The organism is Nocardioides furvisabuli (assembly GCF_021083185.1).
Classification (GTDB): Bacteria; Actinomycetota; Actinomycetes; order Propionibacteriales; family Nocardioidaceae; genus Nocardioides; species Nocardioides furvisabuli.
Genome location: NZ_JAIGQB010000001.1, coordinates 226,792 through 281,754, shown reverse-complemented (window position 1 = coordinate 281,754; position 54,963 = coordinate 226,792). Strand labels below are relative to the sequence as shown.

General features: G+C 72.9%; 56 protein-coding genes and 1 riboswitch (2 of these 57 cut by a window edge). Of the genes, 24 read left to right on the top strand and 32 right to left on the bottom strand.

The window, feature by feature from the left end; translation table 11 throughout:
- A protein-coding gene (dacB, locus tag K4G59_RS01315) for a D-alanyl-D-alanine carboxypeptidase/D-alanyl-D-alanine endopeptidase (RefSeq protein ID WP_231248684.1) crosses the window boundary here: on the bottom strand, positions 1-617 show its 5' portion. The gene continues 865 nt to the left of window position 1, outside the view; the window shows 617 of its 1,482 coding nt (coding positions 1-617); the start codon lies at positions 615-617; its stop codon lies beyond the left edge, outside the window.
- Between the two features lie 129 nt (positions 618-746).
- Here dacB and K4G59_RS01310 point away from each other — a divergent pair, with 129 nt between their 5' ends.
- Positions 747-1,283 carry an inorganic diphosphatase gene (locus K4G59_RS01310; RefSeq protein WP_231249253.1) on the top strand — a complete coding sequence of 179 codons (537 nt, stop codon included), beginning with the start codon at positions 747-749 and terminating at the stop codon, positions 1,281-1,283.
- Positions 1,284-1,693: 410 nt separating this feature from the next.
- Here the strand turns inward: K4G59_RS01310 and K4G59_RS01305 are convergent, their stop codons facing one another.
- From K4G59_RS01305 to K4G59_RS01295, 3 genes are read right to left on the bottom strand one after another with little or no spacing between them, the layout of a single operon-like run.
- Entirely contained in the window at positions 1,694-2,269 is a 576-nt protein-coding gene (locus K4G59_RS01305; protein ID WP_231248683.1) for a hypothetical protein, read from the bottom strand.
- A 7-nt stretch (positions 2,270-2,276) separates the two neighbouring features.
- Positions 2,277-2,942 (bottom strand): class I SAM-dependent methyltransferase, encoded by a 666-nt coding sequence (locus K4G59_RS01300; protein WP_231248682.1) that lies wholly within the window; start codon positions 2,940-2,942, stop codon positions 2,277-2,279.
- Position 2,943: 1 nt separating this feature from the next.
- Positions 2,944-5,004, bottom strand: a complete 2,061-nt coding sequence (locus K4G59_RS01295) for an acyl-CoA dehydrogenase family protein (RefSeq protein ID WP_231248681.1) — start codon at positions 5,002-5,004, stop codon at positions 2,944-2,946.
- A gap of 36 nt (positions 5,005-5,040) precedes the next feature.
- On the opposite strand from K4G59_RS01295, the gene K4G59_RS01290 reads away from it, so the two are divergent.
- A complete protein-coding gene (locus K4G59_RS01290) occupies positions 5,041-5,916 on the top strand; it encodes a sulfotransferase domain-containing protein (protein WP_231248680.1) in 876 nt (291 codons plus the stop codon).
- A gap of 21 nt (positions 5,917-5,937) precedes the next feature.
- Here K4G59_RS01290 and K4G59_RS20325 read toward each other — a convergent pair whose 3' ends face one another.
- The 5 genes from K4G59_RS20325 to K4G59_RS01265 all read right to left on the bottom strand — a co-directional run bounded on the left by K4G59_RS20325 (position 5,938) and on the right by K4G59_RS01265 (position 12,506).
- Positions 5,938-7,374: a C40 family peptidase gene (locus tag K4G59_RS20325; protein ID WP_231248679.1), complete on the bottom strand. Its 1,437-nt coding sequence runs from the start codon at positions 7,372-7,374 to the stop codon at positions 5,938-5,940.
- A 331-nt stretch (positions 7,375-7,705) separates the two neighbouring features.
- Complete coding sequence (locus tag K4G59_RS01280) at positions 7,706-8,752, bottom strand: phosphatase PAP2 family protein (RefSeq protein WP_231248678.1); 1,047 nt, start codon at positions 8,750-8,752, stop codon at positions 7,706-7,708.
- Between the two features lie 21 nt (positions 8,753-8,773).
- Positions 8,774-9,757 carry an ABC transporter ATP-binding protein gene (locus tag K4G59_RS01275; RefSeq protein WP_231248677.1) on the bottom strand — a complete coding sequence of 328 codons (984 nt, stop codon included), beginning with the start codon at positions 9,755-9,757 and terminating at the stop codon, positions 8,774-8,776.
- A 20-nt stretch (positions 9,758-9,777) separates the two neighbouring features.
- Positions 9,778-11,412: an ABC transporter permease gene (locus K4G59_RS01270; RefSeq protein WP_231248676.1), complete on the bottom strand. Its 1,635-nt coding sequence runs from the start codon at positions 11,410-11,412 to the stop codon at positions 9,778-9,780.
- On the bottom strand, positions 11,409-12,506 hold the full coding sequence (locus tag K4G59_RS01265; RefSeq protein ID WP_231248675.1) for a thiamine ABC transporter substrate-binding protein: 1,098 nt from the start codon (positions 12,504-12,506) through the stop codon (positions 11,409-11,411). The genes K4G59_RS01270 and K4G59_RS01265 overlap by 4 nt, the downstream gene beginning before the upstream one ends.
- Positions 12,496-12,605, bottom strand: a riboswitch (TPP riboswitch). It overlaps the preceding gene by 11 nt.
- 40 nt (positions 12,606-12,645) lie before the next feature.
- Between K4G59_RS01265 and K4G59_RS01260 the strand changes: the two genes are divergently transcribed.
- Genes K4G59_RS01260 through K4G59_RS01245 form a run of 4 tightly spaced genes read left to right on the top strand, consistent with a single transcriptional unit; the run spans position 12,646 to position 16,493 of the window.
- Positions 12,646-13,545, top strand: a complete 900-nt coding sequence (locus K4G59_RS01260; protein WP_231248674.1) for an alpha/beta hydrolase — start codon at positions 12,646-12,648, stop codon at positions 13,543-13,545.
- Complete coding sequence (locus K4G59_RS01255; RefSeq protein ID WP_231248673.1) at positions 13,542-13,979, top strand: GNAT family N-acetyltransferase; 438 nt, start codon at positions 13,542-13,544, stop codon at positions 13,977-13,979. The genes K4G59_RS01260 and K4G59_RS01255 overlap by 4 nt, the downstream gene beginning before the upstream one ends.
- A 7-nt stretch (positions 13,980-13,986) precedes the next feature.
- Positions 13,987-15,861: a putative nucleotidyltransferase substrate binding domain-containing protein gene (locus tag K4G59_RS01250; RefSeq protein ID WP_231248672.1), complete on the top strand. Its 1,875-nt coding sequence runs from the start codon at positions 13,987-13,989 to the stop codon at positions 15,859-15,861.
- On the top strand, positions 15,858-16,493 hold the full coding sequence (locus K4G59_RS01245) for a 3'-5' exonuclease (RefSeq protein ID WP_231248671.1): 636 nt from the start codon (positions 15,858-15,860) through the stop codon (positions 16,491-16,493). Before K4G59_RS01250 ends, K4G59_RS01245 begins: the two co-directional genes overlap by 4 nt.
- 13 nt (positions 16,494-16,506) lie before the next feature.
- Here K4G59_RS01245 and K4G59_RS01240 read toward each other — a convergent pair whose 3' ends face one another.
- A complete protein-coding gene (locus K4G59_RS01240) occupies positions 16,507-18,189 on the bottom strand; it encodes a sodium:solute symporter family protein (protein ID WP_231248670.1) in 1,683 nt (560 codons plus the stop codon).
- Complete coding sequence (locus K4G59_RS01235; RefSeq protein ID WP_224273414.1) at positions 18,186-18,464, bottom strand: DUF4212 domain-containing protein; 279 nt, start codon at positions 18,462-18,464, stop codon at positions 18,186-18,188. Before K4G59_RS01235 ends, K4G59_RS01240 begins: the two co-directional genes overlap by 4 nt.
- 290 nt (positions 18,465-18,754) lie before the next feature.
- On the opposite strand from K4G59_RS01235, the gene K4G59_RS01230 reads away from it, so the two are divergent.
- A complete protein-coding gene (locus K4G59_RS01230; RefSeq protein WP_231248669.1) occupies positions 18,755-19,207 on the top strand; it encodes a hypothetical protein in 453 nt (150 codons plus the stop codon).
- Here K4G59_RS01230 and K4G59_RS01225 read toward each other — a convergent pair.
- A complete protein-coding gene (locus K4G59_RS01225) occupies positions 19,135-20,274 on the bottom strand; it encodes an aldehyde dehydrogenase family protein (RefSeq protein WP_231248668.1) in 1,140 nt (379 codons plus the stop codon). The genes K4G59_RS01230 and K4G59_RS01225 overlap by 73 nt on opposite strands.
- A gap of 235 nt (positions 20,275-20,509) precedes the next feature.
- On the opposite strand from K4G59_RS01225, the gene K4G59_RS01220 reads away from it, so the two are divergent.
- The 3 genes from K4G59_RS01220 to icmF all read left to right on the top strand — a co-directional run bounded on the left by K4G59_RS01220 (position 20,510) and on the right by icmF (position 25,054).
- On the top strand, positions 20,510-21,253 hold the full coding sequence (locus tag K4G59_RS01220) for a helical backbone metal receptor (RefSeq protein WP_231248667.1): 744 nt from the start codon (positions 20,510-20,512) through the stop codon (positions 21,251-21,253).
- Positions 21,254-21,262: 9 nt separating this feature from the next.
- A complete protein-coding gene (locus K4G59_RS01215) occupies positions 21,263-21,754 on the top strand; it encodes a MarR family winged helix-turn-helix transcriptional regulator (protein WP_231248666.1) in 492 nt (163 codons plus the stop codon).
- Between the two features lie 75 nt (positions 21,755-21,829).
- Positions 21,830-25,054 carry a fused isobutyryl-CoA mutase/GTPase IcmF gene (gene icmF / locus K4G59_RS01210; RefSeq protein WP_231248665.1) on the top strand — a complete coding sequence of 1,075 codons (3,225 nt, stop codon included), beginning with the start codon at positions 21,830-21,832 and terminating at the stop codon, positions 25,052-25,054.
- A gap of 10 nt (positions 25,055-25,064) precedes the next feature.
- Here the strand turns inward: icmF and K4G59_RS01205 are convergent, their stop codons facing one another.
- From K4G59_RS01205 to K4G59_RS01195, 3 genes are all read right to left on the bottom strand, one after another.
- Positions 25,065-27,080 carry a sensor histidine kinase gene (locus tag K4G59_RS01205; RefSeq protein WP_231248664.1) on the bottom strand — a complete coding sequence of 672 codons (2,016 nt, stop codon included), beginning with the start codon at positions 27,078-27,080 and terminating at the stop codon, positions 25,065-25,067.
- A gap of 151 nt (positions 27,081-27,231) precedes the next feature.
- Positions 27,232-27,996, bottom strand: coding sequence for a SurA N-terminal domain-containing protein (locus tag K4G59_RS01200; RefSeq protein ID WP_231248663.1), 765 nt, complete (start codon positions 27,994-27,996; stop codon positions 27,232-27,234).
- A gap of 64 nt (positions 27,997-28,060) precedes the next feature.
- Positions 28,061-28,456: a hypothetical protein gene (locus K4G59_RS01195; RefSeq protein ID WP_231248662.1), complete on the bottom strand. Its 396-nt coding sequence runs from the start codon at positions 28,454-28,456 to the stop codon at positions 28,061-28,063.
- A gap of 45 nt (positions 28,457-28,501) precedes the next feature.
- On the opposite strand from K4G59_RS01195, the gene K4G59_RS01190 reads away from it, so the two are divergent.
- A complete protein-coding gene (locus K4G59_RS01190) occupies positions 28,502-29,074 on the top strand; it encodes a carboxymuconolactone decarboxylase family protein (protein ID WP_231248661.1) in 573 nt (190 codons plus the stop codon).
- A gap of 9 nt (positions 29,075-29,083) precedes the next feature.
- On the opposite strand, the gene K4G59_RS01185 is transcribed toward K4G59_RS01190, so the two are convergent.
- Both K4G59_RS01185 and K4G59_RS20320 read right to left on the bottom strand, forming a co-directional pair.
- Positions 29,084-29,830, bottom strand: a complete 747-nt coding sequence (locus K4G59_RS01185; RefSeq protein ID WP_231248660.1) for a sigma-70 family RNA polymerase sigma factor — start codon at positions 29,828-29,830, stop codon at positions 29,084-29,086.
- A gap of 132 nt (positions 29,831-29,962) precedes the next feature.
- Positions 29,963-30,934 (bottom strand): helix-turn-helix transcriptional regulator, encoded by a 972-nt coding sequence (locus tag K4G59_RS20320; RefSeq protein WP_231248659.1) that lies wholly within the window; start codon positions 30,932-30,934, stop codon positions 29,963-29,965.
- Between the two features lie 176 nt (positions 30,935-31,110).
- Here K4G59_RS20320 and K4G59_RS01175 point away from each other — a divergent pair, with 176 nt between their 5' ends.
- The 5 genes from K4G59_RS01175 (at position 31,111) to K4G59_RS01155 (ending at position 34,943) form a co-directional block, all read left to right on the top strand.
- Positions 31,111-31,458 (top strand): ANTAR domain-containing protein, encoded by a 348-nt coding sequence (locus K4G59_RS01175; protein ID WP_231248658.1) that lies wholly within the window; start codon positions 31,111-31,113, stop codon positions 31,456-31,458.
- Positions 31,455-32,165 (top strand): GAF and ANTAR domain-containing protein, encoded by a 711-nt coding sequence (locus K4G59_RS01170; RefSeq protein ID WP_231248657.1) that lies wholly within the window; start codon positions 31,455-31,457, stop codon positions 32,163-32,165. Before K4G59_RS01175 ends, K4G59_RS01170 begins: the two co-directional genes overlap by 4 nt.
- A gap of 104 nt (positions 32,166-32,269) precedes the next feature.
- The gene (locus tag K4G59_RS01165) at positions 32,270-32,707 is read left to right on the top strand and encodes an SRPBCC family protein (RefSeq protein ID WP_231248656.1); all 438 of its coding nucleotides are present in this window, start codon (positions 32,270-32,272) and stop codon (positions 32,705-32,707) included.
- Entirely contained in the window at positions 32,704-34,326 is a 1,623-nt protein-coding gene (locus tag K4G59_RS01160) for a phytoene desaturase family protein (protein WP_231248655.1), read from the top strand. The genes K4G59_RS01165 and K4G59_RS01160 overlap by 4 nt, the downstream gene beginning before the upstream one ends.
- A complete protein-coding gene (locus K4G59_RS01155) occupies positions 34,323-34,943 on the top strand; it encodes a methyltransferase (protein WP_231248654.1) in 621 nt (206 codons plus the stop codon). Before K4G59_RS01160 ends, K4G59_RS01155 begins: the two co-directional genes overlap by 4 nt.
- Here K4G59_RS01155 and K4G59_RS01150 read toward each other — a convergent pair.
- Genes K4G59_RS01150 through K4G59_RS01140 form a run of 3 tightly spaced genes read right to left on the bottom strand, consistent with a single transcriptional unit; the run spans position 34,940 to position 37,283 of the window.
- Positions 34,940-35,152, bottom strand: a complete 213-nt coding sequence (locus K4G59_RS01150) for a CDGSH iron-sulfur domain-containing protein (RefSeq protein ID WP_231248653.1) — start codon at positions 35,150-35,152, stop codon at positions 34,940-34,942. The genes K4G59_RS01155 and K4G59_RS01150 overlap by 4 nt on opposite strands.
- Complete coding sequence (locus K4G59_RS01145) at positions 35,149-36,105, bottom strand: iron-containing redox enzyme family protein (protein WP_231248652.1); 957 nt, start codon at positions 36,103-36,105, stop codon at positions 35,149-35,151. The genes K4G59_RS01150 and K4G59_RS01145 overlap by 4 nt, the downstream gene beginning before the upstream one ends.
- Complete coding sequence (locus tag K4G59_RS01140) at positions 36,102-37,283, bottom strand: zinc-dependent alcohol dehydrogenase (RefSeq protein WP_231248651.1); 1,182 nt, start codon at positions 37,281-37,283, stop codon at positions 36,102-36,104. The genes K4G59_RS01145 and K4G59_RS01140 overlap by 4 nt, the downstream gene beginning before the upstream one ends.
- A gap of 125 nt (positions 37,284-37,408) precedes the next feature.
- Here K4G59_RS01140 and K4G59_RS01135 point away from each other — a divergent pair, with 125 nt between their 5' ends.
- The gene (locus K4G59_RS01135) at positions 37,409-37,861 is read left to right on the top strand and encodes a hypothetical protein (protein WP_231248650.1); all 453 of its coding nucleotides are present in this window, start codon (positions 37,409-37,411) and stop codon (positions 37,859-37,861) included.
- Positions 37,862-37,868: 7 nt separating this feature from the next.
- Here the strand turns inward: K4G59_RS01135 and K4G59_RS01130 are convergent, their stop codons facing one another.
- Both K4G59_RS01130 and K4G59_RS01125 read right to left on the bottom strand, forming a co-directional pair.
- Positions 37,869-38,534: a helix-turn-helix transcriptional regulator gene (locus K4G59_RS01130; RefSeq protein WP_231248649.1), complete on the bottom strand. Its 666-nt coding sequence runs from the start codon at positions 38,532-38,534 to the stop codon at positions 37,869-37,871.
- 76 nt (positions 38,535-38,610) lie between these two features.
- Complete coding sequence (locus tag K4G59_RS01125; protein ID WP_231248648.1) at positions 38,611-39,282, bottom strand: ANTAR domain-containing protein; 672 nt, start codon at positions 39,280-39,282, stop codon at positions 38,611-38,613.
- A 134-nt stretch (positions 39,283-39,416) separates the two neighbouring features.
- On the opposite strand from K4G59_RS01125, the gene K4G59_RS01120 reads away from it, so the two are divergent.
- The gene (locus K4G59_RS01120; RefSeq protein ID WP_231248647.1) at positions 39,417-40,097 is read left to right on the top strand and encodes an HAD family hydrolase; all 681 of its coding nucleotides are present in this window, start codon (positions 39,417-39,419) and stop codon (positions 40,095-40,097) included.
- A 13-nt stretch (positions 40,098-40,110) separates the two neighbouring features.
- Here the strand turns inward: K4G59_RS01120 and K4G59_RS01115 are convergent, their stop codons facing one another.
- Positions 40,111-40,734, bottom strand: a complete 624-nt coding sequence (locus K4G59_RS01115) for a flavodoxin family protein (RefSeq protein WP_231248646.1) — start codon at positions 40,732-40,734, stop codon at positions 40,111-40,113.
- A 234-nt stretch (positions 40,735-40,968) separates the two neighbouring features.
- On the opposite strand from K4G59_RS01115, the gene K4G59_RS01110 reads away from it, so the two are divergent.
- A complete protein-coding gene (locus tag K4G59_RS01110; protein WP_231248645.1) occupies positions 40,969-41,151 on the top strand; it encodes a hypothetical protein in 183 nt (60 codons plus the stop codon).
- Positions 41,148-42,581 (top strand): FAD-dependent oxidoreductase, encoded by a 1,434-nt coding sequence (locus K4G59_RS01105; protein WP_231248644.1) that lies wholly within the window; start codon positions 41,148-41,150, stop codon positions 42,579-42,581. The genes K4G59_RS01110 and K4G59_RS01105 overlap by 4 nt, the downstream gene beginning before the upstream one ends.
- Positions 42,582-42,590: 9 nt before the next feature.
- On the opposite strand, the gene K4G59_RS01100 is transcribed toward K4G59_RS01105, so the two are convergent.
- Positions 42,591-43,181 carry a rhomboid family intramembrane serine protease gene (locus tag K4G59_RS01100; RefSeq protein ID WP_231248643.1) on the bottom strand — a complete coding sequence of 197 codons (591 nt, stop codon included), beginning with the start codon at positions 43,179-43,181 and terminating at the stop codon, positions 42,591-42,593.
- 189 nt (positions 43,182-43,370) lie between these two features.
- Here K4G59_RS01100 and K4G59_RS01095 point away from each other — a divergent pair, with 189 nt between their 5' ends.
- Entirely contained in the window at positions 43,371-43,811 is a 441-nt protein-coding gene (locus K4G59_RS01095) for an SRPBCC family protein (protein ID WP_231248642.1), read from the top strand.
- Between the two features lie 17 nt (positions 43,812-43,828).
- Here K4G59_RS01095 and K4G59_RS01090 read toward each other — a convergent pair whose 3' ends face one another.
- Together K4G59_RS01090 and K4G59_RS01085 are read right to left on the bottom strand one after the other, a co-directional pair.
- Positions 43,829-44,524: a GAF and ANTAR domain-containing protein gene (locus K4G59_RS01090; RefSeq protein ID WP_231248641.1), complete on the bottom strand. Its 696-nt coding sequence runs from the start codon at positions 44,522-44,524 to the stop codon at positions 43,829-43,831.
- 75 nt (positions 44,525-44,599) lie between these two features.
- Positions 44,600-45,652: an aldose epimerase family protein gene (locus K4G59_RS01085; protein ID WP_231248640.1), complete on the bottom strand. Its 1,053-nt coding sequence runs from the start codon at positions 45,650-45,652 to the stop codon at positions 44,600-44,602.
- 163 nt (positions 45,653-45,815) lie between these two features.
- Between K4G59_RS01085 and K4G59_RS01080 the strand changes: the two genes are divergently transcribed.
- Positions 45,816-46,145 (top strand): hypothetical protein, encoded by a 330-nt coding sequence (locus K4G59_RS01080; RefSeq protein WP_231248639.1) that lies wholly within the window; start codon positions 45,816-45,818, stop codon positions 46,143-46,145.
- Positions 46,146-46,181: 36 nt separating this feature from the next.
- Complete coding sequence (locus K4G59_RS01075) at positions 46,182-47,603, top strand: hypothetical protein (RefSeq protein ID WP_231248638.1); 1,422 nt, start codon at positions 46,182-46,184, stop codon at positions 47,601-47,603.
- Here K4G59_RS01075 and K4G59_RS01070 read toward each other — a convergent pair.
- From K4G59_RS01070 to zwf, 6 genes are read right to left on the bottom strand one after another with little or no spacing between them, the layout of a single operon-like run.
- Positions 47,582-47,722 (bottom strand): hypothetical protein, encoded by a 141-nt coding sequence (locus tag K4G59_RS01070; protein WP_231248637.1) that lies wholly within the window; start codon positions 47,720-47,722, stop codon positions 47,582-47,584. The two genes, K4G59_RS01075 and K4G59_RS01070, sit on opposite strands and share 22 nt — an antisense overlap.
- 17 nt (positions 47,723-47,739) lie before the next feature.
- The gene (locus tag K4G59_RS01065; protein ID WP_231248636.1) at positions 47,740-48,753 is read right to left on the bottom strand and encodes an App1 family protein phosphatidate phosphatase; all 1,014 of its coding nucleotides are present in this window, start codon (positions 48,751-48,753) and stop codon (positions 47,740-47,742) included.
- Positions 48,754-48,764: 11 nt separating this feature from the next.
- The gene (locus tag K4G59_RS01060) at positions 48,765-49,769 is read right to left on the bottom strand and encodes an aldo/keto reductase (protein WP_231248635.1); all 1,005 of its coding nucleotides are present in this window, start codon (positions 49,767-49,769) and stop codon (positions 48,765-48,767) included.
- 11 nt (positions 49,770-49,780) lie between these two features.
- Positions 49,781-50,428, bottom strand: coding sequence for a bifunctional 4-hydroxy-2-oxoglutarate aldolase/2-dehydro-3-deoxy-phosphogluconate aldolase (gene eda, locus K4G59_RS01055; RefSeq protein WP_231248634.1), 648 nt, complete (start codon positions 50,426-50,428; stop codon positions 49,781-49,783).
- Positions 50,412-52,307, bottom strand: coding sequence for a phosphogluconate dehydratase (edd, locus tag K4G59_RS01050; RefSeq protein WP_231248633.1), 1,896 nt, complete (start codon positions 52,305-52,307; stop codon positions 50,412-50,414). Before edd ends, eda begins: the two co-directional genes overlap by 17 nt.
- A complete protein-coding gene (gene zwf / locus K4G59_RS01045; protein ID WP_231248632.1) occupies positions 52,304-53,782 on the bottom strand; it encodes a glucose-6-phosphate dehydrogenase in 1,479 nt (492 codons plus the stop codon). The genes edd and zwf overlap by 4 nt, the downstream gene beginning before the upstream one ends.
- A 92-nt stretch (positions 53,783-53,874) precedes the next feature.
- Here zwf and K4G59_RS01040 point away from each other — a divergent pair, with 92 nt between their 5' ends.
- A protein-coding gene (locus tag K4G59_RS01040; protein ID WP_231248631.1) for an ROK family transcriptional regulator crosses the window boundary here: on the top strand, positions 53,875-54,963 show its 5' portion. 117 nt of this gene lie beyond the right edge of the window; only the first 1,089 of its 1,206 coding nucleotides appear in the window; its start codon is at positions 53,875-53,877; its stop codon lies beyond the right edge, outside the window.

The window sequence follows — 54,963 nt, the reverse complement described above, 5'->3', positions numbered from 1 at the left end:
TCGAGGGCCAAGGTGGCGACGTCGGCACGGGCGGGATACGCCGTCGCGGCCTCCGCGACGGTCAAGGGCTCGCTCGCCAGCAGCGGGTCTCCCCCACCGACCAGCACCACCTCGCGGGGCGCGTCGCCGCGCACGACGCGGGTGGTGAAGGTGTGGTCGGGGCCGAGGGTCTCCAGCGCTGCGCCGACGGTGAGCAGCTTGGTGGTCGAGGCGGGCAGGAACCGTCCGTCCCCCGAGGTCCAGGCCTCGGCCCCGGGGTCGAGCGAGGACACCGCGCCGACCACGTGCCGGCCGAGGTCGGGGTCGGCCAGGTCGGCGCCCAGCGCGGCGGCGACGCGGTCCGGCACGACTGCTGCTGTGCCGTCGACCGCGGTGGGGGCGGTCGGCGGGGACCACTCGGGGAGCTCGAGCCCCGCCGGGAGCAGCACCTGCTCGGGCTCGGTCGCCGGGTCGGCGGCCAGCCACGGCAGGTAGCGCTGGCCCCACTCGAAGCGGTAGGCGGCCAGGCCGCTGGCGAGCAGCGCGACGACGAGCAGCGGCGGCAGCCAGTTGCGGACGAACCCGCCGGAGTGGCGTACGTCACGTCCTCGACGTTTCGACCCTCTCGCTTCGCGCATCAGGCCCATTGTGCGCGACACTGCCCCCAGACAACGCGTCGGGTGAGTGCCGGACGCGACGGGGGCTCGACCCGGGCCCGACCATGAACTGGGCCCGAAGGCGTGCCGGAGAGTGTGGAGGAAGACGTGCTGACGTTCGACGTGCTGGTGGAGATCCCCAAGGGTGAGCGCAACAAGTACGAGGTCGACCACGAGACCGGGCGCATCCGCCTGGACCGCATGCTCTTCACCTCGACCGCCTACCCGGCCGACTACGGCTTCATCGAGAACACCCTCGGCCAGGACGGCGACCCGCTCGACGCGCTGGTGATCCTGCAGTCGCCGACCTTCCCGGGCTGCCTCATCGAGTGCCGCGCGATCGGCATGTTCCGCATGACCGACGAGGCCGGCGGCGACGACAAGGTCCTGTGCGTGCCCGCGCACGACCCGCGTCTGGAGCACCTGCGCGACATCAACCACGTCTCCAAGTACGACCGCCTCGAGATCCAGCACTTCTTCGAGGTCTACAAGGACCTCGAGCCCGGCAAGTCCGTCGAGGGCGCTGACTGGGTCGGCCGCGTCGAGGCCGAGGAGGAGGTCCACGCCTCCTTCGAGCGCTTCAAGACCGAGGGCCACGGCAACGACCTCGACAACATCGCCGACGAGGACCTCGGCGAGGACGCCTGAGCACAGCTCCGGCGCCTTGTAACGCCGGGGACCCGTTGAGCCACACCGGCTCGAGCTCGAGCGCGGCGGGCGTGACACCGGCGAGGAAGCGGAGCACCTCGTCGCGACCGCGGATCGGGTTGAGAGCCGATCACCCCCGCGCTCGCCATCTCGGCGTACGCCTTGAGGTGGGGGTCGAGCGCCGACCAGCGCGCGACCTTCTGCTCGAAGCCGAAGACGGCGCGCATCACCGGCCTGTGGTGCCACGGGACGCGGGCGTTGTCGGGCACCTCGCCCCACATCCCGCCGCGCCACACGCGTCATGAGCGCTCCGTAGGCGCCGTCGAGGCGGGCCGGGGGATCCGGAACTGGCTGGGCATGTCATCTCCTGGGGTGGACCGGACGTGGACGACATGGAGACATCGGCCGGCTCAGAGCTGTGACAGGAAGGCGTGGACGGCCCGCGCCACCTCGAGGTGGACCTCGGCTGTGCGCACGGCGTCGGTCGTGGCCATCGCGTGGTCGGCGTCGGGGACCTCCAGCACCGCACAGCCGTTGTCGCCGAGCTCGCGCGCGATCGCCGCGTCCCAGAACTCGTCGCCCAACCCACCGACGAGCAGCTGCCGGCCGGGGTTGGCAGCGACGGCCTCGGCCACGGCCGGGTCGACGAGCAGCGGGGTGAACCAGATGGCGTCGAGCCCGCGCTCGGCGGCGTACGACGCGGCGCGGGTGCCGAGCGACTTGCCGACCACCAAGACGTGGTCGGCGTCCTCGCCCGCGAGCGCTGCCTCGACGTGGCGGCGCACCCAGGGCTCCGGCTCCTCCTCGCCCCGGGTGGTGGAGTCCCACCACAGCTGCCGGACGGTGAACCCGTGCTGCAGCAGCGCGATCCGGCCGAAGTCGAGCAGCGGCGCGGACGGCGCGTAGGCACGTCCGGGCGCGACGAGGGCCAGTCCGCGGCTCGTGCCGGCGGGCTCCCACCGGGTGGGCAGTCCTCCGAACGTCATGGCCCGATCATGCCGCGCGGACGGCGCGGAAGTAGCCCAGCGCACCGTGGAGCGCGAGCTCGACCTCCTCGCAACCGGCCTCGCGCAGCCAGCGGCGCGCCTCGACCGAGGTGCACATCGGCCCCAGGACGCCGGCCCGGGTGCCCGCGATGCGCAGTGGCACCCAGCGGGGACCTGTGTCGGCGAAGAGCGAGCTGCCCGTCAGTGCCGCTCCGGTCGCCAGCACACGCACCAACTCCCCGATCGCGCGTCGCGGGTCGGGGAAGCAGTGGAGGCCGGTGAAGGACACGACGAGGTCGAAGGTGGCGTCGTCGAAGGGCAGGTCGCCGACGTCGGCCACCGCAGGGCTGACCTGGTCGGCCACGCCGAGCCGCCTCGCGGCGGCGCTCGCCCGGGCGAGCATGGTGGTGGAGATGTCGGCGGCGACGACCTCGACCCCCTGGCCGGGGCGCACGCCGCGCAGCGCGACACCGGACCCGGTCGGCACGTCGAGGACGCGGGAGCCCGCGGGCAGCGTGCCGATCTCGGCGGCGGCCTCGTGGAGGAGCGTGAGGTCGCTGCCCATCCCGGCGCGCCAGGCGGCGCGACCGAGCGGACCGGAGTCGACGAGCCGGGGGTAGGCGTAGGACCACAGCGGGTCCTCGCTCCAGCCGCCGAGACCCGGGATCCTCACCTCACTCGCCCCAGGCGAGCAGCTCCGGGCTGCGGAGCATCTCCTCGGGGACGCCGAACGCGTCGACCAGGTCGACGGCGAGCGGGCGGACCTTGCGGCACAGCGCGCTGACCTCCCGGCTGATGGCCTTGGAACGGGTGCTGGACAACCGTCCGTGCTCCATGAACCAGGCCCGGTCGGCCTCGATCGTGGTCAGCGCGTGCAGGTCGCACAGCAGGTTGAGCGCGACCTTGAGGTCACCGTCGGGCAACGACGCCGTCCTGGCGATGAAGGCCTCGAGCACGAGGCGCTCGGTGTGGGCGCGCGCCGCGGCGATGACGTGGTCCTGCACGCGCGAGAACACCGCGCCGGGGTCCATCCCTTGGTCGACGCCGCGCTTGAGGCGCCGGGCGACGCCGCCGATCATGTGCTCCTCGCGGAAGCGCAGCATGGCCAGCTGGTAGTTGGGGTCGAGCAGTCCGGCTTCCTGGTCCCACGTGTCGCCGCCGGGCAGCAGGTCGCGCACCGACTGCACCAGCTTGTGGACCGCGGTGCGCTCGACGACGGTCTCCACGGCCAGCCCGGCCACGAAGCGGGCCATGCCGAGCTGGTCCATGTCCTCGAACTCGCCGGCGTAGTCGGTGAGCAGGCCCTTGGCGACGAGCTGGAGCAGCACGTGGTTGTCGCCCTCGAAGGTGGTGAAGACGTCGGTGTCGGCCTTGAGCGCGGCGAAGCGGTTCTCGCTGAGGTAGCCCGCGCCGCCGCACGCCTCACGGCACTCCTGGATCGTGCGGGTCGCGTGCCAGGTGCCCAACGCCTTGGTGCCAGCCGCGCGCGACTCCAGCATCCGGCGCGCGTGCTCGTCGCTGCCCTCCTCACCTGCGCCGGGGCCGGAGAAGACCTCGTGCAGCTGTGCGGCGACGACCTCCTGCGCGAAGTGGAGGGCGTACGTCCGTGCGATGAGTGGCAGCAGCCGGCGCTGGTGCATGCCGTAGTCGAGGAGCACCTGCTCCTCGTCGGGCGAGACCGCCTCGAACTGCCGGCGCCGCACGGCGGAGCGGGTGGCGATGGTGAGCGCCACCTTGGCGGCGTTGATGCCCGCGCCGCCGACGCACACCCGGCCCTGCACGAGGGTCCCGAGCATGGTGAAGAAGCGCTTGTTGGGGTTGTCGATCGGCGAGAGGTAGCGGCCCTCGGGGGTCACCTCGGCGAACTGGTTGAGCAGCGCGGTGCGCGGCACGCGGACGCCGTCGAACCAGAGCCGGCCGTTGTCGACGCCGTTGAGTCCCATCTTCGGCCCGCAGTCCTCGATGCGTACGCCTTCCAGCACCCGTCCACCGTCGCGGATCGGGACGACGAAGGCGTGCACGCCGTGGCGCTCGCCCGCCACCTCGAGCTGCGCGAAGACGACGGCGAGCTCGGCGTGGGCGGCCGCGTTGCCGATGTAGTCCTTGCGGCTCGCGTCGTCAGGGGTCGTGATGACGAACTCCTCCGCCCCGACGTCGTACGTCGCGACCGTGCCGAGCGCCTGCACGTTGGAGCCGTGACCGGTCTCGGTCATCGCGAAGCAGCCCATGGTGCGTCCGGTGACGAGGTCGGCGAGGTGGGCGTCGTGGTGGGTCTTCGTGCCGAGCTGGAGGATCGCGCCGCCGAAGAGACCGAACTGCACGCCGACCTTCACCAGCACCGACAGGTCGCCGTAGGCGAGGGTCTCGAAGGCGGCGACAGAGGCGCCGATGTCACCGCCGCCGCCGTACTCCTGCGGGAAGCCCATCCCGGTCTGGCCCGTCCCGGCCATCATCACCACGACGTCCTTGACGCGCTCGCGGAAGTCCGCGGTGCTCATCTGTTCCTCGTCGAGGAGGACCTGCGCGTGCTCAGCGAGGTTGGTGCGCACCAGGTCGCGGACCTCGCGGTAGCGGCCGTCGAGCAGGGCGCGCAGTGCGTCGACGTCGACGTCCGGCTGGCGGTAGCCACGGTCGTCGGCGTGGACGGCGTCGTCCTCGACCCGGTCCGGGGCCGCAGCGTCGGGCACAGGTGTGGGCATCTCGTCGGCGATCGGCGGGACCTGCTCGGTGGCCATACCGCCCAAAGTAGTCCGGACGGTAGGTTCTCCGCGATGAACGTGTCCGATGCCACCCCCCCGGGCGACCCGCTGGGCGTGATGGCCTACAACTTCGCCGTCGTCGGCGTGCAGAAGGGCGGTACGTCGACGCTCGCGGTGACGCTCAACCAGCACCCGCTCGTGTGCCAGGCACCCGACAAGGAGCGGCACTACTTCGACGACGAGACCGTGGACTGGTCGTCGCCGGACTACGCCACCGACTACACCGCCCCGCGTCGCGCGCGGGTGCACCGCCTGCTCGGCGACGCCAGCCCCACCTACCTCTACTGGCCGCACGCACTGGAGCGGATGCGTGCCTACAACCCCGACATGCCACTGGTCGCCGTGTTCCGCGACCCGCTGGAGCGGCTGTTCTCGCACTGGGTGATGCTGCGCTCGCGCAACCTCGCGTGGCCCGACTGGCCGGACTTCCTCACCGAGTGGCCGCACACCTCCCTGCCCGACGCGGTGCCCGACGACGTACGCACGATGCGGTGGCGGCACATGACCGGCCTGGCGCGCGGTTTCTACGGCGAGCAGCTCCAGCGGGGCTTCGAGCTGTTCGGGCGCCAGCAGTGGCTGCTGCTGGAGATGCGCTCGATGCTCGGCGACTTCGAGGCGACGGTGCACCGCACGACCGACTTCCTCGACCTGCCGCGCTTCGAGCGGGTGCCGCCGCTGAAGAACTGGCACGCCGGCGCCGGGCAGGTGCCCGGCACCGCGCCGACCGCCGACGACCTGGCCCGGTTGGCCGAGGTCTACGCCAAGGATCTCGCGCTCTTCGAGGAGCTCTCCGGCATCGACACCTCGCCGTGGCCGACGCGCCGCGTCCTCGACGGCGACCTCGACCCCGGCGAGCTGGCCGCCAGGTTCGCTCGCAAGGTCACGTAGGCCGCGCGCCCCTCCCCACGATCAGGGGCGCGCGAAGAAGGTGGGCGCCCGCCAGTAGTACATCGACTCCTGGCTGACGTCGCGCCCGGTACGGGGCGCGTGGATGATCTGCCCGTCGCCGACGTAGAGGGCGACGTGGTAGATCGAGCTCGGGTTGCTCGAGGAGCCCCAGAACACGAGGTCGCCGGGCGCGAGCTGGGCGGCGGTGATGCGCGTCGACTGGGTGTACTGCGCGACGGAGTAGTGCGGCAGCGAGACGCCGCCGGTGGCCCACGCAGCCGAGGTGAGCCCCGAGCAGTCCCAGGCATCCGGGCCGGCGGCGCCGTAGCGGTAGGGCTCGCCGACCTGGGCCCGGGCGAAGGCGATCGCGGCGTCAGCGCCGGTGCTCGGGGTGGGGGGCGTCGGCGTGGGCGGTGTCGGAGTGGGAGTGGGCGTGGGCGCCGGGGTGGGCGTCGGGGTGGGCGTGGCCGTCGGGGTGGACGTCGGCGTCGGGGTGGGCGTGGGCGTCGGGGTGGGCATGGCCATCGGGGTGGGCGTGGCCATCGGGGTGGGCGTGGCCGTCGGGGTGGGCGTCGGCTTCGCCTCCTGCTCGCCCTCCTCCTGCTCCTGGGACTCCGCCTCCGCCTGGGCGTCCACCTCCGCCTGGGCCTGCGCGGCCGCCGCGGCAGCTGCGGCCGCAGCCTCCTCGAGCGCACTCTGGCGCTTCTCGGCCAGGCGCACGCTGATCCCCTGCAGCTCGGCGAGCTCGGCGATGAGGCCGGCCTTGGCGGAGCCGATCGCCTCCGCCTGGGCCCCTGCCTGGGCCTGCGCAGCCTCGGCCGCGTCGCGGGCCGCCGCGGCCTCGCGCTCGGCTGTCGCTGCCCGCTCGGCAGCCTGGGTGGCTGTCGTGGCGGTGACCTCCGCGACGGCGGAGGCGGCGACGAAGGCGTCGTACTGGCTGTCGAGGGCGTCGGAGGTGTGGGCGATGGTCACGGTGCGGTCGATGAGCGACTCGATGCCGTCGGCCTCCACCACAGCGGAGAGGCCCTGCACCTGCGAGGCCTCCTCGTAGGACCGCACCACCGTGTCGGCGTACAGCTGCCGCTGCGCCTCGACGTCGGCGCGCGCCGAGGTGGCGGCGGCCTCGGCCTGGCGGGCGTCCTCACGTGCCTGCTCGGCGCGCCAGCGGGCACCGTTGAACTCCTCGGAGGCCCGCGCCGCTGCGTCGCCGGCGGACTCGAGGGCGAGATCGGCGCGGATCAGGTCGGCCTGCACGGCCGCGACGTCACGCCCCTTGTCGGCCGCCGCCTGCTCGGCGCGGGCGACGTCCGCCTCGCTCGGCACCTCGCGGCCGTCGTGGTCGTCGGCGAACGCCACACCGTGGCCTCCGCCGACGGCGAGCCCGGCGACCAGCACACAGGCGCTGGCCCAGCGCGACGTCGTACGACGTCGCGCGTGGGCGAGCGGTGCGTCCGGCACGGTGGCTCCTCGGGGGTAGGGGCCCGTGCGACTTCCCCTTCGCACGGGCAACTCGAGGCACGCTAGTGAACTTTCGTCACACTGGGAACAGTTTTCCCCACTTCTTCACTTTGTTGCGGCGTGTCGCCTTGACGAACGACAGTCTTGTCATCTCGAACTACACAGCTGTCATTCGAGCAGGCTGCCGCCAACCTGTGGCTGGAGGAGGTTGTCCCCCCGAACTGGAGCCTCCACCCCGAAACTTCGGGGGTGAACCTCGGGTTTCCCCGGGTACCCGGGGATCGCGACGGCACCCGGGGATCGCGACGGGACCCGGGGATCGCGACGCCGCTCAGTCGGCGTCGACGGGGACCTGGCGGGTCGTGGAGGTCGGGTGGGACGCCAACCCGTGCCGGTCGAACTTCTGCCCGCTGGCGAGCCCGCCGAGCCAGAACGAGAAGAGCGCGATGACGACGCCGGCGAGGTCGTCGGCGATGTAGTGCCAGCCGAAGTAGAGGGTGGCCACGACGGTGATCGCGAAGTTGGCCCAGAAGACGATGTGGAGGATCCGGTTGCGCAGCGTGTACTGCACCATCAGCGCGACGAGCAGGGTGATCGCGACGTGCAGGGACGCGAAGCCCGCGACGGACTGCACCGATCCCTCGAGACCGCGGCGCAGCACACCGTCACGTCCGTAGGACAACGCCTCCATCAGCGCCGTCGACCCCGTGGGCGCGAGGTCGGTGTAGAGGTAGGAGTACTGGAAGCCGGGGCCCAGCGTCGGGAGCGCGTAGTAGGACGCGGTGCCGAGCGTCCAGGCCAGGCACTGCGAGGTGGCGAACCAGTAGCCGAAGGTGATGTTGCGCGACCACACCAGCCAGGCGGCGAGCGCCAGCGGCACGAGCGGCAGGAACCACAGGTAGATCGTGGAGAGGAAGTGCGCGGAGATCCCGGTGCCGAAGATGGTGTGCAGGATCGTGGCCGGCTCGTTGCCGAACATCAGCGCGCGGTCGATGAGGTGCAGCTCGCGGTCGTACTTGTCCTCGCCCATGATGAAGGGCAGGAAGGACTTGAGGTTCCGGTAGCAGACGTAGGTGATGTAGAAGGACACCAGGCCGAGCACGACCAGCACGATCCGCTCGCGGTCCCAGTGGGTCCGGATCCGCTCGCGCACGATGTCGGGCATCAGCGCCGGCTTCATCCGCGAGAACCACAGCGTCCGAGGCAGCAGGTCGAGCAGGAAGGCGCCGAAGACGAGCAGCGGCAGCCGCAGCCACGACGGCCCGAGGAAGCCCTCCGGGTCCACCAGCGGCCGGTCGAGTGCGATCGAGGCCGTCAGCGCGAGCGCGCCCATGAGGGCTGCGACTCCCACGAGCAGGGCATAGGCCGGTCTGTACACGGACGTCAGTGTAGGGACGGGTCAAGGGGCGGTCGTGATCGGCAGGACCGCGAGACGTGTCACATCGACGCGCACCGGGACCTCGTCGCCGGGCGCGACGCGGCTGCCCAGCGCCGCGACGGCGTCGACGGCGCCGACGCCCTCGACCTGCACCACCAGGCGCACCTGCTCCGGGGTGACGCGCGCGGAGTCGACGCTTGCGCGCACCGGTCCGGAGTCGTCGACGACCAGCGCGGAGCGGCGTACGGCGACCGCGGGCGCCGGCGGGAGCCCGGCCGCCTGCAGCACCAGCCGGGCAGCGTGGTCGCGGAGCACCCGCGCGTAGCCGAGGAACAGCGCGGTGTCCTCGTCCAGCGGCTCGCGCCAGACCTCGTCGATGCCGCCGGACTGCACCACCCGGCCCTCACGCATCACCGCGAGCCGGTCAGCCAGCGCGAAGGCCTCCTCGTGGTCGTGCGTCACGAGCAGGGCGGTGGTGCCGGCGGCGTGCAGGATCTCGCGGAGGTCGCCGGCGAGCCGCTCGCGCAACGTCGCGTCGAGAGCCGACAACGGCTCGTCGAGCAGGATCAGGCGGGGCTCGACCGCCAGCGCCCGCGCCAGCGCCACCCGCTGGCGTTCGCCACCCGAGAGGGTGCCCGGCAGCCGGTCGCCGAAGCCGGACAGGCCGACGAGCGCGAGCAGCTCCTCCACCCGCGCCGCGACCTGTGCGGACGGCGTACGCCGCAGCCGCAGCGCGTAGGCGACGTTGCGCGCGACGCTCAGGTGGGCGAAGAGCTGGCCGTCCTGGAACATCAGCGCGAATCCGCGCTTGTGGGTCGGCGTGCCGGCCAGGTCGGTGCCGTCGAAGGAGATCGAGCCGGCCGACAACGGCTCGAGGCCGGCCACCGTCCGCAGCAGGGTCGACTTCCCGCAGCCGGACGGCCCCAGCACGGCCAGCACCTGCCCCGGAGCGAGATCGAGCGTGACGTCGTCGACCGCGACGGCCTCGCCGTAGCGGACGGTCACGTCCTGGAGCCTCAACACCATCAGAACGCTCCCACACCCGGCACCCGGAGCCGCTCGACGGCCAGCATCACCACGGCCGTGGCGACGGCGAGCACGACGGAGGCGGCGAGCGCCATGCCGTAGTTCATCTCCCCGGGGTGGCCGATCAGCCGGAAGATCACGACGGGCAGCGTCGGGTTCTCGTCGCGGGCGAGGAAGGACGTCGCACCGAACTCGCCCAGCGAGGCGGCGAAGGCGAAGCCGCTCGCAGCCAGCATCGGCTTCCACGCCACCGGCAGGTCGACGGTCAGCAGGGTGCGCCACGCCGACGCGCCGAGGGAGGCTGCGGCCTGGCGCTGGCGGTCGTCGATGCCACCGAGGACCGGGGTCAGGGTGCGCACGACGAGGGGCAGCGCCACGAGCGCCTGGGCCATCGGCACCAGGAGCGGCGAGTCGCGCAGGTCGAGCGGCGGCTGGTCGAGGGTGATGAGGAAGCCGAAGCCGAGCGTCACCGCGCTCACCCCGAGCGGCAGCATGAAGAAGCCGTCGAGGCTCGAGCGCACCCGGCGCTCGACGACCGAGTGCGAGCGCCGGGTCACGATGACGGAGACCAGCACGCCGACCAGCAGTGCCATCCACGTCGCGTCGACGGCCGTGCGCAGGCTGGTCGCGAGCGCCGTCGTCACCGGCACCAGCAGGGCCTGGTTGTCCCCCGCCGTCGTGAGGGCGCGGTAGTTGTCCAGCCCCCAGCCGTCGTCGACGCTGAGGGAGCCGGCCACGAGCGTGAGGATCGGCAGCAGCATCGCGCCGAGCACCAGCAGCGTGGCGACGACGACGGGCGCGTCCCCGCTTCGTACGGCCCGCACCGGGGTCACGGCACGCTGGGCCGTCGGGTCGGGGGTCGCGCGCAGCCGCGCCGCCAGCGCGAGCAGGCCCACCACCACCACGATCTGCAGCACCGACAGCGCGGCGGCCGCACGCAGGTCGAAGACCGTGGTGGTCAGCAGGTAGATCTCGGTCTCCACCGTCGCGTGGCGGACCCCGCCGAGGGTGAGCACGATGCCGAAGGCGGTCGCGCAGAAGAGGAAGACGATGCTCGCGGCGCCGACGATCGCCGGACGCAGGGCCGGCAGGGTCACGGTGCGCAGCACCTGCCGGGGGGAGGCGCCGAGGGCGGCTGCCGCCTGCGCCGGGCGGGGGTCGAGCGACTCCCACGCGACGCCGACGGTGCGCACCACGACGGCGACGTTGAAGAAGACCAGGCCGCACACGATCGCCACCGGTGTGCCGTCCAGGCCGAGGAAGCCGAGGGGGCCACCCTCCCCCAGCAGCTGGCGGAACGCGACACCCACCACCACCGTCGGGAGCACGAACGGCACCAGCAGCGCCGCACGCACCGCGGTCCGGCCGGGCAGCGCCAGCCGGTGCAGGGCGTACGCCGCCGGCAGGCCCAGGACGACCGCCAGCAGCGTCGCCGTGCCTGAGGTCCACACGGTGAACCACGCGACCCGGTGCACCCTGGGGCGGGCGAGGACCTCGAGCACCGCGCCCGGAGCGAGCCGGCCGTCGACGACGAAGCCCTCCGCGAGCATGCCGCTCACCGGCAGCACGAAGAGCACGCCGAGCACCAGCACCGGCCCGGCGGCCAGCGCGAGCAGCCCGACGATGCGCCTCAACGCGAGATGACGTCCGTCCACTCGGTCAGCCACTGCTCCCGGTTGGCCGCGATCTCCTCCGGCGACACCTCGTAGGGGTCGGTCGGCTGCGGTGCGAACTGCGCCCAGTCCGCGGGGACGGTCGCGTCGGGCATCACCGGGAAGACGTACATCGACTCCGGGAGCGCGCCCTGCACCTCGTCGGTCAGCATCCAGTCGATCAGCGCGGCAGCGCCCTCGGGGTTGTCGGCGCCGGCCAGCACGCCGGCGTACTCCACCTGGCGGAAGCAGGTGTCGAGCAGCGCGGACGTGGTGGTCTCCCCGTCGGCGACGGTGAAGGCCGGGGACGAGTCGTAGGACACCACGATCGGGCGGGTGCCGTTCTTCGAGCCGGCGGTGAAGTCGCCGTAGTAGGCGTCCTCCCAGCCGTCGACGACCTTGGCGCCGTTGGCGAGCAGGTCGGTCCAGTAGTCCTGCCAGCCGTCGCCGTGCTCGGCGACGGTGGCGAGGAAGAAGGCCATGCCCGGGCTGCTGGTCGAGGCGCCGGGCGTGACGAGCAGGTCGGCGTACGCCGGGTCGGTCAGGTCGGCGAGCGTCTGCGGGGGCTCCAGGCCCTCCTCGTCGAACCAGGCGGTGTCGACGTTGACGCACACGCTCGCGGAGTCGATCGCGACGAGGCGGTCGCTGCCGTCGGCGAGCGCGTAGTCCTCCGGCGGCGTCACCGACGTGGTGATCTCGGCGAAGGCGCCCTCGCCGAGCGGGCGGGACGCGAAGGTGTTGTCGATGCCGAAGGCGGCGTCGGCGATCGGGTTGTCGGCGGTGAGGCTGAGCTTGGTCGCGAGCGTGCCGGCGTCGCCCGCCGCGCGGACCTCGAGGGTGTAGCCGGTCTCGTCCTCGAAGGCGCGCACGAGCTTCTTCGGGAGATTGAAGGACTCGTGCGTGGCGAGGACGACGGTGCCGCCGGCCTCGCCGGTCGGGCCGGTCTGCCCCTCGGACGCGGAGGTCGACGGGTCGGTGGCCTCGCCGCCGGCGAGGCTGCAGCTGCTCAGGAGCAGCGCGGCCAGGAACGGGGTGAGGCCCGTCGTGAGGGCAGCGCGGACGGTCGGTCGGTGCATGGTGACTCCCTATCGCCGGTGCTAACCGGATCAGGTTCGTAGGGTCTGCGGCTGGTCCGCACTCTCAGCACGCCTGCGCGTGCTCCCCTGTCTTGTGGGACCACCCTATCCCCGGGGTCGCTGCCCCTACGCTCGCCCCATGCCCAGCCTCCGCCACGCCCTGCTGGCCTCTGTCATCCCGCGCCTCCGCAAGGCCGGCGACCTCGACTCCGAGCCGCTCGAGCGGGCCCGGGTCGAGGCCTGTCACCGGACCCTCGACCGGAGCCTCCCCACGCGCGGCACGCCCCGCTTCGCGCAGAGGTGGGCGGTCGAGGTCGCCGACATCGGCTTCCCCGCACACGTCCTGACCCCGCGCCTGCGCCACGTGCACCGGACGCTCTACTACGTCCACGGCGGCGCCTTCATGGCCCCGGTCGACGCGGTCCACGTGCGCTACGCCACCCGGCTCGCCGACGCGATCGGTGCCCGGGTCGTGATGCCCGACTATCCCCTCGCCCCCGAGCACACCTGGGCCGACTCGCACGACGCCCTCGTGTCGGACGCCGCTCGCTGGGCGGACGAGGAGGGCGGCATCGTGCTGGCCGGCGACTCCGCCGGCGGCGGCCTGGCGCTCGCGATGGCGCTGTCGATGCGGGACCGGGGCCTGACACCCGCGACGCACCTGGTGATGCACGCGCCGTGGGTCGACCTCACCACGTCGACGCCCGAGACCCGCGAGGTGGACGCCGTCGACCCGTGGCTGTTCTACAGCAAGCTCCAGGCGTACGCCCTGTGGTGGGCCGGCTCGGAGGCCGACCTCGGCCGCCCCGAGGTCTCCCCCGCCCTCGCCGACCTGGCGGGGCTGCCGAAGGCACTCATGCTCCACGGCACCCGCGACCTGCTCCACCCCGGCTGCCGGTTGCTGGCGCGCCGTGGCGCCGACGCCGGCTGGGACCTGACCTCGATCGAGGAGCCGGACCTCATCCACGTCTACGGCCTCCTCCCGCTCATCCCCGAGGCACGCCGCGCCTTCACCCAGGTCGTGGACTTCCTGCGATGAGCGTCCGCGTGCTGACGACCACCGTCGACGACCTCGACGCGCGGACGGCGTACGCCGTGTGGCGGCTGCGGCAGGACGTCTTCGTGGTCGAGCAGGACTGTCCCTACCCCGACCTCGACGGCCGCGACCTCGAGCCGGCGACGCGCCACGTCGTGCTGCTCGAGGACGACACGGTCCTCGGCACCCTGCGCGTGCTCGACGACGGCGGCTGGGCACGCATCGGCCGGGTGGTGGTCGCGCGGTCGGCCCGAGGTCGTGGTCTCGCCGCGATGCTGATGGACGAGGCGATGGCGCTGTGCGGTGACCGCGAGGTGCGCCTCGACGCGCAGACCCCGCTGACCGGATTCTACGCCGGCTACGGCTTCGCGGTGGCCGGGCCCGAGTTCGACGAGGACGGGATCATGCACGTGCCGATGCGTCGGGCGCGAGCATGATGGGAGCGTGCCACTCAACGTCGAGCTCGCGGAGATCCGGGACTTCCTCGCCGGCCACGTCCCCTTCGACTCCCTCCCGGCCACCGTCCTCGAGTCCGTCCCGCCCCGGTTGAGCATCGGCTACCACCGCCGCGGCAGCGTGGTGCTGGCCCGGGGCAGCGCCCCGGTCGAGCTGCTGGTGGTGAGGTCCGGCGCCGTCGAGCTCCGGGAGCCCGGCGGCGAGCTGGTCGAGCGGGGTGCCGCCGGGACCTGCGTCGGCGGCGCCGCGCTGGCGAGCGGCACGCCGCAGGCGGTGACCGTCCGGGCGATCGAGGACACCCTCGTCCTGGCCTGCCCTGCCGACCTGTTCCACCAGCTCCGTGAGCAGCACGCCGAGTTCTCGGCCTTCTTCGAGCACCGCGCCGGCATGCTGCGCGACGCCGTGGCCCGGCAGCGAGAGCACGTGAGCGGAGCCGACCGGTCGGTGCTGTCCGGGACGGTGCGCGACCTGGTGACCCGGGGCCCGGTGAGCATCCGGGCCGACGCCTCCGTCCTGGACGCGGCCCGGCTGATGTCGGCGGAGCGCATCTCCTCGGTGCTGGTGACCGAGGGCGAGGCCCTCGTCGGCATCATGACGGACCGCGACCTGCGCACCCGGGTCCTGGCCGCCTCGGTGGACCCGGCGGGTCCCGTGTCCGCGGTGATGACGCCGGACCCGGCGACCACCCACCCCGACGCGCCCGCCCTGGAGGCGCTGCTCGAGCTCGTGCGCCGCAACATCCATCACCTGCCCGTGGTCGAGGACGAGCGACCCGTCGGCATGGTCACGGCCACCGACCTGCTCCGGCTGCAGCAGGCCAACCCCGTCTTCCTCGTCGGCGACATCGCCAAGGCGCCGGACGTCGCCACCGTCGCGGACCTGGCGACCCGCCTGCAGCGGGTGGTGGCGGGGCTCGTCCGGCAGGGCACGTCGGCCCACGACGCCGGCCGCGTCGTCAGCACCGTCGGGGACGCCATCGAGCAGCGGGTCATCGCGCTCACCGAGGCCGGGCTCGGCCCGCCACCGGTGCCGTACGCCTGGCTGACGCTGGGCTCCCGGGCCCGCTTCGAGCAGGCCCTGGCCCCCGACCAGGACCACGCGCTGGTGCTGCACGACGACTACGTGCCCGACCTGCACGCGTCGTACTTCGCCGAGCTCGCCGAGCAGGTCACGAACGCCCTGGAGACCGTCGGCTACCCGCGGTGCCGCGGGGACAAGATGGCCACCAACCCCCACTGGCGCCAGCCGCTCGGCACCTGGCACCGCCACGTCGCCAGGTGGGTCGGCACGCCCACCCCGGAGGCGATCCTGGAGGCCAGCGTGTTCTTCGACCTGCGCCACCAGTACGGCGATCCCGGCCTGACCGCAGCACTGGTGGCCCACCAACGTCGGGCCGCGCAGGCCACGCCGATCTTCCTGGCCCACCTGGCGGCCGCCGCGGCGTCGCACCACACGCCGCTCGGCTTCTTCCGCGGGCTGGTCGTGGACCGCTCCGGGGAGCACCGCGACACCCTGGACGTGAAGCGCGGCGGCATCAACACGATCGTCGAGATCGCCCGCCTGCACGGGCTGGCGTGCGGGTCGTCGGCGACGTCGACCCTCGCCCGGCTCGAGGACGCCGTCGCCGCCGGTCGCGTCAGCCCGACGCTGGCGGCCGACCTGCGCGACGCGTGGGAGTTCCTCGGGCACCTGCGGCTGCGGCACCAGGTCGAGCAGGTGCGCGCGGGGAGACCGGCCGACAACTGGGTCGACCCGTCGGCGCTCAGCGACTTCGAGAAGCGGCACCTCAAGGCGGCATTCGGCGTCATCCGGTCGGCGCAGGGCGCCATCGCACAGCGCTATCCCGTGCGTGAGCTGACGTGACCCCCGACGACCGCACCCCGCTCGACGAGCTGCGCCTGCTGGCCGTGGACCTCGAGACCACCGGGCTCTCCCCTGCCCGGGACCAGGTGCTGGCCGTGGGCTGGGTGCCGGTCGACGGGGTGCGCATCGACCTCTCCGGCGGCCGGCGCCACGTCGTACGCCACGACGATCCCGGCGAGGCGGTCGCCATCCACGGCCTGACCCACGACGATCTCGAGGAGGGTCGGCCGCTCGCGGAGGTGCTGGCCGAGCTGCGCCACGCCCTGGCCGGACGCGTGCTCCTCGCCCACCACGCGCCGTTCGAGCTGGCCTTCCTCGACGCAGCCCTCCGCGCGGTGGGTGAGCGACCGGCGCTGCCGCCGGCCGTGTGCACCCTGGAGCTCCAGCGGCGCCTGCTGGGCCGCCACCGCGAGATCGGCCCGGGGGAGCTCCGCCTATGGAGGGCACGGGCTCGTCATGGGCTGCCGGTCACGGCAGCCCATGACGCGCTCGGCGACGCACTGGCCTGCGCCGAGCTCTACCTCGCCCAGGCCGCGGAGCTCGGCGCGAGCCGCCCCCTCAGCCTGGGCGACGTACGCCGGCGCGAGCCGTGGCTCGACCGCCTCGTGGCCTGGTGGCGCAGACGTCACTGAACGGTGCGCTCGGTCAGACCTCGCCCTGCGCGTGCTTGGCGACGAGCTCGGTCTTGCCGGGGTAGCGGATCTCCTCGACCAGCTCCTGCATGACCGGGCTGGGCTTCGGGGTGAACTGCGACACGATGATCGTCACCGCGAAGTTGATCAGCATGCCGATCGTGCCGAAGCCGGTCTCCAGGATCCCGAAGATGCCGTCCCCGTTGCCGTAGATGTCGATCGTCCACAGCATGTAGGCCATCGTCGTGAGGAGTCCGGCGAGCATGCCTGCCGTCGCGCCCATGGCCGTGCAGTTCTTCCAGAAGATCCCGAGCACCAGGATCGGGAAGAAGCTCGCTGCTGCCAGCCCGAACGCCAGCGCCACGACCTGGGCCACGAATCCGGGCGGGTTGATGCCGAGGTAGCCGGCGACCACGATCGCCCCGGCCATCGCGATGCGACCGACCATCAGCTGGCGCGCCTCGGTGGCCTGCGGGTTGATCTTCTTGAAGTAGACGTCGTTCGCGACCGCGCTGGAGATGACCAGCAGGAGGCCGGACGCCGTGGACAGCGCCGCCGCCAGGGCACCGGCCGCAACCAGGCCGACGATCGGCGCCGGGAGGCCACCGATCTCGGGCGAGGCCAGGACGATGATGTCGTTGTTGATGAGGATGTCGCCGTAGGCGACCGTGGCGTCCGCCGGGAGCGCCGAGATCGCCGAGCCGTCGGCCTGCGTGATGAGGCCGACCTCCGACCAGGTGTCGAACCATGACGGCATGTCGCTCAACGCCGTCCCGTTGACGTCCTCGATGATCTGGAGCTTGCTGAAGGCCGCCACCGACGGGGCGGTGGTGTAGAGCAGGGCGATGAAGAACAGCGCCCACAGCGCCGAGTAGCGCGCGGCCCGCACGCTCTTGGCGGTGTAGAAGCGCACGATCACGTGCGGCAGGCCCGCGGTGCCGAACATCAGCGACGCCGTGATCAGCAGCATGTTGAGCATGTTCGTGCTGCCGAAGGCGGCGGTGTACTCCGGGATCCCGAGCTCGGCCTGGAGCGCGTCGAGCTCGGCGAGGATCGTGCCGAACCCGATCTGCGGGACCGGCACGTCGGTCACCTTCGCCGAGACGGCCACGGCGGGGATCAGGTAGGCGATGATCAGGACCGTGTACTGGGTGACCTGGGTCCAGGTGATGCCCTTCATCCCGCCGAGGACGGCGTAGAAGAACACGATGGCCATGCCGATGATGACACCGGTGGTCGGGTCCACCTTGAGGAAGCGGGTGAAGACCAGGCCGACGCCCGCCATCTGGCCGGCGACGTAGACGAAGGACACGACGATGGCTGCGACCACCGCCACCAGCCGGGCCGTCTCGTTGTAGCGGTCACCGACGAAGTCGGGGATCGTGTACTTGCCGAACTTGCGCAGGTAGGGGGCCAGCAGCAGCGCGAGGAGCACGTAACCGCCGGTCCAGCCCATGAGGTACACCGAGCCGCCGTAGCCGTTGCCGGCGAAGGCGATGATGCCGGCCATCGAGATGAACGAGGCCGCACTCATCCAGTCGGCTGCGATGGCCGCGCCGTTGGCGGGCGCCGGGATGCCGCCGCCGGCGACGTAGAACCCCGAGGTCGTGCTGACCCGGCTGCGGTAGGCGACGAAGATGTAGACGCTGAAGGTGAGGACCACGAAGACGAGGGTCCAGGTCTGGATGTCGCTCACGAGTGGTGCACCTCCTCCTCGTACTCGTCGATGCCGAACTCGGCGTCGAGCTTGTCCATCCGCGTGACGTAGACGGCGATGAGGATCACGAACGTGATGATCGAGCCCTGCTGGGCGAACCAGAAGCCGAGCGGGAAGCCCGCGACCACGACCTCGTTGAGGGGCTCGACGAACAAGATGCCTGCCCCGAACGACACGAGCGCCCAGATGGTGAGCAGCACGGCCATCAGTCTCAGATTGCGGCGCCAGTACTCCCGGCGCTGGTGTTCGTCCACGGTGTCCTCCTGGCTGACGACGGACTTGCGTGTCCGGCAGCGAAACAGCGCGGCGTGAGCGGGGTCAACAGGCCGATGTGATGCTGCTCACACTTTTCGACGAGCGGTCGGATTCCGTCGGTCGATGGCGCGTCGCGGCCCTCGCCCGCCGCTCGAGACCGCCGCCGGCGCCGTTCGTCGCGCGAGACCGACCGCTCGTCGTGCATGCGGCGACCGTTCGTCGTGCGCGGCGACCACTCGCCGTTCCTCGCTGCGGCCCGACCGCCTGGCGCGTTCCGTACAGTCCCCCCATGAGCGGTGCAACGGCTGCCGGTGGAGTCCGGGCGCGGCGCCGGCCCGACCCGGCGAGGCGCCGGCTGGCCGGAGCGGTCGCGATGGTGCTCCTCGGCTCCTTCCTCCCCTGGATCGACACCGCCGTCGGCTCGGTGTCGGGGGCCCGCGGCGCCGGGCTCTGGACCTTCTACGCCGCGATGCTGGGACTCGCAGCGGTGCTGATCCCCCTCCGCCGGGTCGCGGCGGTCCACGCGACGGTCTTCGCCGCCACAGCCGTCGTCGTCCCGGTGTGGCAGGTGGTGCACCTGCTCACCCTGGTCGGCATGAACGGCTGGGTACCCGGACCCGGCCTGGTGCTGGTGCTCGGCGGGGGCGTCCTCGGCGCCACCGCGGCGGCTCAGCTGTTCGGTCCCGCAGCGATCACCGCGAGCACCGGGCCGAGCACCTCCTCGCGCACCAGCCGGGACTGACGCGACAGCCCGCCGACCACCGTCGGCGCGACCCACCAGCCGGACCGGTCGAGCCGCTGCCCGCCGAGCACGACGTCGCCACCCTCGGACCGCGCGAGGTCGAGGTAGCGCAGCACCCGGTCGCGCGCGACCGGCGAGCGCAGCGGCCCGCACACGGTCGCTGGCTCGGTCGGGTCGCCGACGACGACGTCGCTCATGGCGGCGACCGCCGCGTCCAACGCCTCGTGGAGGCGGTGGGCGGGCACGACGACGCTGGCAGGCACGTGGCACGCCTGCCCGGCGTTCGCGGCGACCGCGACGGCCGCGGCGGAGACGACGGCAGCGAGGTCGTCCTCGTCGGCCACCGTGACGGCCTGCGGGCCGCCGACCTCGAGGCGTACGCGCTTGCCGGCCCGCTCCGCGGCCTCGCGCACCCGCTCGCCGGCGACAGCCGAGCCGGTGAAGGAGACGTCGTCGACGCGCGGGTCGAGCGTGAGAGCGATCGCGACGTCGACGTCGCGCGTGGTGAGGACGTTGAGCACCCCGCGCGGCAGGATGTCGAGCGCGATGCGGCCGAGCTCGAGCGCTGCGCTCGCCGTCTCGGGTGCCGGCTTGAGCACCACCGTCCCGCCCGCGACCAGCACCCGGCCGATCTCGGCGACCGCGACGGCCAGCGGCGAGGTCGACGGGGTGACGACCGCGGTCACGCCGGGCGGCTGCACGGGCGGCGGCCCCGGCTCGCCGCGCATCCCGGCGATCGGTGCGTCGACGTGCGCGGCACGGAGCCCGACCGGGACGCCGGTCTCCGCGGCGATGAGGAGGGCCAGGTCGTCGGACCGCTCGAGGAGGGCGTCCTGGAGCCGCGAGAGGGCCTCACGACGCAGCTCGGTGTCGGTGCTCCACGTGGTCTCGTCGTAGGCCCGGCGGGCGGCGGCCACCGCGGCCCGCGCGTCCGGGACCCCGGCGTCGGGGACGTCCCACAGCACCTCGCCGGTGGTGGGGTTGCGCGCCGGGAACGTCCAGCCCTCGGCGGTGGCGACCTCGACCCCGTCGACCGGCAGTCCCGAGGAGCGGGCGTGCTTGCTCATGGGAGAACTCCACCACGTCGGGGTCGCAGGTCCCATCACCCGGTCGGGCTGGGATGGCGGTGACAAGGTGACCAGGTGCCTTCCCTCCGGCCGACGCCCCGACGTTCGGACCGCAACCGCTGCCGCGACGAGCTGATGTGGCACGAGTACCCCCGCCACCTCCACGCCCGCACCGGATCCGCGCTCGCCGAGCGCGTGGCGCAAGGGAGTGCGGCGGTAGGCCTAACCTCGACCCATGCGCGACGACCTCGGTGCCGACGTCCCCCTCGCCGGCCCGGCACGCCGGATCGTCTCCCTCGTCCCGTCGCTGACCGAGGCGATCGCCGCCTCCGCGCCCGACCGGCTCGTCGGCGCCACCGACTGGTGCACCCACCCCGCCGACCTCGACGTCGCCCGGGTGCGCGGCACCAAGAATCCCGACCTCGCCGCGATCCGCACCCTCTCTCCCGACCTCGTCGTCGCCAACCAGGAGGAGAACCGCGAGCTCGACGTACGCCGCCTGCGGGAGGCCGGGGTCGCCGTGTGGGTCACCCGGATCGAGACGGTCGAGGAGGCGCTCGCGTCGATGGCGCGGCTGTTCACCGAGGCCCTCGACCTCGCGGACCCGGCGTGGCTCGCCCGGGCGTGGTCGCTGTGGGCGACGCCCGCACCTCGCCGGCTGTCGGTCGCCGTGCCGATCTGGCGCGACCCGTGGATGGTCGTCGGCACCTCGACCTACACCGACGACCTGCTCACCCGAGCCGGGCTGGTCAACGTCCTCGCCCACCTCGACGGCCGCTACCCGACCGTCACTCCGGCCGCGGTCGATCGAGCCGGAGCAGACGTCGTGCTGCTGCCCGACGAGCCCTATGTCTTCACCGCCGACGACGGTCCGGAGGCCTTCGCGACGCCGACCCGGCTGGTGTCGGGGCGGCTGCTCACCTGGTACGGCCCGGCGATGGTCGAGGCCTGCGCCATGCTGGCCGCGATCGATGGCTAGCCTCCAGCCATGACCCGCGACCCGATCAGCGAGGCCCACCGCCAGTGGGTGGCCCACGGCTGGCCCGGCGCGGCCGACGGGATGGCGATGGTCACCTCGGTCGTGCGCGCGCACCAGCTGCTGATGGAGCGGATCGACGCCGTGCTCCGTCCACGCGACCTGACCTTCGCCCGCTACGAGGTGCTGCGGCTGCTGTCCTTCACCCGCGAGGCGGCCATGCCGATGTCACGGCTGGGCTCGCTGCTCCAGGTGCACCCGACGAGCGTCACCAACGCGGTCGACCGGCTCGTCGCGCAGGGCTACGTCGAGCGCGTGCGCGGCGAGGCCGACAAGCGCGTCGTGCGCGCGGTGCTGAGCGACGCCGGCCGCGAGGCGGTCGAGGAGGCCACGGCGGCGCTCAACGCCGAGGTCTTCGAGGTGCCGGGCCTGCCCGCGGACGACGTACGCGACCTGACCGGCCGGCTGACCGCCCTGCGGGCAGGGCTGGGCGACTCCGCCTGAGCTGCCGGGCCACCCGCTGCAACGCCAGCGGGACGGATACTCGCGCGTAATACTTGGAAGTCCTACTATCGAGGCATGACCGACCTGCACCGCCCCGAGAACCCGATCCGCCTCGTCACAGCGTCCGCGCTGTTCGACGGCCACGACGCCTCGATCAACATCATGCGGCGGATCTTCATGAGCCAGGGCTGCGAGGTCATCCACCTCGGCCACAACCGCTCCGTCCAGGAGGTCGTCGACGCGGCGCTCGAGGAGGACGTGCAGGGCGTGGCGGTGTCGTCCTACCAGGGCGGGCACGTGGAGTACTTCGAGTACCTCGTGGAGTCGCTGCGCGCCCAGGGCGCCGGCCACGTCCGCGTGGTGGGCGGCGGCGGGGGCGTGATCGTCCCCCGCGAGATCCAGCGCCTGCGCGAGTCGGGCGTGACGATCTTCTCCCCCGAGGACGGCCAGAAGATGGGCCTGGTCGGGATGATCAACTCGGTCGTCGCCGACTGCGACATCGACCTCTGGTCCGACACCGCGGTCACCGCCGAGCAGGTGCTCTCGGGCGACCGCTTCGCCGTGGCGCGCGCCGTCACCGGTGCCGAAGGCGGGCGTCTCGACGAGGCGACGCTCGGGGAGATCCGGTCCGCGGCCGCGCGCCGGGTCGTCCCGGTCCTCGGCATCACCGGCACCGGGGGCTCGGGCAAGTCCTCGCTCACCGACGAGGTCGTACGCCGCTTCCGCACCGACCAGCAGGACAAGCTGCGCATCGCCGTCATCGCCGTCGACCCGACCCGCCGCAAGGGTGGCGGCGCGCTGCTCGGCGACCGGATCCGCGCCAACTCCCTCGACGGCGACCGGGTCTTCTTCCGCTCGCTCGCGACCCGTGGCGCGCACGAGGTCCCCGCCCACCTCGCCGACGTCATCGACGTGATGAAGGCCGCCGGCCACGACCTCGTCATCGTCGAGACCCCCGGCATCGGCCAGGGCGACGCGGGCATCGTGCCGCTGGTCGACCACTCCCTCTACGTCATGACGCCGGAGTTCGGCGCCGCCTCGCAGCTGGAGAAGATCGACATGCTCGACTTCGCCGACACCGTGGCGATCAACAAGTTCGAGCGCCGCGGCGCCAAGGACGCGCTGCGCGACGTGGGGCGCCAGCTGGTCCGCAACCGCGAGGCGTTCGGCAAGCAGCCGCACGACATGCCGGTGTTCGGCACCAGCGCCGCGACCTTCAACGACGACGGCGTCACCGCGCTCTACCAGCACCTGCGCGCCGCGCTCGCCGACGCCGGTCTGGCCGTCAGCGAGGGCACGCTGCGCCACGTCGACGTACGCCACTCCTCCGGCATCCGGCAGGTCGTGCCGGCCGACCGGGTGCGCTACCTCGCCGAGATCACCGAGACGGTCCGCGGCTACCACGCCCGCACGGTCGAGCTGGCGGAGGCGGCGCGGAACCTGCAGCGCCTGCAGCACGTCGCCGACGCACTGGGCGACGGCGACGCGGGGGGCGTCCCGGCGCTGCTCGAGGCCGCGCGCAAGGCCGTGCCCCACGAGGTCACCGACCAGATCGAGCGGTGGCCGGCGGTCGTGGAGTCCTACTCCGGCGACGAGCAGACGGTGGTGGTCCGCGACCGTGAGATCACGACCAGGCTCACGCGGGAGTCGCTCAGCGGCAACAAGATCCCGCGCGTCTCGCTGCCCCGATCCACCGACCACGGTGAGCTGGTGACGTTCTGGCGGGGCGAGAACCTTCCCGGCTACTTCCCCTTCACCGCCGGCGTCTTCCCCTTCAAGCGCGACGACGAGGACCCGGCGCGCATGTTCGCCGGCGAGGGCGACCCCGCGCGCACCAACCGCCGCTTCAAGATCCTCTCCGAGGGCAACGACGCCACCCGCCTGTCCACCGCGTTCGACTCCGTGACCCTCTACGGCCGCGACCCCGACCCCCGCCCGGACGTCTACGGCAAGGTCGGCACCTCGGGCGTCTCCGTGGCGACGCTGGACGACATGAAGGCGCTCTACGACGGCTTCGACCTGGTCTCGCCCACCACGTCGGTGAGCATGACGATCAACGGCCCCGCCCCGACGGTGCTGGCGTTCTTCCTCAACACCGCGATCGACCAGCAGGTCGACGCCTTCCGCGAGCGCGAGGGCCGCGAGCCGAGCGACGAGGAGCGCGCCGAGCTCGAGGCGTACGCCCTCGCCAACGTGCGCGGCACGGTGCAGGCCGACATCCTCAAGGAGGACCAGGGCCAGAACACGTGCCTGTTCTCCACCGAGTTCTCGCTGCGGATGATGGCCGACATCCAGGAGTGGTTCATCGAGCGGCAGGTCCGCAACTTCTACTCCGTGTCGATCTCCGGCTACCACATCGCCGAGGCCGGGGCGAACCCCATCAGCCAGCTCGCGTTCACCCTCGCCAACGGCTTCACCTACGTCGAGGCCTACCTCGCGCGCGGCATGGACATCGACGACTTCGCGCCGAACCTGTCGTTCTTCTTCTCCAACGGCATGGACCCCGAGTACAGCGTCCTCGGCCGGGTCGCGCGACGCATCTGGGCAGTGACGATGAAGGAGAAGTACGGCGCCTCCGAGCGCTCGCAGAAGCTGAAGTACCACGTGCAGACGAGCGGCCGCTCGCTGCACGCGCAGGAGATGGACTTCAACGACATCCGCACCACGCTGCAGGCGCTCATCGCGATCTACGACAACGCCAACAGCCTCCACACCAACGCCTACGACGAGGCCGTGACGACCCCGACCGAGGACTCCGTGCGCCGCGCGCTGGCGATCCAGCTGATCATCAACCGCGAGTGGGGGCTGGCGATGAACGAGAACCCGCTCCAGGGGTCCTTCGTCATCGACGACCTGACCGACCTCGTCGAGGCGGCCGTCCTGGAGGAGTTCGACCGCATCAACGAGCGCGGCGGCGTTCTCGGCGCGATGGAGACCGGCTACCAGCGCGGGCGGATCCAGGACGAGTCGATGCTCTACGAGCACCGCAAGCACGACGGCTCGCTGCCGATCATCGGCGTCAACACCTTCGTCAAGGAGTCGGCCGCCGACGCCCAGCCCCAGGAGATCGAGCTGGCCCGCGCGACCGAGGCGGAGAAGGAGTCGCAGCTCTCCCGCGTACGCGCCTTCCAGGCCGCGCACGGCGCCGAGGCCCAGGAGGCGCTCTCACGCCTCAAGGACGCCGCGGTCTCGGGCGACAACGTCTTCGCCGTGCTGATGGACGCCGCGCGCGTGTGCTCGCTCCAGCAGGTGACCGAGGCCTTCTTCGAGGTGGGCGGGCAGTACCGCCGCAACGTCTGAGCAGGGGCGCTCAGGCGCTGCTGAGGACGTCGCGCGCGGGCGACACCGGGGGCCCGGGTGCGGCCGACGAGGTGGCCGCGGGCAGGTCGAAGCGGAAGACCGACCCCGGGCCCGGGTCGGCGCCGAGGCACTCGATGGTGCCGCCGTGGCGGTGCACGATGGTCTGGCAGATCGACAGTCCCATCCCGCTGCCGCGGAATCCTGCGCGCACGCTGTCGCTGCGGTGGAAGCGCTGGAAGATGAGGACGCGCTCGCGCTCGTCGACGCCGACACCGTTGTCCTCGACCTCCACGACCACGCGGGCGCCGTGGCGCTCGGCCCGGACCCGCACGACCGCCGGCACCCCGGGGCGGGCGTACTTGACGGAGTTGCCGACGAGGTTGGCGAAGAGCTGGCGCAGGGCGACCTCGTCGGCGTGCACGCCAGGCAGCCCGTCGGGCACCTCGAGGACGTCGTCGGGTCCGAGGAGCGCGGCTGCCTGGGTCAGCGCGCCGCCCGGCCCGCACAGGGCGATGTCGGAGGCGGCCAGGTCGCCGGCCTGTGCCACGGCGTGGGCGAGGAGGTCGTCGATGAGGCCGGCCATCTGGTTCGCCGCGCTCTGGGCGCGATCGATCGAGGTCGCCGTGTCGCCGGCGGGGTCGAGGTCCATCAGCGCCAGGTCGAGCCAGGAGCGGATCGCGGTGAGCGGTCCGCGCAGGTCGTGCGCGGCGGTCGAGGCGAAGCCCACCAGCGGGCGCAGGCCGCGCCGGTGCTCGGTCACCTCGCGCAGGACGAGCAGCGTGCCGGAGCGGCCGCCACCCTCCCCGGAGAGGGAGGTGCGGTTCACGGCGAGCACCAGCTCGTCGCCGGAGTCGAGCGGCACCTGCACGTCGCCGACACCGAGCTCGGCGTGGGAGGCGCCGGTGTGGCGCGGCGCCGGGTCCATGACGAGGTCCACCAGCGCGACCAGCGCGACGTCGTCGGGTGCCCCGGGGCGTACGCGCTGGGCGAGGCGGCGGCTGGCGCCGTTGCTGCGCTCGATCGACCCGTCGCGGGCGAGCACGACGAGGCCCTCGTCCATGCTCTCGGTCATCTCGGCGAGCAGCTCGGCCTGCTCGGCCGCTCGGGCACGGGCCTGGCCCATCCGCACGACGAGCTCGTCGATGCGGTCTCCGAGCGTGCCCACGGCCAGGGCGGTGAGCACCACGGCGACCAGGAAGACGTGGGCGACGACGACCTGCTGCACCGGGCTCTCGATGCCGGAGGTCGGTCCGCGTCCGACCACCGGCAGCACCACAGCGGCGACACCGAGCGCGAGTGCGTGCAGGGCGGCGAGGAAGGTCCGGAAGCGGGCGGCGGACCAGACGGCCAGCGGCACCAGGAGGAACGCGATGGGGAGCGGCTGGGAGTAGATCGCCGCGACGGCCACCACGGACACGCCCCACAGGACGACCAGCTCGACGCGGTTCCCGCCACGGGCACGCGGCGGGACGGGCTGCGTCCGCCACTCCCAGGCGAGGTGGCCGATGCAGCCCACGACGAGGATGCCGGTGACGTGCCTCGCGAACCAGGCGGGCGCGACCCAGACGTCCCACCCGGTGCCGGACAGCCACACCCCGAGCGCGCCGAGGAGGGCGCCGACGAGGCTGCCGAGGGCGCCGGCCGCGAACACGTGGGAGAGCGTGCGGGGCGAACGGAAGCTCTCGGTCCCTCCCGCGCCGAGGAGGGAGGGGCACCAGCGCCGCAGCAGCACCACCGTCAGCCAGGTCTGCACCGTCACCGACACAGATCCCAGCAGCACCACCACCGGCGGGGCTCCGGTCGCCCAGACGACCGCCGCGTGCAGCAGCAGCAGGGGCACGAGCACGAAGCGCTGGCGGCGCGGACTCTCCGCGAGCAGCCAGATGACCGCCACCCCGGCCCCGGGCCAGATCAGGCTCACCGCCTGGCCCTCGACCACGGTGAGCCGTGCCAGGACGGCCAGCACGGTGTACGTCCCGGCGAAGGCCATCACCCACCGCACCCGCAGGGCGGGGCGGGTCGTCACCGTCGGCTCACACGGGGCGACAGGCACGTGCCGACGGGGCACGCACGCACACAGGACGGACACACGGGAGCAACAATAGTGCCTCCCGCACCCACCCGGCAGCATCGCCGCAGCCCCGGACCACCGGGTCCACGACCTCGGCGCGTCGGGGTCAGAGGTTGACGGTGATCTCCGCGGCCTCGCGCAGGTCCGCCACGAGCGCCCCGGCGACCGAGCCGGTCTCCTGGGCCCTGGCCTGCTCGACGAGCTGGCTGCGCACCTGGGCGAACGGCGGGATCTGCTGGCCGCCCTGGCCCGACTGCGCCTGCTGCTTCGCGGCGTCGTAGATCGCGCGGAGCTCCTTCTCGGTGGGCTCGAACGGCCCGCTCTCGTCCTCGACGAGCTGCTCGACCAGGACCTGGGTCTCGACCTGGGCGCGCGCGGTCTCCTCGTCCATGCCCTGCTGCGCGATGGCGGCGAGCAGCTCCTCGCCGCTCTCCATCCCGTTCTGCTCGGCGAGCGAGGCGAGCTCGGCGTCGACGTCCTCGTCGGTGACCTCGATCCCGCGGGCCTCGGCCTCCTGCGCGAGCAGCTCGGTGTCGACCAGGTCGTCGAGGGTCGCCCGCTTGAGCGCCTCCTCGTCGGGGGCCTCGCCGGTCGTCTGCGACTGCGCCGTGGCCTGCTCGAGCTGCGCCTCGTAGATCGGGACGAACTCGTCCTTGGTGACCTCCTCGCCGTTGACCTCCGCGACGACGTCGGGGATGCCGGCACCGGCCTCGGACTGCTCCGAGTCGCTCGACGTGGCGGCCGGGGCGTCCTTGTCGGCGTCGGCGGAGGAGCCGTCGCCACCTCCGCAGGCCGAGAGGGTCAGCACCGCGGCGACCGCGAGGGCGCCGAGGGACGTACGGGTTCGGTGGGTGCGCATCGTGTGAGTCATCGCGCTCGACGGTACGCACCGAACCTGAGCGCGCTCCTCAGGTTCGGCAGGGCTGGCCGGGCCGTCAGTCGGGCAGGGTGTCCGGCACGACGAGCGCGTCCGGGTCCTGCCGCACCGGCAGCTGGGCGAGGGCCGTGCGCACGAGGGTGAGGCGCGCGGCGACCGCCACCTTCTGGCGGATCCGACCCACGCCGCTCTCGCCCAGGGTCTCCTCCACGGCGGTGGCGATCTGGGCGTCGGTGAAGGTGGGCCGGGTGCCGGCCGGGACCTCGACGTCGGGCAGGGCGAGCAGCACCGGAAGCACCTGGCTGCCGACGGCCTCGAGCAGGTGGTAGCGCTCGATCTTGCTCATCGACTCCCACGCCTCCCCGCCCCTGGCGCGGCGTCGCCCCTTGGCGCCGGCGACGACCTTGGCGGCCGCGGTCACGGCGACGGTCAGCTCGTGCTCGGTGAAACGCATGCGTCCAGCATGCCGGACCCTGCCACTGCGGGCATCCTGTGTCCCATGCGCCTGCCCGACCTCGACCCTGCCGACCTGACCGACGCCCAGCGCGCGCTGCGTGCGCGGATCATCGGCGGCCCGCGCGGCAGCGGGACCCAGCACTTCCCCCTGACGACGCCCGACGGCGCCCTCACCGGGCCGTTCCAGGTGATGCTCCACGAGCCGGCCCTCGGCGCCCCGCTGCAAGAGCTCGGCAGCGCGGTGCGCTACGCGACGGGCCTGTCCGACCGGGTGCGGGAGATCGCGATCCTGGCGGTCGCCGCGGCCACCGACAGCGCCTTCGAGCAGTGGGCGCACGCACGCATCGGCCGGGCCGCCGGACTCCACGACACGGAGCTGGCGGCCCTGGCCGAGGGACGCTTCACCTCCGACGACGCCATCGAGCAGACGGCGTACGACTTCTGCCGGCGCCTGCTCCAGGACACCTCACACGTCGACGACGAGGTCTACGCGCGGTTGCACACCGCGATCGGCACGACGACGATCACCGAGCTCGTGGTGCTGGTCGGCTACTACCGCACCCTCGCCCAGCTCCTCGACGTCTTCGACGTCGGGGTGCCGGACGAGCAGCACTGAGGTCGTGGGTCAGGCGGCCGACTCCGCGAGCTCGGCACGCAGGTCCTTGAGGATCCGGGTGAGCACCCGCGACACCTGCGCCTGCGTGAGCCCGACCGCGTCGGCGATCTCCTGCTGCGTCCGCTCGTCGAAGAATCGCAGGTGCACGATCCGCCGGTCGCGGGGGGACAGGAGGCGTACGACCGGAGCGAGCACGATGCGCGCCTCGGCCTGGGCGATGTCCCGGTCCTCGCGACCCATCAGCTCGCCGAGCGGCGAGCCGCCCTCACCGACGGGGACGTCGAGCGAGGTCGGCGTGAAGCAACCGTCGGCGCCGAGTGCCTCGACCACGTCGTCGAGGCCGGCGCCGAGGTGGGCGGCGATCTCGGTGGGGCGCGGTGAGCGACCGAGCCTGCCGCCGAGCTCTTCCTGGGCAGCGGCGATCCTCGCCTGGAGCTCCTGGATGCGCCGGGGCGGGCGGACGGTCCAGCCGGCGTCGCGGAAGTGGCGGCGCAGCTCACCGCGAACGGTGGGCACGGCATAGGACAGGAAGTCGTGACCGGCGTCGCCGTCGAAGCGGCGGGCGGCCTTGGTCAGCCCGAGAAGGGCGACCTGCTCGAGGTCGTCGAGGTCGATGCCACGGTTGCGGTAGCGGGCGGCCATCGAGCGTGCCAGCGGGATGTGCTGGGCGATGAGCTCCTCCGGGGTGCGCCGGTCCGACGGGACGGGCTCGCGGGCAGAGGAGGGATGGGCGAGGTGCAGCGGGGCATTCGACACGGGGACCACGAGAGTTCCTCTCGGTAGTCGAAGATCTTGCCGTGGTCTCCAGCAAGTCATCTGTCACGAGCCTGACACCGACGCCGGCGGCACGACAGCCGAATAACGAACCGTTCGGGCCAGGACGTCGGGTCAGGACGTTGCGCGTTGCAGGGTGTCGCGCGGGTTCTCGTCGAAGACCGCGCGATAGCTCGAGGCGAAGCGACCGGGGTTGAAGAAGCCGAGCCGAGCCGCCGCGTCGGTCACGCTCGGGACGGAGCCCTCGCGCAGGGATCGCCGGACGAGGTCGAGCCGGACCCGGCGGAGGTAGTCCATCGGCGTGCAGTCGAGGTGGCGGCGGAAGGCGTACTGCAGGGCGCGCGGGGAGACCCCGCACGCGCTCGCCAGGTCGTCGAGCTTCAGGTCCTCGTAGGCGCGGACCTCGATGAGGTGCATCGCGTTGCGCACCAGCGACGGGGTGGCGTCGCGGCTGCCCGACCCGCGGTCGAGGCGGGAGGCCCGGGCCATCACGTTGTTGGGGAAGGTCTGGAGCAGGGTCTGGGCCAGCAGGCGACCGACCTCGGCCTTCTCGGCGGCTGTGGTCGGGGTGCGGTGGCTCAGCTGGTCGACGGTGGCGCGCCAGCGCGCCCCGGCGGACGGCGTACGCGGGACGTAGGAGCTGAAGCTGATCTGCTGCCACGAGCAGTCGGGGACGAGCTCCTCCACGGCGGCGGTCACGGCCTCGGTGGTGAGCGTGGTCGTGCGCACCTCGAAGCCGTGGCTCGTGTTGGTGAACGGCATGTCCCACCCGGCGACGAGCACGGAGTCGCCGTCGCGGTTGCGGCTGGTGACCTCCTCGCGGGAGTACTGCGAGTCGCCGCCGATGAGGTCGACGACCACGAGGGCCGGCATGGGGTCGGAGTCGACGGTGAAGGCCGAGTCGATCAGCAGGTGGTCGAACGCGACGGTGCCGTGGTCGACGCGGCTGTGGCGCACCGTCCCGACGCGGCCCGACAGCCGCAGGGAGGTGCCGTAGGCCCGGTCGAGCCACGCGCGGGCGTCGTCGCCGACGCCTTCGAAGTCATAGGTCCCGGACGGAACGCGCTTGGAGATCGAGTGCGGCACCGGCCACCACCCCCAGGGAGGAGGAGTTCAACGACCCGTGTGCTCGAGCCGTTCGCCAGACTAGACCACCTGCTCTCACCTGCCCAGTCGGGCGGTCGGCCCCACCCTGTAGCATGGTCGGGCTCGATCGTGCTCCGCCCTGTGTCCGCGGACTGACGTCATTGAGAGGTGACCTCATGTCTGGGACATCCCTGCCCTCCGACGGCTCCACCGAGCCCGTGGCCGCCCTGCGTGACGAGGTCGCGCAGCTCCACGAGGCGGTGCGGTCGCAGCGCGACATCGGCATGGCCGTCGGTCTCGTCTCGGCCCGGTACGGGTGCAGCACCGAGCAGGCCTGGCGCACCATGCAGCGCGTCTCGCAGGACAGCAACACCAAGGTCCGCACCGTCGCGCGCGTGCTCGTGGCCACCCACGACGGCACCGCGGGCGCCGACGACGCCGCAGTGCTCGAGACCTTCGTGGACCATCTGCCCGCCTCCGGCTGGCCAACGGGTCCGTGGACGGGGGAAGATCTCGCTCCATGAGCATCGATGCAGCGGCGCTGGCCGAGAGCCTGCGCCGGCTGACCCTGTCGCGCGAGGACAACGGCAGCGTCGTCTCCGCCCTGGAGGCCGTGCTCGACGCCTGCGTCGACCTCTTCGACGTCCGGGGCGCGGGCCTGCTGGTCGCCGACGAGCAGGACATGCTCCGCTACGTCGCGTCCACCGAGGGCCCGGGTCGGCTCCTGGAGACGACCGAGGCCGCGGCGGGTGAGGGCCCGTGCACGGAGGCCTTCGTCGAGGCGCGTGTGGTCACCACGCACGACGTGACTGCCGAGCCGGAGCGCTGGCCCGCCCTGGCCCGCGCCATGGCCGCGCAGCCCGTGCGCGCCGTGCTCGGCACGCCGGTGCGTGTCGGCGGCGTGCCGGTCGGAACCCTCGACGTCTACCGCGAGCACGCCCACGAGTGGGACGAGAGCGAGGTGACGGCGCTCGCGCGCTACGCGGAGGTCATCGCCACCACGCTCATGGCCGCTGTGCAGGCGCACACCGCGGGCGAGCTCGCGCGACAGCTCCAGTACGCCCTCGACTACCGCGTCGTCATCGAGCGGGCCGTCGGCTTCCTCATGGCCAAGGAGTCGACCGACCCGGTCGCCGCCTTCAACGCGCTGCGCACCGCGGCCCGCACCAGCCGCACCAAGATCGGGGTCGTCGCCGAGCACGTCCTCGAGCACGGGGCCCTGCCCGCCTGAACGGTCGCGTCCCTCGTCGGCGCGACACCCACCCTGGGGATGGGTGCACCGCGCATGGAGCCGCGGAGGTGGGGGTACGTCGACCACATGCCGGAGAACCTCGCATGAGCACCACGAGCCGCCCCATGTCCGCGACCCCCGAGCAGGTCTGGTCGGTCCTCGCCGACGGCTGGCTCTACCCCTTGTTCGTCGTGGGCGCGTCACGGATGCGCGAGGTCGACGACACGTGGCCCGCGGTCGGGTCGCGCCTGCACCACAGCGTCGGCACGTGGCCACTGCTGATCGACGACACGACCGAGGTCCTCGAGGTCGAGGAGGAGCGGCGCATCGTCCTCAGGGCGCGCGGCTGGCCCGCGGGAGAGGCACGCGTCGAGATCTTGCTGCGCCCCACCGCCGACTCCACGGTCGTGACGATCGTGGAGAACGCGACCGCCGGCCCCGGCGCCCTCGTGCCCAAGCCCGTCCAGGACGTCCAGCTCCACCTGCGCAACACCGAGACCCTGCGCCGCCTCGCGTTCGTGGCGGAGGGCCGGGCCCGGTGAGGACGGCCGCGGCCGCCGCGCACGACGCGATCGTCGTCGGCGCCGGTCCCAACGGGCTGGTCGCCGCCAACATGCTCGCCGACGCCGGCTGGCGCGTGCTGGTCCTCGAGGCCCAGGACACCCCGGGCGGGGCCGTCCGCAGCGACCGCGAGGTGCACCCGGACTTCGTCCACGACACCTTCAGCGCCTTCTACCCCCTCGCCCGCGCCTCCCGGGCGATGACCTCGCTGCGGCTCGAGGATCACGGACTGGTGTGGGACCACGCCCCGGCCGTGCTCGGGCATCCCTACGGCGACGCGCAGTGGGCGCTGCTGCACCGTGACCGCGAGCGCACTGCCGCCGGCCTCGACGAGCTGCGTGCCGGCGACGGTGAGGCGTGGCTCGAGCTGTGCACCACCTGGGACCGCATCGGTCCGTCCCTCGTCGACGGCCTCACCTCGCCGTTCCCGCCCGTCCGCGCCGGCGCGCGGCTGCTGCCGGCCCTGGCGCGTGCCGGCGGCCTCGACGTCGTACGCCGCCTGGCCACACCGGTCGCGTCCCTGGGCCGCGAGCTGTTCTCCGGGCCGGCGGCCCCGTTGCTGCTCGCCGGCAACGCCGGCCACGCCGACTTCCCGCTCGCGTCCCCCGGCTCCGGCGTCTTCGGGGTGCTGATGACGATGCTCGGCCAGACGGTCGGTTTTCCCGTGCCGCGCGGCGGCGCGCAGTCGCTCACCGACGCCCTCGTCGCGCGGCTGGTCAGTCGCGGCGGCACCCTGACGACCGGCACGCCCGTCACGCGCGTCGTCGTGCGTGGCGGGCGCGTGAGCGGCGTGGTGACGGCCGACGGGGGCTGGTACGCCGCCCCGGCCGTGCTCGCCGACGTGGTCGCCCCGCGGTTGTTCGGTGACCTGGTGCGCGCAGAGGACCTGCCGGCCCGCGTGGTGCGCGGGATGCGCCACTTCGAGCTCGACCCGGGCACCGTGAAGGTGGACTGGGCGCTGTCGGGACCGGTGCCGTGGACCGCACGACCTGCCGACGTGCCGGGCACGGTGCACGTCGCCGACTCCGTGGAGGAGATGACCCGGACGCTCGCGCAGGTGGGCTCCGGGGTCGTGCCGGACCGGCCGTTCCTGCTCACCGGCCAGATGACCACCAGCGACCCCACCCGCTCGCCGGCCGGCACGGAGTCGATGTGGGCCTACACCCACGTCCCGCAGCCCGACGCGACCCGGTCCGACGCCGGAGGCGAGATCAGCGGGCGGTGGGACCTCGACGACCTCGAGCGCTTCGCCGACCGCATGCAGGCGCGCATCGAGGAGCGCGCGCCGGGCTTCGGCGACCTGGTCGCCGCCCGCCGCGTGCTGGGACCCCACGAGCTCGAGGCGCGCAACGCCAACCTCATCGGCGGCGCGGTCAACGGCGGCACCTCGCAGCTGCACCAGGAGCTGGTCTTCAGACCCGTGCCCGCGATGCGCGGCCGCGCCGCCACGGGCCTGCCCGGGCTCTACCTCGCCTCCGCCTCCGCCCATCCCGGTGGTGGCGTGCACGGAGCGGCCGGTGCCAACGCCGCTCGCGCGGCGATCTGGCACCAGCGCACCCGCTCACTGCCCCGACGACATACGAGACAGGTGGCCCCATGACCGACACGCTGGCCTTCGGCCCGCTCACCATCACCTTCGACGACCGGGTCCTGCGACCGCGCGAGTGGACCGCAGCCCAGTCCGAGTGGGCCGCGGAGCTGATGCGCACCGCTCCCGACGGTCCCGTGCTGGAGCTGTGCGCGGGCGCCGGGCACATCGGGCTGCTTGCCGTGGCGGAGAGCGAGCGGCGCCTGGTGTGCGTGGACGCCAACGCGGTGGCCTGCGACTTCGCGCGCGACAACGCCCGCGCCGCCGGCATGTCCGACCGGGTGGAGGTGCGCGAGGCCCGTCTGGAGACCGCGCTCGCCGACGACGACGTCTTCCCCGTCGTCATCGCCGATCCCCCGTGGGTCCCCCGCAGCGAGACCGGTCGCTTCCCCGAGGACCCGTTGAGCGCCATCGACGGCGGCGACGACGGCCTCGACGTGGCACGCGCGTGCCTGCGCGTGGTCGCCGACCACCTGGCGCCCGGGGGCTCGGCCGTCCTCCAGCTCGGCACCGCCGCGCAGGCCACGGCCCTGGCGCACGAGGACTGCTTCAGCGACGGGACACTCACGATGCCCGAGCTGCGCCAGCACGATCGCGGCGTGCTCGTCCGCATCGACCGGCCCGCCTAGGTCCGTGGAGCTCCCCGCGGGATGACCTTGTGCGTGCCGTCGCACCACGGCATCCGGCTCGACTTCTCGCACCGGCACAGCGCCACGACCGGGCGCTCGACGCGGTGCACGGTCCCGTCCGTGTCCTGGACCGACTCCGCGCCTCGCAGCAGCATCGGGCCGTGCGGCACCAGCACGACGTCGGGATGGTCGAAGTCGCCCGCGCTCATCCCCCCACCCCCCACGCGCCCAGCATGGCGGTGGCGAAGCGTGCCTCGGCGTCGAGGCACGTGAAGGCGCCGAAGAGGAGGTCCGCGGCCTGGTCGGGCTCGTCCTCGGCGAGGGTTCCGCAGATGTCGCGGGCCGCGAGGTGCTCGTGGACGGCATCGGCCTCGACGTGCTCGTCGTAGTAGTGCGACATCGGGCCGGTGAGGCCGAGACGGTCGAGCCCCTGCACCATCTTGCGCGACGGCAGCGAGCTCGTCATCTCGAACGCGGCCAGGTGACCCATGGCCGCGCCGCGCAGGCGGCGGTGCAGGCCGAGGAGGGACCCGGCGTTGTTCATCTCCAGGTTCTCGGTGACGGCGTCGTCGACGTAGGCGCCGTACTCGGCCCTCAGGCCGACGGCCTCGAGCCCGCGAGCGAAGAGGTGCGAGTGGAGCCGGTTGGGGTCGCCGTCGCCGTACTCGTCGAACTGGAGCGCCATCAGCGCCGCCTTGGCGCGCACCGGCAACCGCGGGACCACGAAGGCCGACGGGTCGGACTCCTTGAGGTGGTAGACCGAGCGCTGGCGCAGCAGCTCGAGCACCTGGTCGCGGTCGGCGTGGCGGCGCACGTGGTCGGCCAGCGACGGACCGTCGTCCTCGGCGACGAGCGCCTCGAGGGCACCGGGTACGTCGGCCGCGCCGGGCGCGGCACCGCCACCGGCCTCGGACCACCGCGAGCGCAGGCGGTCCTCGAGCGCCTCCTCGAGGTCGTGGCGCACGGCGAGGAGACCGGGGTCCCACTCCGCGCGGTCGTCGGCGTCCTCGAAGCCGCGGAAGGACAGCTCGTGGAGCGTCCAGAGCGCGATCGACTCGTCGTCCCAGGAGTCCGGCGCCGGAGCGACGCTGGTGAGGCCCGGCTCCGCGAGGCGGGCGACGAGCCACTCGCTCAGCACCCCGCGAGGCTTGGGGAGCCTCATGGCGTGAACACCACCTTGACCATGCCGTCCTCCTTGTCGCGGAACTTCCGGTAGGCCTCCGGGGCGTCGTCGAGAGGCAGGTGGTGCGTCGCGAAGGACTCGACACCGAGCACGTCGTCCTCCTGCTCGAGGAGGGCGAGGATGTCGTCGCTCCAGCGGCGGACGTTGGCCTGGCCCATCCGGATCTGCACCTGCTTGTCGAACAGCTGGAACATCGGCAACGGGTCGGTCGGGGCGCCGTAGACGCCGGAGATGCTGATGGTGCCGCCGCGACGCACCGCGTCGATGGCGCTCATCAGGGCGGCGAGCCGGTCCGAGCCCACGTTGAGCATGAGCTTCTCCTGCACCTTCCTGGGCAGGAAGGCGAGCGCCTTCTGCGCGGTCTCGGCGACGGGTGACCCGTGGGCCTCCATGCCGACCGCGTCGATCACGGCGTCCGCGCCACGACCGTCGGTCAGCTCGCGCACCCGGTCGCCGATGCCGTCGACCTCGGTGTGGTCGATCGTCTCCGCGCCGCGGCCGTGCAGGCGGGCGAGGCGCTCGCGGACCGAGTCCACGGCGATGACGCGCAGGCCGCGGTGCATCGCGATGCGCGCGGCCATGTCACCGATCGGGCCGGCGCCGACCACCAGGAGGGTGCCACCGTCCTCCACATCGGCGTACTCCACGGCCTGCCAGGCGGTGGGCAGGACGTCGGAGAGGAAGAGGAACCGGTCGTCCGTCGGGCCGTGCGGGACCTTGATCGGCAGCGCGTCGCCGAACGGGACGCGCAGCAGCTCGGCCTGGCCGCCGGGGACCTGGCCGTACAGCTTGCTGTAGCCGAAGAGGCTCGCGCCGGTGCCGGTGTCGCGGTTCTGCGTCGTCTCGCACTGGCTGAAGAGGCCGCGGTCGCACATCCAGCACGAGCCGCAGCTGATGTTGAACGGCACGACGACGCGGTCGCCGACCTGGAGCGTCTCGACCGCCGGGCCGACCTCGCGCACGATGCCCATCGGCTCGTGGCCGACGACGTCGCCCTCGGTCATGAACGGCGTGAGCGGGTCGTAGAGGTGCAGGTCGGACCCGCACAACCCGGTCGAGGTGACCTCCACGACCACGTCGGTCGGATCCTCGACCGTCGCGTCCGGGACGTCGATGACCTGCATGTCCTGCCTGCCCTGCCACGTGACTGCCTTCATGCTCGCCCAGTGCCCACACCGGTCCGGTCCCATGCGTCGCCACGCTCCGGCCGGGCCGGACGTCACGCTGCGCGACCATCCGTTGGAGGGTGGCGAGGACGTGGCGCGGGTGTGAGGCTCCGGGGATGACCGACGAGCGCGATCCCGAGCACCGCCGCCCCGCGGGCGTCAGCGACGAGACCGTCGAGGCGCTGGGCAAGCTGTCCGCCGCGCTCGACCACGTCGAGGACGCCCGCGGCCACCTCTACGCCTTCCACCGGCTCATGGGCAGCGCCGAGAGCACGCTGGAGGAGGCGACCGAGCTGGTCCGTGCCGCCGGGCACGACGACCTCGCCGACGCCCTGGACCGCGATGCCCTCGGGGCGAACCCGCTTCCGGGGATGTGGTCGTTCCAGATGGTCGAGGCGTTCGACGACGGCTTCTACGCGCGGGCCAAGGGCCTGCACCAGCGTGCACTGGACGAGCTGGTCGAGGGGCGCCGCCACATCTTCGAGGCGGAGATGAAGGAGCTGCGACGCACCCACGGGCGTACGGGCCACGAAGCCACTCCCGGCACGCCGAGCGGCCGGGAGGGCTGACCCGCCCTCAGACCCGGGCGGGGTGGGAGACGCGCAGGTTGTCGGTCGCCGACTCGCCGGGGACGAGCAGGCCGTGCTGGATGGCCCAGAGGACCGCCTGCGAGCGCGAGGTGACCTCGATCTTGGAGTAGGCGCCGCGGATGTAGGACTTCACCGAGTTGATGCTCAGGTTGGTCTCCTCGGCGATGTCGCGGTTGGCCTTGCCGGAGGCGATCATCGACAGCACCTCGGTCTCGCGCTGGGTGAGCGGCCACTTCTCGGTGCCCGGACGCGTCGCCTCGGGCTGGCCGGACCAGGCGTCGACGACGGTGCGTCCGTCGGCGATCTGCAGGAGGTTCCACACCAGGCGGCGGGCCGGCAGCCACTTGCTGACGAAGCCGGCGGCCCCGCGCGACATCTCGGTCGAGACGACCTCGGGGCTGCAGTCCCAGCCGTAGGCCACCATGCGGGTGGGGAAGCGCTTGGGCGCCGAGCGGGCTCCGGCCGAGCGGCGGGAGGGTTCGTAGAGGGTCAGGTCGCACAGCGGGGCGGGCTCACCGGCGCGGTGGGGCACCACGGAGACGATGGCGGCGTGGGGGTCGAGCATGGTGCGGAGTCCGTGGACGACGAGCTCGCTCTCGTCCAGGATCGCCACCTTGATGTGTCGGGCGGCGGGTGCAGGGTGTCGTTCCATGGCCCCCCGGTACCCCGATGGGCGGGGCGCATGCACCGGGTGACCTCACTCTCAGCGACTTCTCAGGCCGACCGGGTCACGACATCAGCGTCCTGGCCACGGCCGCGGCCTGGCTCTCGGAGACGCCGGCGGCACTCGCGCCCTGGCGCAGGAGAGAGAGCGCGTCATCGGTGGTGAGGCCCGCGCGTGCGGCGACCAGTCCGACGGCGACGTCGACGAGCCGCTGCTCACGCAACCGCTCGGGCGCCGCCTCGGCGCGTCGCAGCGTGTCGAAGCCGAGGTCGGCGTTGGTCACCGCGCCCGCCTGCCATGCGCCGAGCGCCTCGACGAGGCCGTCGATGCGGTCGCGGAAGGCGTGGGCCGTGGAGGCGTAGAGGTCGATGTTGAGCACCGCGCGCCCGTGCTCGACCACGGGCAGGCAGACGGTGCTCTCGATGCCGCTGAAGGCGCGCTCGCGGGCCATCTCGGCCCAGCCACGCTCGTCGAGGGCGTGCGCGTCCTCCGCGGGCTCCGCCGTGCCGGCGGGCGTCGAGGCAGCCTCGGTGTCCCGCCGCGCGCCGCTGGCGGTCGCGTCGTCGACCAACGTGAAGGTCAGGTCCTCCTCGAGCAGCGTGACACTGAGGGCCACACACTCGGGCACCGCGCGCACGGCCCAGCCCTCGATGACCCGCAGCAGCGCCTCGACGTCGTCGAGCGACGGCGCGACGTACTCGTCCAGGGCTTCGCGGCTCTCGGGCAGCAACTCCATGGCCATCCTCCTCGCCCCCCTCGACATCGGATGATCTCCTGCTGCAGATGGTCCTCCGCCCGGTGCGGGCACACCACACCCGCCCGGGCGTGCGCCCGCGTGGCGCATGAGGGTCCGCGGGGCGGGGTACGGGCGTGCTCGTGATCGCCCAGCACCCGTCCCCGCCCGTCGTCGTGCTCGACCTCGACGGCACCCTCGTCGACTCGGTCTACCAGCACGTCGTGGCCTGGCAGGCCGCCTTCCAGGACGTCGGCCGGCACGTCAGCGCGATGCGGGTGCACGAGTCCATCGGCATGGGCGGCGACCGTCTGGTCGCCCACGTGGCGGGCGACGCGGCCGAGGCTGCGGTCGGCGACGACGTGCGGGCCCTGCACGACCAGCACTTCCGGTCCGTGCTGCGCTCGGTCCCACCGCTCGACGGCGCCTCGGACCTGGTGGAGGCCCTCGTGGGGCACGGACATCCCGTCGCCGTGGCGTCGTCGTCCCCGGCGGACCTCGTCGACGACCTCCTCGACCTGCTCGACGCACGCCGTCACCTGTCCGCGGTCGTGACGGCCTCCGACGGCGCCGCCAGCAAGCCCGCCCCCGACCTGGTCGAGCTGGCCGTCGCGCGCGTCGGCGGAGGGCCTGCCGTCGTCGTGGGCGACACGGTGTGGGACGCGCTGTCGGGCGAGGCAGCGGGCGCACGCTGCATCGGGCTGCGCAGCGGAGGCGTCAGCGCCGAGCGGCTGCTCTCGGCCGGTGCGTCCTGGGTGCACGACGGCCCGCGCGACCTGCTCGAGCACCTCGGCGAGGGCCCGCTCCGCTCGCACTGAGCACGGTCCGTCCTCAGTCCCCGGCCGGGTAGGGCGCCTGCGTCAGCAGCCGTGCGAGATGGACGGCGTGGCGCGCCAGCACCTGCGTGGTGCCTGCGGTGGCGTCGGGGGTGGGCGAGACGTCCTTGTAGTCCACCGCCTGCATGGCCTCCCCCACCCAGTAGGTCACGCCCTGCGCCGGGACGGTGAAGCCGACGTCGGACAGCGCCTGGAACAGCTCGGCGCTCACGTGGTGAGCGCCGTCCTCGTTGCCCACCACGCCCACGCCCGCCACCTTGCCGAAGGTCAGGAGCCTGCCCTCGTCGTCGGTCTCGGACAGCTCGGCGTCGAGACGCTCGAGCACCATCTTCGCCACGGAGGAGGGCTGGCCCATCCAGATCGGCGTCACCAGGACGAGGATGTCGGCGTCCAGCACCTGCCGCCGCAACGCAGGCCAGGCGTCGCCGTCCCCCTCGTCCGTGCTCACCCCGAACCGGACGTCGTGGTCGACGACCCGCGCCGCAGCTCCACGGACCCCGAGGTCGGCGAACGCCGAGAGGACCTGCGAGCCGAGGAGCTCGGAGCTCGACTCGGCCGGCGACGCCTTGAGGGTGCAGTTGAGGACGAAGCAGGACAGGTTCTCGGTGGATTCGCTCATGCGAGGGCCCGTACCCGCCCGTCCACCCCACATGCACGAGACCCGTCGCGGGCTCCTCGCACGGCGTACGGGAGGTGGCCCGCGACGGGCCTGGTGGCTCTGGCCGCCGGGACGCGGCGGGGCGTCCCGGCGTGCTGGCCCTGTACCCCGGCAGCCCGGGTCCATGCGCCGGCTCATGAAGTCGCGGCGCCGGGGGTACGGAGGCTCGTCATGTCCCCGACGGAAGGACCCCTCATGACGCAGTCCGCCGACTCCGGCTCCGAGCCCGAGACCCAGGCCGACCCGCAGACGCACCTCGACACCGACCCGGCGAACGTGCCGGACGCCGTGGACGACCCGGCGCACGACGCCGACGAGGACGAGGGATGGGGCTCCGAGGGCGGCGCGACGCCGTCGGGACCCGCCACCGACACGTGACCTCGCTCTGGCTGGACCGCGCCACGGCGGTCGCGGACGACGCGCTGCCGGGGCCGGACGAGACGCTCCACACGGTCGTCGTCGGCGCCGGGCTGACCGGGCTGACGACGGCGCTGCTGCTCGCCCGCGCAGGTCTGCGCGTGGCGTGCGTGGAGGCCCGCGAGGTCGGTGCCGTCACCACCGGGCGCACCACGGGCAAGGTGTCGCTCCTCCAGGGCACCCACCTCTCCCGCATCAGGCGCCACCGCCCCCAGGCGGTGACCGCGGCCTACGTCGAGGCCAACCGCGAGGGCATGGAGTGGCTGCTGCGCTTCTGCGACGACCACGGCGTCGCCGTGCAGCGCCGCACGGCGGTGACGTACGCCGCCACGCCGACCGAGCTCGACTCCGTGCGCGCCGAGCACCGGGCAGCCGTCTCCACGGACCTGCCCGTGTCGTGGCACGACCGGCTCGACGTGCCCTTCCCGCACGTCGGGGCCACGGTGCTGCACGACCAGGCCCAGCTCGATGCCATGGAGGTGCTGCACGCCCTCGCGCTGCAGCTGCAGCTGCACGGCGGCACCCTGCACCAGCACCATCGCGTCACCTCGGTCTCCTTGACCGGCGAGCCCGCTGTCCACCTCGAGGGCGGTGAGGTCCTGCGTGCCGCACAGGTCGTCCTGGCGACGGGGACGCCGGTGCTCGACCGCGGACTCCACTTCGCGCGACTGGAGCCCCAACGCTCCTACGCCCTCGCCCTCTCGGGCGGTGGTCCCCTGGACGGGATGTACCTCTCGGGCGGTTCGGACTCGCGCTCGCTGCGGGACGCGCCGGGCGACATGCTCGTCGTCGGCGGCAGCGGCCACGTCGTGGGGCGCACCACCTCCGAGCTCGAGCACCTCGACGCCCTGCGGACGTGGAGCGCGACCTGGTTCCCGGACGCCGTCGAGACCCACCACTGGTCCGCGCAGGACTACAGCGCCCCCGACGGCGTGCCGATCGTCGACCGGCTCCCGGGCTCGCAGGGGCGTATCCACGTCGCCACCGGCTACGAGAAGTGGGGCATGACCAACGCGGTCGCCGCGGCCCGCACGATCTCCGGCGAGATCCTCGGCAGCGTGCCACCGTGGGCCCGGACCCTCCACGGCCGCCGACCCAGCGTGGCGGGCCTCGGCGAGGTCGCGCGGATCAACCTCGGGGTGGCCGGCGCCGTCGCCGCAGGTGCCGCACGGGTCGCCCGTGAGCGGCTGCCCGGAGCGGGTGCCGCGGCGAGCGCCCGGGAGTGCGGGGTCGTCGGCGTGTGCACCCACCTCGGCGGGCTGCTGCGGTGGAACGACGCGGAGGAGTCCTGGGACTGCCCGTTGCACGGCTCGCGCTTCACGCGCGACGGCGACGTGCTGGAGGGTCCGGCGACCGAGCCGCTCAGGCGCCGCAGACCAGATCGGCCTTGAGGTCACCGATCAGTACGTGGCGCTCGACTCACCGCGGGTGCGGGTGGTGAGGAGCCGCGCGGCGACGAAGCCGCCGACCGCGCCGAACAGGTGCCCCTGCCACGAGACGCCCGGCTGCCCGGGCAGCACGCCGAGCAGCGCGCTGCTGTAGAGGAGGAACACCGCGACGCCGATGAGGATCTCGGTGGGGCGGCGGTCGAGCAGGCCGCGCACGACCAGGAAGACGATCCAGCCGAAGATCAGGATCGATGCACCGGCGTGGATGCTGCCGGGTTGGGCGACGACCCAGACGCCGAGCCCGCCGACGACCCAGATGATGGCCGTGGCGAGGAGTCCGCGCCCGATCCCGGTGGCCAGCGTGAGGAAGCCGAGCACCAGCACGGGGACGGTGTTGCTGACCAGGTGGTCGAAGCCGAAGTGCAGCATCGGGGCGACCGCGACGCCGACGAGCCCGTCCTCGTCGCGGGGGCGTACGCCGAAGGAGTCGAGCGGGTTGCCGGTCGCCGCGTCGAAGATCTCGAGCACCCACAGGACCGCCACGAAGCCGGCGGTGAGCAGGGCAGCGGCCTTCCAGGCGGGCTCTCGTGCGGTGGTCGGCATCCCTGTCACCCGGCGACCTCGGGCGCGAAGCCGCCGGCGACCGGCGAGGCCTGCGGGGACCCGAAGTCCAGCAGCTCCTCGAGCCCGACGTCGGTGTTGGTCGCGATGGTGGGTGCCATGTCCCCGAGGCTAGCCCGGCACCCCTTCGGGCGGTTCGTCGCGCGCGGCCGCGTGACTACCGTCGAGGACATGACCACTGTGAGCCGTACGTTCGACGTCCGCCCCGAGCCCGCCGTGGTGGTGGACTACCTGAAGGACTTCAGCAACGCCGAGGAGTGGGACCCCGGCACCGAGAGCTGCACCCGCACCGACACCGGACCCGTCGCGGTCGGTTCGACGTGGCACAACACGTCGAAGATCGCCGGCGTGAGCACCGAGCTCGACTACACCCTCGAGAAGCTGACCGCCGACACGATCGTGCTCGTCGGGCGCAACGACAGCGCCGTCTCCACCGACACGATCACCGTGGTGCCGAACCCCGACGGCGTCGGCAGCCGGGTCACCTACGAGGCGAACATCGAGATGCAGGGCGCGGCCAAGCTGGCCGACCCGATCATGAAGGTCGTCTTCGAGAAGATCGGCAGCGACACCGAGGACGACATGACCACGGTGCTGAACCGCCTGGCCTGACGTCCTGCTGCCCGTCCTCAGGACTGGGCGTCGGGCAGCCGGCGGGTGCGCACCAGCCCGAGTGCGACGTCGACCAGCTTGGTGTTGGTGTGCGACGAGACCCGCTTGAGGTAGGACAGGGCCTGGTCGGCGTCGACGCCGAGCCGCTCCATCACGATGCCCTCGGCCTGCCCGATCACCGTCCGGCTGGCGAGCGCCACGCCGAGGCCCATGATCTCGCGGCTCGCGGCCATCGACACCGCGAGGTGACCGGCCAGCGCCTGCGCGGTGGCGAGGTCGTCGGCCTGGAAGGCACGCGCGCGCTCGGCATACAGGCTGAGCGTGCCGTAGGAGCCACGCGCGGTGAAGATCAGCAGCGACATCGACGACCTGAGCCCGAGCTCCTCGTGCACCCGCGCTCCCCACGTGGGCCACCGCTGGTCTCGAGGGAGATCGGTGCTGATGATCGTCTCCTCGTCGCGGTCGAGGACGTGGCACGGGCCCTCGCCCGACTCGTTCTGCAGCTTGTTGACCAGCTCGGGGACCTCGCTGGACCCGGCGAGGGTGAGGCACTCGCCGCGCCTGTTGAACGTCACCCCGGCGTGGGCGCACGGCCCGACCAGCTCCACGGCCGCTTCTACCGCGATCGTCAACCGGTCGTGGTCGGCGTCTGCGGCACCCATGGCCTGCGCCAGGTCGGCGAACTCGGTCGCGCTGGTCTTCTCCCCGGACACCCCTGCTCCTCCGCTCGGCGACCGGGCGTCGGTCGCGCTCTCCCGCGCACATTGTGACCGCAGATCACAAGATCGTCACTGGGGAGCCACCCCCACGGGGGCGAAGCGCCACTCGAGCACGGCGGCGTACGTCTCACCAGGTTCGAGCGTCGCCGACGGCCACTCCGCGTGGTGCGGGGAGTCAGGGAAGAGCTGTGGCTCGAGCGCGATGCCGTCGCCCTGGCGGTAGCGACCACCGCCGGTGCCGCGTCGCGTGCCGTCGAGGAAGTTGCCGGTGTAGACCTGCAGGCCGGGCTGGTCGGTCCACACCTCGGCGGCCGTGGCGGTGCGCGGCGAGACCAGCCGGGCGGCGCGTCGCAGCCCGCTGCCGCGCAGGACGTAGTTGTGGTCGATGCCGTGCGCGTCGACCACCTGCGGGTGCTCGGCGCGGATCGCCGGTCCGAGCGCGCGCTGCTCGCGCAGGTCGAACGGTGTCCCGGCGACGGCCTGGTGCGCGCCCAGCGGGATGCCGGTGGCGTCGACCGGGGTGTAGTCGTCGGCGTCGACGAGCAGCTCGTGCCCGTCGATCGTCCCGGCACCCTCGCCGTCGAGGTTGAAGTAGGCGTGGTTCGTCAGGTTGACGACCGTGGTGGCGTCGGTGGTCGCGCCCATCTCGACCCGGACGGTGTGGGCGGCGACGGAGTAGCGCACCGTGACGTCCACCGTGCCCGGGAAGCCCTGGTCGCCGTCCGGACTGGTCAGCGTCATGGTCACGGAGTCGTCGGTGTGGTGGACGACGTCCCAGAGGCGCGCGTCGAAGCCGTCGGGGCCGCCGTGCAGGCTGTGGCCGCGGTCGTGGGTGCCGACCTCGACCTCGCAGCCGGCGAGCGGGAAACGGCCGGCGGCGATGCGGTTGGCGTAGCGCCCGACGGTACCGCCGACGTAGTCGCCGCTCGCGAGCCGCTCCTCGACGTCGGGGTGGCCGAGGACCACGTTGCGGCGTACGCCGTCCCCCCCGGTGACGTGGAGCCGGTGGACGGTCGCCCCGAGAGCCAGCACCTCCACCTCCGGCCCCGGCGCGGAGCCGATGGTCAGCAGGCGCACGTCACGCCCGTCGGGGAGCTGGCCGAACACGCGGTCGTGGGTCACGGGCACATCCTCGCGCTCGAGCGGGCCCACGCCAGGCTCGGCGTGCCGTGCGCGGCACGAACACCGTCGAGTTCCTCAGTTTCGGCGATGCCCGTCGGTCGACGACGGAGTAGATCTGGGCGGGCCAGGTCGTCCGGCCTGACGACCATGGGAGGAGCAAGGGATGAAGCGAGCGATGAGCGTGTGCGCCCTCACGGCAGGGCTGGCCCTGGCGGGGGCCGGAGCCGCGAACGCGGGCGAGGTGAACGGCAACGGCGACCCGATCCCGGCGCCCGGCAACGCCTCGTCGGAGTGTGTCTACTCCGGACTGGACACCGATGACAGCATCGAGGGCAACCCGCCGCAGTTCAACGACGACGCCCTGGCCGTGCGCGGCAACCAGAGCCCGGGCGGCGTCGACCGCTACCACGGGGTGCAGAGCTACGGCATCTTCGTGCGGGCCGGCCTGAAGGGCCTCGTGCCGTCCCCCGGTCAGGCGTGCCGCGGCAACTGACCTTGCGAATCGAACGCATGTTCGATAGACTGAGGCATGACCCTCCTCCGCCCGGCACCTGAGCCCCCCGGGGTGACCGATGCCGCATCGGCGGCCCAGGTGCTGGTGCTGGCCACCGACGGACTGCGGGCGCGCCGCCTGGCCGAGGTGGAGGAGCTGCGGCTCGCGATCCGGTGGGCGACGATCCAGGGCCACCCGCGCGACGACCGCGACCCGATGGTCTCCCCTGGCGGCGACGGCACGCCGGAGGTCCGCGAGCACGCGATCCCCGAGCTGGCCATGGCCCGCGAGACGCATCCCGCCACCACGCGGGCGTTGATCGCCGACGGCCTCGACCTCGTCCACCGCCTGCCTCGGACGTGGGAGGTGGTCGAGACGGGCGGGTGCGAGCCGTGGGTGGCTCGGAAGGTCGCCGTGCTTTCACGCGCCCTGCTCGACGACCAGGTCCCCACCGTCGACCGCGCGGTCGCCAGGGCCATCGCCGGGCACGCGCCGTCCACCGTCCTGGAGCTCGCGCGGGCGAAGGTCATCGAAGCCGACCCCGAGACCCACCGCGCCGAGCGCGAGCGCGAGCGCCACCGTCGCCATGTCTCGCTCTCGAGGGCCGACGAGTTCGGCTACCGTCACGTCATCGCCCGAGTGGGCGCCGGTGACGGTGCGTGGATCGACGCCATGGTGGAGCGCGTCGCCGAGATCCTGTCCGCGACGATGGGCCACGACCACAGCCACGACGAGCTCCGCTCGATCGCGATGGGCTGGCTCGCCCGCCCGCTCGACCTGCTCAAGCTGCTGCTCGAGCACACCGACACCACGACCGGCGAGATCCCGGCCTGGGGGTCGGACGACCTCGCCGAGACCGTCGCCCGGATCACGACGATGCCGGCGCGACGCCTCGCGCAGCTGCGCAACCGCGGCCGGCTGTTCGTGCACGTGACCGACGAGGCACTCCGGACCGGCGTCGGCGTCGCCCGCATCGAGGGCGTCGGCCCCATCGACGTACGCCAGCTCCGCGAGGTCCTCGGCCACGCGGACGTCACCGTCACCCCCGTCCTCGACCTCGCGCGCCGCCGTCGCGTCGACGCCTACGAGCACCCCGACACGGTCAAGGACCACGTCTGGGTGCAGACCGGCGGCGACTGCTTCCCCTGGACCCCGCGCAGCGCCACCCGCGACGGCGTCGACTTCGACCACGCCGTCCCCTACGACGACACCGGGCCGCCCGGGCAGACCGGCCCGCACAACTCCGGTCCCCTGCGCCGGCGCCACCACCGCGCCAAGACCCACGGCGGCCTCACCACCCGGGTCGTCGGACCGGGACGACATCTCTGGCGCACGCCCCACCGACAGGCGTTCCTCGTCGACCACACCGGCACCTCGCGGTTGACCGACGACCAGGCCGAGTCGATGGCGCAGGCGATCGACGACGGGGTCGAGCTCTACTTCAGCTGCTTCCAGTGACCCGCTGACACGACCTCGACGTTGCCGTCGACCACCGTGATGGCGGTCTGGTCGTCGACGACGTACGCCGGTCCGCTGGTCGCGGCCGGGCCCGCAGTCCGGGACGAGGTGCGCTTCACGATTCCTCCCCTTCCCGTCAGAGCAGGCCGAGGCCCGCGGCGTGCCGACGCATGGCGTCGGAGTCGGCGGCCAGCACGAACGGCACGTCGGAGGCCCAGGCACCGGACACCTTCTCCACGCGACCGTCGCCCGGGTCGAGCCGCACCTCGCGGATGTAGACCGCGATGATCCGGTCGGGGTACTCGCGCACGATGTCGGCGTAGATCTCGGGATCCTTCTCACCGGAGTCGCCGAGCAGCACGAACCGCAGGTCCGGGTGGAGGTCGAGCACCTCGCGGATGCGCTGGTGCTTCTGCTCCCGCCCGGCGCGGGTGCCGAGCAGGTCGCGCAGCAGCACCGGTCCGACCGGGAAGTCGCGGTGGCGCAGGAAGCCGAGCAGGAAGGAGTGCAGGTTCCACGGACTGGAGGACACGTAGAAGACCGGGTTCACGCCGGCCGCGAGGTCGCGGTAGAGCTCGACCACGCCGGGGAACGCCGTCCGGGTGAGCGAGGACCCGGTGAAGGTCTGGACGACCATCTGCCGCACGCGCTGCACGCCGGTCATCAGGATCGTGTCGTCGACGTCCGAGACGATCCCGAACTGCGCGTTCGCGTCCGGGACGCGCACCTCGATCTGCGCCGTCTGCGGGTGCGTCACCCCGCGGTAGTCGCCGCTGAGCTCGACGACTCCCTCGGTCCACGGGCTCTCGAGCGACTCGGGCTTCGTGGGGAGGCGGAGGAGGAAGTAGCCCTCGCCGTCGGTGACGGTCTCGCGGCTCGTCCCGCCCACGGTGACCCGCAGCGGCACCCCGGGAAGCTCGTTGGTGAGGAAGTTCCCGACCGTACGCCGCACGGCCGCGGCGACGTCCTCGCCCTCCTCGACCTCCTTCTCCGACGGGTTGTCGAGCACCCGTCCGCGCACGATCGTGCCGGCCGGCCCGCCGTGGCCGATGTAGCACTCGATCCTGAAGTTCTCCGGAGTCTTGGGCTCCCGGCCGCGTGCGCCGTCCCACGCACGCTCGGCGGCGACGACCAGGCGGTGGAGGTTCATGGGTCGCCCGCTCACCAGCGCCCGTGCACCTGCTCCCGGATCAACCGGTCGTAGAGCCCGGCCACACCCTCGAGGAACGACGCCGGCAGGTCGCCGACGGACCCGGCGGCCGCGTTGGCGGAGGCCTGGGAGACGTTGCGCGCCCCCGGGATCACCGTGGACACACCGGGCTGCTGCCAGATCCACGCGATGGCGGCCTGCGCCGGCGTGACGTCGGAGAGCCCCGCCTGCGACACCAGCGACGAGAACTCCCGCGCCGCCTCGACACCCGTGGCGTAGTCGACGCCGGAGAAGGTCTCACCGACGTCGAAGGCACTGCCGTCGCGGTTGTAGGTGCGGTGGTCGTCCGCGGCGAAGGTCGTGTCGAGGTCGTACTTGCCCGACAGCAGGCCCGAGGCCAGCGGCACCCGGGCGATGATCCCGACGCCGGCGGCCTCGGCGGCGGGTAGGACCTCGTCGAGCGGCTTCATCCGGAAGGCGTTGAGGATGATCTGGATGCTGGCGACGTTGGGGCGGGCGATCGCGCTGAGCGCCTGGGCGCAGGTCTCGACGCTGACGCCGTAGGAGGCGATGACGCCCTCGTCGACGAGCGTGTCGAGCACGTCGTACGTCGCGTCGTCGTCGATGACCTCACTCGGCGGGCAGTGCAGCTGCACGAGGTCGATGGTGTCGACGCCGAGGTTGGCGCGCGAGCGGTCCAGCCAGGCGCGGAAGTGGGACTCGACGTAGTTGGACCGCACCTGGTCCATCCGCCGGCCCATCTTCGTGGCGACGGTGAATCCGGCGTCGGGGTGGGTCGCGACGAAGCGGCCCACGAGCTGCTCGCTGCGGCCGTCGCCGTAGACGTCGGCGGTGTCGTAGAACGTCACGCCCGCCTCGGCGGACGCCTCGAGGACCGCCATCGCGTCGGCCTCGGTCACGTCGCCCCAGTCGGCGCCGAGCTGCCAGGTGCCGAGTCCGACGACCGAGACCTCGCGGCCGGTCCTGCCCAGGGTGCGGTGCTCCATCGAAGACATGCCAGCGAGTCTCACAGACCGGTGGATGACCTGATCAGCGCGGCCTCGGCCGCGAGCGCGGTGACCCGCTCCCAGTCCCGGGCGGCGAGCGCGTCGGACGGGGTCAGCCAGGAGCCACCGACGCAACCGACGTTGGTGAGGGCGAGGTACGACGGCGCGGTGGCCGCGGTGATCCCGCCGGTCGGGCAGAAGCGGGCCGCCGGCAGCGGCGAGGCGAGGGACCTGAGGTACGCCGCCCCGCCGGACGCCTCGGCGGGGAAGAACTTCATCTCCGTGACGCCGGCCTCGAGCACGGCCATCGCCTCGCAGACAGTGGCGGTGCCGGGCAGGAAGGGGACGCCCGAGCCCGCCATCTCCCGCAGCAGCGTCGGCGTGGTGCCGGGCGAGACGAGGAACTGCGCACCCGCCTCGACCGCGCGCCCCACCAGCGCCGGCGAGGTGACGGTGCCGGCGCCGACGAGGATCTCGGGGACGTCGGCGGCGATGGCGGCGATCGCCTCGAGCGCGACCGGGGTGCGCAGGGTCAGCTCGATGACGGGCAGGCCACCGGTGACGAGTGCGCGCGCGACCGGCACCGCGTGGTCGAGGTCGTCGAGCACGACGACCGGCACCACGGGGACGAGCGAGAGCAGGGACCGGCGATCAGACGTGCTGGGCAAGGGGGGCCTCCTCCGAGGGGGCGGGCAGGGGACGGATCACGCTCGCGCCGGTCTCGGCGGTGCCGACGATGGCGCGGAAGCCGGAGAACAGCTCGCGGCCGGTGCCGGCCCACTCGACGTCGTGGGGCGCGCGGCCGGTGGTCTCGCGGCGGTCGAGGTCGGCGTCGGAGAGGGCGACCTCGAGGAGACCCGTCTCGGCGTCGACGGTCAGCAGGTCGCCGTCGCGGACCCGAGCGATCGGTCCGCCGAGCGCGGCCTCCGGGGTGACGTGGATGGCAGCGGGGACCTTGCCGGAGGCGCCCGACATCCGGCCGTCGGTGACGATGGCGACGCGCTGGCCGCGGTCCTGGAGCACCCCGAGCGCGGGCATCAGCTTGTGCAGCTCGGGCATGCCGTTGGCGGCCGGGCCCTGGTAGCGCACCACGGCGACGAGGTCGCGCCCGTCGAGGCGGCCCTCGGCGAAGGCGGCGAGGAAGTCGGCCTGGTCGTCGAAGACCATCGCCGGCGCGGTGACCACGCGGTGCTCGGGCTTGACCGCGGACGTCTTGACGACGGCGCGACCGAGTCGGCCCGAGAGCATCCGCAGCCCGCCGTCGGGGGCGAAGGGGTCCTCGGCGCCCCGGAGGACGTCAGTGTCGAGCGAGTGCTTCGGGCCCTCCTCCCACGTCACGCCCGCCCTGTCACCGGAGCCGTCGAGGCGTGCCTCGCGCGTGTGGCGCCACAGGCCGCGGCCGGACACGGTGCGCACGTCGTCGTGGAGGTAGCCGTGCTTGAGCAGCGTGTGGACGAGGAACGGCGTACCGCCGGCGGCGACGAAGTGGTTGATGTCGGCGCTGCCGTTGGGATAGATCCGGGTCAGCAGCGGCACCGCGGCCGACAGGTCCGACAGGTCGTCCCAGGTCAGCGAGATGCCGGCCGCCGCGGCGATCGCGACGAGGTGCATCGTGTGGTTGGTCGAGCCGCCGGTGGCGAGCAGCGCCACGCACGCGTTGACGATCGCCTTCTCGTCCACCAGGTGCCCCACGGGCGTGGGCTCGCCGCCGGCCGCCGTGATGGCCACCGCGCGCTCGCCCGCCGCGCGGGTCAGGGCCTCGCGCAGCGGGGTCCCGGGGTTGGCGAAGGTCGCGTCGGGCAGGTGCAGGCCCATGACCTCCATCAGCATCTGGTTGCTGTTGGCGGTGCCGTAGAACGTGCACGTGCCGGCGGAGTGGTAGGACGCCGACTCGGCCTCGAGCAGCTCCTCACGGCCGACCTTGCCCTCGGCGTAGAGCTGGCGCACCCGCGCCTTCTCGCCGTTGGGCAGGCCCGAGGGCATCGGGCCGGCGGGCACGAACACCGTCGGCAGGTGGCCGAAGGAGAGCGCGCCGATCAGCAGGCCCGGCACGATCTTGTCGCAGACGCCGAGCATCATCGCGGCGTCGAACATGTCGTGCGAGAGCGCGACCGCGGTGGACATCGCGATCAGGTCGCGGCTGAAGAGCGAGAGCTCCATGCCGGCGCGGCCCTGGGTGATGCCGTCGCACATCGCGGGCACGCCGCCGGCGAACTGGGCGAGACCGCCGGCGCGGATGATCGACTTCTTCAGCACCTCGGGCACGTCGCGGAAGGGCTGGTGCGCCGACAGCATGTCGTTGTAGGACGACACGATCGCGACGTTGGGCTTGCGACCGGACTTCAGGCCGGACTTCACCGGCTCCTCGGAGGCGGCGAAGCCGTGCGCGAGGTTGGCGCAGGCCAGCGTGCCGCGAGCCGGCCCGGTGCTGGTCGCGGCGTCGACGCGCGCGAGGTACGCCGTACGGGTGCCGGCGCTGCGGCGGACGATGCGGTCGGTGACCTCGGCGACCACGGGGTGGATGCCGGGTGTGCGGGGGGTGCTCATTCTGTCTCCTGCCAGGATCGGCCGTCGCGCTCGAGGAGCGTCGCGGCGGCGACGGGGCCGTTGGTGCCGGCGGGGTAGCGCCGGGGTCGGTGGGTGGGCTGCGACCAGCGGTCGAGGATCGGGGCGACCCACGCCCACGCCGCCTCGACCTCGTCGCGGCGCATGAAGAGGGTCGGGTTGCCGCGCACGACGTCCATCAGCAGCCGCTCGTAGGCGTCCGGCGAGCGGGCACCGAAGGCCGCGGCGTAGCTGAGGTCGAGCGAGACCGGCCGCAGCCGGATGCCGCCGGGTCCCGGCTCCTTCGCGGTCATGTGCAGGCGCATGCCCTCGTCGGGCTGGACCCGGATGTGCAGCCGGTTGGGCTCGGTCGGGCCCTCGCTGTGGGGGAACATCGCGTGCGGCGGCTCCTTGAAGACGACCACGATCTCCGAGACCCGTTCGGGCAGCCGCTTGCCGGTGCGCAGGTAGAACGGCACCCCGGCCCAGCGCCAGTTCTGCACCTCGGTGCGCAGCGCCACGAAGGTCTCGGTGTCCGAGGGCTGCCCCACCTCGTCGACGTACGCCTTGGCGGGCGCGCCGTCGCAGAGCCCGGCGGCGTACTGCCCGGCGACGACGTCGCGGTCGACGAGCTCAGGCGTCATCGGGCGCAGCGCCTGGAGCACCTTGAGCTTCTCGTCGCGCACGGTCTCACGGTCGACGTAGGTCGGCGGCTCCATCGCCACGAGGCAGAGCAGCTGGAGGAGGTGGTTCTGCACCATGTCGCGCAGCGCGCCGGAGCGGTCGTAGTAGGAGCCGCGCTCCCCCACACCCAGCGACTCGGCGGCCGTGATCTGCACGTGGTCGACCCAGTGGCTGTTCCACAGCGGCTCGAGGAAGGTGTTGGCGAAGCGCGTGACGAGCAGGTTCTGCACGCTCTCCTTGCCGAGGTAGTGGTCGATGCGGAAGATGTTGGACTCCTCGAACACCCGGCCGACGGCCTCGTTGACCCGGCGCGCGGTGGCGAGGTCGGAGCCCATCGGCTTCTCCAGCACGACGCGCGAGCGCTCGGTCGCCAGACCCACCTCGTCGAGGTGCTCGCAGATGGTGCCGAAGAGGCCGGGCGCGACGGCGAGGTAGAACACGCGGATCACGTCCTCGCTGGCGGCGCCCTCCTTGAGCCGCGCGTGCAGCAGGTGCCACGCCCCGACGTCCTCGACGTCGAGCTCGACGTGGTGCAGCCGGGCCAGGAGCCGCGCGACCGCCGCCTCGTCGAGGTCCGCGGAGCTGACGTGCTGGGTGAGGGCGTCGCGGACCATCGCGCGGTAGGCGTCGTCGTCGGCGGTGTGGCGCGAGACGCCGATGACGCGGAAGCCGTCGGGGAGCTGGCCGTCGCGGTCGCGGAGGTAGAGGGCGGGCAGCAGCTTGCGCAGCGCGAGGTCGCCGGTGCCACCGAAGACCGTGAAGTCACAGGGCTCGACGGGCGAGGGGATGGCCATGGCGAGGACGGTACGGATCGATTAGGTCCTCGCGCAACAGAACTTCAGTCTTTTCAAGACGTATTTGACGCGGGTGCCACAATCACCGCACCATGCCCAGCTCGTCGACCGCCCCCACCCCCTCCCCGGCGCAGTCCGTCGGCGCGGGCGACGTCCTCGCCCTCATCCGCTCCGGCCGCGCCTCGACCCGCGGGGCGCTCGGCCGGCTCACCGGCCTGTCCCGTACGGCGGTGAGTGCGCGCCTCGACTCGCTCGAGCGTGCCGGCCTCGTGGTCGAGGGGGCGCAGGAGTCCGCCACCGGTGGGCGGCCCGCCAGCACCCTGGTCCTCAACGCGGACGCCGGGCTCGTGCTCGCAATCGCGCTCGGGCGCAGCCGCTCGCAGGTGGCGGTGTGCGACCTGCACGGCACCGTGCTCGCCTCGGTCAGCCACGAGCAGGAGGTCGGAGCCGGCCCCGAGACGGTGATGCCGGTGGTGGTCGACCACCTCCGCGAGATGCTCGCCGACCTCGGACGCGCGGGCTCCGACGTCAAGGGCGTGGGGATGTCACTAGCCGGCGTCGTCGACCCGGCGCACGTGATGAGCGTCGAGTCCCCCGCCCTCGTCGGCTGGGACGGCGTCGACCTCGCGCCCTGGATCCGGCAGGTCACGTCGGCACCGGTCGTCATCGATACCGACTGCAACGTCATGGCGCTCTCGCAGCTGCGGGTGGAACCGACCACCCTGCGCGAGCACGACGACGCCCTCGTCCTCAAGGCCTCGACCGGCATCGGCGTCACCATCGTCGCCGACGGCCGGATCTGGCGCGGGCACCGCGGCGCAGCCGGCCAGCTCGGCCACGTCAAGGTCGCCGCCGGCGTCGGGCTGCCGTGCCGCTGCGGCGACGTCGGCTGCCTGGAGACCGTCGCCGGCGGGTGGGCGCTCGTCGAGCGGCTGCGGGAGAGCGGGCACGAGGTGCACCACGTGCGCGACCTCGTCGCCCAGGCCGTGCAGGGCGACAGCGGCGCCCGCTCGGTCGTGCGCGAGTCGGGTCGTCACATCGGCGAGGCGCTCGCCGCCCTCGTCATCGTCACCAACCCGCGCGTCGTCGCCGTCGGCGGCGACATGGCCGGTGCCTTCGACATGTTCGCCGCCGGCCTGCGCGAGGGGCTGTTCGGCAGCACCACCGCCCTGGCCGGCCGC

Bases quoted from the DNA above. Each gene is read 5' to 3' on its own strand.
- K4G59_RS01305 (WP_231248683.1), bottom strand. From the start codon at position 2,269: ATGACGTTCGGAGGACTGCCCACCCGGTGGGAGCCCGCCGGCACGAGC.
- K4G59_RS01140 (WP_231248651.1), bottom strand. From the start codon at position 37,283: ATGAAGGCAGTCACGTGGCAGGGCAGGCAGGACATGCAGGTCATCGAC.
- K4G59_RS01175 (WP_231248658.1), top strand. From the start codon at position 31,111: ATGTCTGGGACATCCCTGCCCTCCGACGGCTCCACCGAGCCCGTGGCC.
- K4G59_RS01260 (WP_231248674.1), top strand. From the start codon at position 12,646: ATGCCCAGCCTCCGCCACGCCCTGCTGGCCTCTGTCATCCCGCGCCTC.
- K4G59_RS01265 (WP_231248675.1), bottom strand. From the start codon at position 12,506: ATGCACCGACCGACCGTCCGCGCTGCCCTCACGACGGGCCTCACCCCG.
- K4G59_RS01155 (WP_231248654.1), top strand. From the start codon at position 34,323: ATGACCGACACGCTGGCCTTCGGCCCGCTCACCATCACCTTCGACGAC.
- K4G59_RS01110 (WP_231248645.1), top strand. From the start codon at position 40,969: ATGACGCAGTCCGCCGACTCCGGCTCCGAGCCCGAGACCCAGGCCGAC.
- K4G59_RS01080 (WP_231248639.1), top strand. From the start codon at position 45,816: ATGAAGCGAGCGATGAGCGTGTGCGCCCTCACGGCAGGGCTGGCCCTG.
- K4G59_RS01220 (WP_231248667.1), top strand. From the start codon at position 20,510: ATGCGCGACGACCTCGGTGCCGACGTCCCCCTCGCCGGCCCGGCACGC.
- K4G59_RS01290 (WP_231248680.1), top strand. From the start codon at position 5,041: ATGAACGTGTCCGATGCCACCCCCCCGGGCGACCCGCTGGGCGTGATG.
- K4G59_RS01095 (WP_231248642.1), top strand. From the start codon at position 43,371: ATGACCACTGTGAGCCGTACGTTCGACGTCCGCCCCGAGCCCGCCGTG.
- K4G59_RS01200 (WP_231248663.1), bottom strand. From the start codon at position 27,996: ATGACTCACACGATGCGCACCCACCGAACCCGTACGTCCCTCGGCGCC.
- K4G59_RS01125 (WP_231248648.1), bottom strand. From the start codon at position 39,282: ATGGAGTTGCTGCCCGAGAGCCGCGAAGCCCTGGACGAGTACGTCGCG.
- K4G59_RS01230 (WP_231248669.1), top strand. From the start codon at position 18,755: ATGAGCGGTGCAACGGCTGCCGGTGGAGTCCGGGCGCGGCGCCGGCCC.
- K4G59_RS01295 (WP_231248681.1), bottom strand. From the start codon at position 5,004: ATGGCCACCGAGCAGGTCCCGCCGATCGCCGACGAGATGCCCACACCT.
- icmF (WP_231248665.1), top strand. From the start codon at position 21,830: ATGACCGACCTGCACCGCCCCGAGAACCCGATCCGCCTCGTCACAGCG.
- K4G59_RS01170 (WP_231248657.1), top strand. From the start codon at position 31,455: ATGAGCATCGATGCAGCGGCGCTGGCCGAGAGCCTGCGCCGGCTGACC.
- K4G59_RS01255 (WP_231248673.1), top strand. From the start codon at position 13,542: ATGAGCGTCCGCGTGCTGACGACCACCGTCGACGACCTCGACGCGCGG.
- K4G59_RS01195 (WP_231248662.1), bottom strand. From the start codon at position 28,456: ATGCGTTTCACCGAGCACGAGCTGACCGTCGCCGTGACCGCGGCCGCC.
- K4G59_RS01225 (WP_231248668.1), bottom strand. From the start codon at position 20,274: ATGAGCAAGCACGCCCGCTCCTCGGGACTGCCGGTCGACGGGGTCGAG.
- K4G59_RS01100 (WP_231248643.1), bottom strand. From the start codon at position 43,181: ATGCCGACCACCGCACGAGAGCCCGCCTGGAAGGCCGCTGCCCTGCTC.
- K4G59_RS01190 (WP_231248661.1), top strand. From the start codon at position 28,502: ATGCGCCTGCCCGACCTCGACCCTGCCGACCTGACCGACGCCCAGCGC.
- zwf (WP_231248632.1), bottom strand. From the start codon at position 53,782: ATGGCCATCCCCTCGCCCGTCGAGCCCTGTGACTTCACGGTCTTCGGT.
- K4G59_RS01130 (WP_231248649.1), bottom strand. From the start codon at position 38,534: ATGGAACGACACCCTGCACCCGCCGCCCGACACATCAAGGTGGCGATC.
- edd (WP_231248633.1), bottom strand. From the start codon at position 52,307: ATGAGCACCCCCCGCACACCCGGCATCCACCCCGTGGTCGCCGAGGTC.
- K4G59_RS01065 (WP_231248636.1), bottom strand. From the start codon at position 48,753: ATGAACCTCCACCGCCTGGTCGTCGCCGCCGAGCGTGCGTGGGACGGC.
- K4G59_RS01115 (WP_231248646.1), bottom strand. From the start codon at position 40,734: ATGAGCGAATCCACCGAGAACCTGTCCTGCTTCGTCCTCAACTGCACC.
- K4G59_RS01145 (WP_231248652.1), bottom strand. From the start codon at position 36,105: ATGAGGCTCCCCAAGCCTCGCGGGGTGCTGAGCGAGTGGCTCGTCGCC.
- K4G59_RS01215 (WP_231248666.1), top strand. From the start codon at position 21,263: ATGACCCGCGACCCGATCAGCGAGGCCCACCGCCAGTGGGTGGCCCAC.
- K4G59_RS01075 (WP_231248638.1), top strand. From the start codon at position 46,182: ATGACCCTCCTCCGCCCGGCACCTGAGCCCCCCGGGGTGACCGATGCC.
- K4G59_RS01150 (WP_231248653.1), bottom strand. From the start codon at position 35,152: ATGAGCGCGGGCGACTTCGACCATCCCGACGTCGTGCTGGTGCCGCAC.
- K4G59_RS01165 (WP_231248656.1), top strand. From the start codon at position 32,270: ATGAGCACCACGAGCCGCCCCATGTCCGCGACCCCCGAGCAGGTCTGG.
- K4G59_RS01060 (WP_231248635.1), bottom strand. From the start codon at position 49,769: ATGTCTTCGATGGAGCACCGCACCCTGGGCAGGACCGGCCGCGAGGTC.
- K4G59_RS01135 (WP_231248650.1), top strand. From the start codon at position 37,409: ATGACCGACGAGCGCGATCCCGAGCACCGCCGCCCCGCGGGCGTCAGC.